The sequence below is a fragment of the Alistipes sp. An66 genome, assembly GCF_002161445.1.
Classification (GTDB): Bacteria; Bacteroidota; Bacteroidia; order Bacteroidales; family Rikenellaceae; genus Alistipes; species Alistipes cottocaccae.
In genome coordinates this window covers 115344-171355 of the sequence record NZ_NFHT01000004.1, presented here as the reverse complement: position 1 = coordinate 171355, position 56012 = coordinate 115344, and the positions used below count along the sequence as shown (strand labels likewise).

59 protein-coding genes and 1 tRNA gene (2 of these 60 cut by a window edge) are annotated in these 56012 nt (G+C 60.0%); 16 read left to right on the top strand and 44 right to left on the bottom strand.

Going from position 1 to position 56012, the window contains the following annotated elements; all coding sequences use genetic code 11:
* On the top strand, window positions 1–720 hold the 3' portion of the coding sequence (locus B5G16_RS04770) for a C10 family peptidase (protein ID WP_087261733.1). It extends 1110 nt beyond the left edge of the window; the window shows 720 of its 1830 coding nt (coding positions 1111–1830); its start codon lies off the left edge, out of view; it ends in the stop codon at window positions 718–720.
* 35 nt (window positions 721–755) lie between these two features.
* Window positions 756–1649 (top strand): BACON domain-containing protein, encoded by an 894-nt coding sequence (locus tag B5G16_RS04765; RefSeq protein ID WP_162612016.1) that lies wholly within the window; start codon window positions 756–758, stop codon window positions 1647–1649.
* 183 nt (window positions 1650–1832) lie between these two features.
* Here the strand turns inward: B5G16_RS04765 and B5G16_RS04760 are convergent, their stop codons facing one another.
* Together B5G16_RS04760 and B5G16_RS04755 are read right to left on the bottom strand one after the other, a co-directional pair.
* The gene (locus tag B5G16_RS04760) at window positions 1833–3143 is read right to left on the bottom strand and encodes a sensor histidine kinase (RefSeq protein WP_087261729.1); all 1311 of its coding nucleotides are present in this window, start codon (window positions 3141–3143) and stop codon (window positions 1833–1835) included.
* Entirely contained in the window at window positions 3140–4501 is a 1362-nt protein-coding gene (locus tag B5G16_RS04755) for a sigma-54-dependent transcriptional regulator (RefSeq protein WP_087261726.1), read from the bottom strand. Before B5G16_RS04755 ends, B5G16_RS04760 begins: the two co-directional genes overlap by 4 nt.
* A 260-nt stretch (window positions 4502–4761) precedes the next feature.
* Here B5G16_RS04755 and B5G16_RS04750 point away from each other — a divergent pair, with 260 nt between their 5' ends.
* Genes B5G16_RS04750 through B5G16_RS04720 form a run of 7 tightly spaced genes read left to right on the top strand, consistent with a single transcriptional unit; the run spans window position 4762 to window position 17796 of the window.
* Window positions 4762–6192 (top strand): TolC family protein, encoded by a 1431-nt coding sequence (locus B5G16_RS04750; RefSeq protein WP_239405965.1) that lies wholly within the window; start codon window positions 4762–4764, stop codon window positions 6190–6192.
* A 22-nt stretch (window positions 6193–6214) separates the two neighbouring features.
* Complete coding sequence (locus tag B5G16_RS04745) at window positions 6215–7477, top strand: efflux RND transporter periplasmic adaptor subunit (RefSeq protein WP_087261720.1); 1263 nt, start codon at window positions 6215–6217, stop codon at window positions 7475–7477.
* A 12-nt stretch (window positions 7478–7489) separates the two neighbouring features.
* Window positions 7490–9880, top strand: coding sequence for an FtsX-like permease family protein (locus B5G16_RS04740; protein WP_087261718.1), 2391 nt, complete (start codon window positions 7490–7492; stop codon window positions 9878–9880).
* A gap of 4 nt (window positions 9881–9884) precedes the next feature.
* Window positions 9885–12248: an ABC transporter permease gene (locus tag B5G16_RS04735; RefSeq protein ID WP_162612015.1), complete on the top strand. Its 2364-nt coding sequence runs from the start codon at window positions 9885–9887 to the stop codon at window positions 12246–12248.
* Between the two features lie 6 nt (window positions 12249–12254).
* Entirely contained in the window at window positions 12255–14654 is a 2400-nt protein-coding gene (locus B5G16_RS04730; protein WP_087261714.1) for an ABC transporter permease, read from the top strand.
* Between the two features lie 17 nt (window positions 14655–14671).
* Window positions 14672–17077 carry an ABC transporter permease gene (locus B5G16_RS04725; RefSeq protein ID WP_087261712.1) on the top strand — a complete coding sequence of 802 codons (2406 nt, stop codon included), beginning with the start codon at window positions 14672–14674 and terminating at the stop codon, window positions 17075–17077.
* A 38-nt stretch (window positions 17078–17115) separates the two neighbouring features.
* Window positions 17116–17796, top strand: coding sequence for an ABC transporter ATP-binding protein (locus tag B5G16_RS04720; protein WP_087261710.1), 681 nt, complete (start codon window positions 17116–17118; stop codon window positions 17794–17796).
* A gap of 178 nt (window positions 17797–17974) precedes the next feature.
* On the opposite strand, the gene B5G16_RS04715 is transcribed toward B5G16_RS04720, so the two are convergent.
* Genes B5G16_RS04715 through B5G16_RS04700 form a run of 4 tightly spaced genes read right to left on the bottom strand, consistent with a single transcriptional unit; the run spans window position 17975 to window position 23823 of the window.
* A complete protein-coding gene (locus B5G16_RS04715; protein WP_087261708.1) occupies window positions 17975–18889 on the bottom strand; it encodes a transporter in 915 nt (304 codons plus the stop codon).
* Between the two features lies 1 nt (window position 18890).
* Entirely contained in the window at window positions 18891–19340 is a 450-nt protein-coding gene (locus B5G16_RS04710; protein WP_087261706.1) for a GatB/YqeY domain-containing protein, read from the bottom strand.
* 30 nt (window positions 19341–19370) lie between these two features.
* Entirely contained in the window at window positions 19371–22382 is a 3012-nt protein-coding gene (locus tag B5G16_RS04705) for a golvesin C-terminal-like domain-containing protein (RefSeq protein WP_087261704.1), read from the bottom strand.
* On the bottom strand, window positions 22372–23823 hold the full coding sequence (locus B5G16_RS04700; RefSeq protein ID WP_087261702.1) for a sodium:solute symporter: 1452 nt from the start codon (window positions 23821–23823) through the stop codon (window positions 22372–22374). Before B5G16_RS04700 ends, B5G16_RS04705 begins: the two co-directional genes overlap by 11 nt.
* A 346-nt stretch (window positions 23824–24169) precedes the next feature.
* Here B5G16_RS04700 and mscL point away from each other — a divergent pair, with 346 nt between their 5' ends.
* On the top strand, window positions 24170–24646 hold the full coding sequence (mscL, locus tag B5G16_RS04695; RefSeq protein WP_087261700.1) for a large-conductance mechanosensitive channel protein MscL: 477 nt from the start codon (window positions 24170–24172) through the stop codon (window positions 24644–24646).
* A 285-nt stretch (window positions 24647–24931) separates the two neighbouring features.
* Here the strand turns inward: mscL and B5G16_RS04690 are convergent, their stop codons facing one another.
* Window positions 24932–25654: a potassium channel family protein gene (locus B5G16_RS04690; RefSeq protein ID WP_087261698.1), complete on the bottom strand. Its 723-nt coding sequence runs from the start codon at window positions 25652–25654 to the stop codon at window positions 24932–24934.
* 133 nt (window positions 25655–25787) lie between these two features.
* Here B5G16_RS04690 and B5G16_RS04685 point away from each other — a divergent pair.
* The 4 genes from B5G16_RS04685 to B5G16_RS04670 all read left to right on the top strand — a co-directional run bounded on the left by B5G16_RS04685 (window position 25788) and on the right by B5G16_RS04670 (window position 27924).
* A tRNA-Met gene (locus B5G16_RS04685) sits at window positions 25788–25864 on the top strand.
* A gap of 150 nt (window positions 25865–26014) precedes the next feature.
* Entirely contained in the window at window positions 26015–27214 is a 1200-nt protein-coding gene (locus tag B5G16_RS04680; RefSeq protein WP_087261696.1) for a site-specific integrase, read from the top strand.
* Between the two features lie 69 nt (window positions 27215–27283).
* A complete protein-coding gene (locus B5G16_RS13005) occupies window positions 27284–27463 on the top strand; it encodes a type II toxin-antitoxin system HicA family toxin (protein WP_087261694.1) in 180 nt (59 codons plus the stop codon).
* Window positions 27464–27519: 56 nt separating this feature from the next.
* Window positions 27520–27924 carry a type II toxin-antitoxin system HicB family antitoxin gene (locus tag B5G16_RS04670; RefSeq protein ID WP_087261692.1) on the top strand — a complete coding sequence of 135 codons (405 nt, stop codon included), beginning with the start codon at window positions 27520–27522 and terminating at the stop codon, window positions 27922–27924.
* 59 nt (window positions 27925–27983) lie between these two features.
* Here the strand turns inward: B5G16_RS04670 and B5G16_RS04665 are convergent, their stop codons facing one another.
* From B5G16_RS04665 to B5G16_RS12530, 7 genes are read right to left on the bottom strand one after another with little or no spacing between them, the layout of a single operon-like run.
* Window positions 27984–28559, bottom strand: a complete 576-nt coding sequence (locus tag B5G16_RS04665; RefSeq protein ID WP_087261690.1) for a DUF6808 domain-containing protein — start codon at window positions 28557–28559, stop codon at window positions 27984–27986.
* Entirely contained in the window at window positions 28556–28993 is a 438-nt protein-coding gene (locus B5G16_RS04660; protein WP_087261688.1) for a hypothetical protein, read from the bottom strand. Before B5G16_RS04660 ends, B5G16_RS04665 begins: the two co-directional genes overlap by 4 nt.
* A 1-nt stretch (window position 28994) precedes the next feature.
* Window positions 28995–29597, bottom strand: a complete 603-nt coding sequence (locus tag B5G16_RS04655) for an N-acetylmuramoyl-L-alanine amidase (RefSeq protein WP_087261822.1) — start codon at window positions 29595–29597, stop codon at window positions 28995–28997.
* A complete protein-coding gene (locus B5G16_RS12535; RefSeq protein ID WP_143260827.1) occupies window positions 29594–29782 on the bottom strand; it encodes a hypothetical protein in 189 nt (62 codons plus the stop codon). The genes B5G16_RS04655 and B5G16_RS12535 overlap by 4 nt, the downstream gene beginning before the upstream one ends.
* Before the next feature lie 11 nt (window positions 29783–29793).
* Window positions 29794–30279 (bottom strand): hypothetical protein, encoded by a 486-nt coding sequence (locus B5G16_RS04650; RefSeq protein WP_087261686.1) that lies wholly within the window; start codon window positions 30277–30279, stop codon window positions 29794–29796.
* A gap of 4 nt (window positions 30280–30283) precedes the next feature.
* The gene (locus B5G16_RS04645; RefSeq protein ID WP_087261684.1) at window positions 30284–30568 is read right to left on the bottom strand and encodes a hypothetical protein; all 285 of its coding nucleotides are present in this window, start codon (window positions 30566–30568) and stop codon (window positions 30284–30286) included.
* Window positions 30565–30816, bottom strand: a complete 252-nt coding sequence (locus B5G16_RS12530) for a hypothetical protein (RefSeq protein WP_143260826.1) — start codon at window positions 30814–30816, stop codon at window positions 30565–30567. Before B5G16_RS12530 ends, B5G16_RS04645 begins: the two co-directional genes overlap by 4 nt.
* Window positions 30817–31086: 270 nt before the next feature.
* Between B5G16_RS12530 and B5G16_RS04635 the strand changes: the two genes are divergently transcribed.
* Window positions 31087–32244: an IS4 family transposase gene (locus tag B5G16_RS04635; RefSeq protein ID WP_087261680.1), complete on the top strand. Its 1158-nt coding sequence runs from the start codon at window positions 31087–31089 to the stop codon at window positions 32242–32244.
* 32 nt (window positions 32245–32276) lie between these two features.
* On the opposite strand, the gene B5G16_RS04630 is transcribed toward B5G16_RS04635, so the two are convergent.
* The 30 genes from B5G16_RS04630 to B5G16_RS04485 all read right to left on the bottom strand — a co-directional run bounded on the left by B5G16_RS04630 (window position 32277) and on the right by B5G16_RS04485 (window position 55314).
* Complete coding sequence (locus tag B5G16_RS04630; protein WP_087261678.1) at window positions 32277–34142, bottom strand: cell envelope integrity protein TolA; 1866 nt, start codon at window positions 34140–34142, stop codon at window positions 32277–32279.
* Window positions 34143–34147: 5 nt separating this feature from the next.
* Complete coding sequence (locus B5G16_RS04625) at window positions 34148–37189, bottom strand: hypothetical protein (protein ID WP_087261676.1); 3042 nt, start codon at window positions 37187–37189, stop codon at window positions 34148–34150.
* Window positions 37189–39318, bottom strand: coding sequence for a hypothetical protein (locus B5G16_RS04620; RefSeq protein WP_143260825.1), 2130 nt, complete (start codon window positions 39316–39318; stop codon window positions 37189–37191). Before B5G16_RS04620 ends, B5G16_RS04625 begins: the two co-directional genes overlap by 1 nt.
* On the bottom strand, window positions 39303–39626 hold the full coding sequence (locus tag B5G16_RS04615) for a hypothetical protein (protein ID WP_087261671.1): 324 nt from the start codon (window positions 39624–39626) through the stop codon (window positions 39303–39305). Before B5G16_RS04615 ends, B5G16_RS04620 begins: the two co-directional genes overlap by 16 nt.
* Window positions 39627–39634: 8 nt before the next feature.
* Window positions 39635–40060 carry a hypothetical protein gene (locus tag B5G16_RS04610; RefSeq protein WP_087261669.1) on the bottom strand — a complete coding sequence of 142 codons (426 nt, stop codon included), beginning with the start codon at window positions 40058–40060 and terminating at the stop codon, window positions 39635–39637.
* 60 nt (window positions 40061–40120) lie between these two features.
* On the bottom strand, window positions 40121–40543 hold the full coding sequence (locus tag B5G16_RS04605) for a phage tail tube protein (protein WP_087261667.1): 423 nt from the start codon (window positions 40541–40543) through the stop codon (window positions 40121–40123).
* A gap of 1 nt (window position 40544) precedes the next feature.
* Window positions 40545–40889 carry a tail completion protein gp17 gene (gene gp17 / locus B5G16_RS04600; protein ID WP_087261665.1) on the bottom strand — a complete coding sequence of 115 codons (345 nt, stop codon included), beginning with the start codon at window positions 40887–40889 and terminating at the stop codon, window positions 40545–40547.
* On the bottom strand, window positions 40886–41404 hold the full coding sequence (locus tag B5G16_RS04595) for an HK97-gp10 family putative phage morphogenesis protein (protein ID WP_087261663.1): 519 nt from the start codon (window positions 41402–41404) through the stop codon (window positions 40886–40888). Before B5G16_RS04595 ends, gp17 begins: the two co-directional genes overlap by 4 nt.
* On the bottom strand, window positions 41388–41738 hold the full coding sequence (locus B5G16_RS04590) for a phage head completion protein (protein WP_087261661.1): 351 nt from the start codon (window positions 41736–41738) through the stop codon (window positions 41388–41390). Before B5G16_RS04590 ends, B5G16_RS04595 begins: the two co-directional genes overlap by 17 nt.
* Complete coding sequence (locus tag B5G16_RS04585; RefSeq protein WP_087261659.1) at window positions 41719–42345, bottom strand: hypothetical protein; 627 nt, start codon at window positions 42343–42345, stop codon at window positions 41719–41721. The genes B5G16_RS04590 and B5G16_RS04585 overlap by 20 nt, the downstream gene beginning before the upstream one ends.
* A gap of 12 nt (window positions 42346–42357) precedes the next feature.
* Complete coding sequence (locus B5G16_RS04580; protein ID WP_087261657.1) at window positions 42358–43578, bottom strand: phage major capsid protein; 1221 nt, start codon at window positions 43576–43578, stop codon at window positions 42358–42360.
* A 14-nt stretch (window positions 43579–43592) separates the two neighbouring features.
* Window positions 43593–44267, bottom strand: a complete 675-nt coding sequence (locus B5G16_RS04575; RefSeq protein ID WP_087261656.1) for an HK97 family phage prohead protease — start codon at window positions 44265–44267, stop codon at window positions 43593–43595.
* Window positions 44254–45459 (bottom strand): phage portal protein, encoded by a 1206-nt coding sequence (locus B5G16_RS04570; RefSeq protein WP_087261654.1) that lies wholly within the window; start codon window positions 45457–45459, stop codon window positions 44254–44256. The genes B5G16_RS04575 and B5G16_RS04570 overlap by 14 nt, the downstream gene beginning before the upstream one ends.
* Window positions 45460–45570: 111 nt before the next feature.
* Window positions 45571–45813, bottom strand: coding sequence for a hypothetical protein (locus tag B5G16_RS04565; protein WP_087261652.1), 243 nt, complete (start codon window positions 45811–45813; stop codon window positions 45571–45573).
* 11 nt (window positions 45814–45824) lie between these two features.
* Entirely contained in the window at window positions 45825–47510 is a 1686-nt protein-coding gene (locus B5G16_RS04560) for a terminase large subunit (RefSeq protein WP_087261650.1), read from the bottom strand.
* The gene (locus B5G16_RS04555) at window positions 47507–48016 is read right to left on the bottom strand and encodes a phage terminase small subunit P27 family (protein ID WP_087261648.1); all 510 of its coding nucleotides are present in this window, start codon (window positions 48014–48016) and stop codon (window positions 47507–47509) included. The genes B5G16_RS04560 and B5G16_RS04555 overlap by 4 nt, the downstream gene beginning before the upstream one ends.
* Window positions 48017–48319: 303 nt before the next feature.
* The gene (locus B5G16_RS04550; RefSeq protein ID WP_087261646.1) at window positions 48320–49255 is read right to left on the bottom strand and encodes a tyrosine-type recombinase/integrase; all 936 of its coding nucleotides are present in this window, start codon (window positions 49253–49255) and stop codon (window positions 48320–48322) included.
* Window positions 49252–49569: an HNH endonuclease signature motif containing protein gene (locus B5G16_RS04545; RefSeq protein ID WP_087261644.1), complete on the bottom strand. Its 318-nt coding sequence runs from the start codon at window positions 49567–49569 to the stop codon at window positions 49252–49254. Before B5G16_RS04545 ends, B5G16_RS04550 begins: the two co-directional genes overlap by 4 nt.
* Window positions 49570–49572: 3 nt before the next feature.
* Window positions 49573–50004 carry a YopX family protein gene (locus B5G16_RS04540; RefSeq protein ID WP_087261642.1) on the bottom strand — a complete coding sequence of 144 codons (432 nt, stop codon included), beginning with the start codon at window positions 50002–50004 and terminating at the stop codon, window positions 49573–49575.
* A gap of 1 nt (window position 50005) precedes the next feature.
* On the bottom strand, window positions 50006–50476 hold the full coding sequence (locus B5G16_RS04535; protein WP_087261640.1) for a hypothetical protein: 471 nt from the start codon (window positions 50474–50476) through the stop codon (window positions 50006–50008).
* A complete protein-coding gene (locus tag B5G16_RS04530) occupies window positions 50473–50817 on the bottom strand; it encodes a hypothetical protein (RefSeq protein WP_087261638.1) in 345 nt (114 codons plus the stop codon). The genes B5G16_RS04535 and B5G16_RS04530 overlap by 4 nt, the downstream gene beginning before the upstream one ends.
* Window positions 50777–51322, bottom strand: coding sequence for a hypothetical protein (locus B5G16_RS04525; RefSeq protein WP_087261636.1), 546 nt, complete (start codon window positions 51320–51322; stop codon window positions 50777–50779). Before B5G16_RS04525 ends, B5G16_RS04530 begins: the two co-directional genes overlap by 41 nt.
* A 34-nt stretch (window positions 51323–51356) precedes the next feature.
* The gene (locus B5G16_RS04520) at window positions 51357–51881 is read right to left on the bottom strand and encodes a hypothetical protein (protein WP_087261634.1); all 525 of its coding nucleotides are present in this window, start codon (window positions 51879–51881) and stop codon (window positions 51357–51359) included.
* Window position 51882: 1 nt separating this feature from the next.
* A complete protein-coding gene (locus B5G16_RS04515) occupies window positions 51883–52725 on the bottom strand; it encodes a hypothetical protein (protein WP_087261632.1) in 843 nt (280 codons plus the stop codon).
* 111 nt (window positions 52726–52836) lie between these two features.
* Window positions 52837–53727, bottom strand: a complete 891-nt coding sequence (locus tag B5G16_RS04510; protein ID WP_087261630.1) for a hypothetical protein — start codon at window positions 53725–53727, stop codon at window positions 52837–52839.
* A gap of 2 nt (window positions 53728–53729) precedes the next feature.
* Window positions 53730–54188, bottom strand: a complete 459-nt coding sequence (locus B5G16_RS04505; protein WP_087261628.1) for a phosphatase domain-containing protein — start codon at window positions 54186–54188, stop codon at window positions 53730–53732.
* 18 nt (window positions 54189–54206) lie between these two features.
* Window positions 54207–54491, bottom strand: coding sequence for a hypothetical protein (locus B5G16_RS04500; protein ID WP_087261626.1), 285 nt, complete (start codon window positions 54489–54491; stop codon window positions 54207–54209).
* The gene (locus B5G16_RS04495) at window positions 54488–54718 is read right to left on the bottom strand and encodes a hypothetical protein (protein ID WP_087261624.1); all 231 of its coding nucleotides are present in this window, start codon (window positions 54716–54718) and stop codon (window positions 54488–54490) included. Before B5G16_RS04495 ends, B5G16_RS04500 begins: the two co-directional genes overlap by 4 nt.
* 6 nt (window positions 54719–54724) lie before the next feature.
* Window positions 54725–55078 carry a hypothetical protein gene (locus tag B5G16_RS04490; protein ID WP_087261623.1) on the bottom strand — a complete coding sequence of 118 codons (354 nt, stop codon included), beginning with the start codon at window positions 55076–55078 and terminating at the stop codon, window positions 54725–54727.
* On the bottom strand, window positions 55075–55314 hold the full coding sequence (locus B5G16_RS04485; RefSeq protein WP_087261621.1) for a hypothetical protein: 240 nt from the start codon (window positions 55312–55314) through the stop codon (window positions 55075–55077). Before B5G16_RS04485 ends, B5G16_RS04490 begins: the two co-directional genes overlap by 4 nt.
* 361 nt (window positions 55315–55675) lie before the next feature.
* Between B5G16_RS04485 and B5G16_RS04480 the strand changes: the two genes are divergently transcribed.
* Window positions 55676–56012: the 5' portion of a S24 family peptidase gene (locus tag B5G16_RS04480; RefSeq protein WP_087261619.1), read on the top strand. The gene runs 98 nt beyond the window's last position; only the first 337 of its 435 coding nucleotides appear in the window; it begins with the start codon at window positions 55676–55678; its stop codon lies beyond the right edge, outside the window.

The window sequence follows — 56012 nt, the reverse complement described above, 5'->3', positions numbered from 1 at the left end:
GGAATCGGCGGCTCGGACCACTACAACGACGGTCAGAACGCAATCGTCGGCATACAGCCCGATGCCGGCAACGAGCCCGTCACGGAGCTGCGGTTCTTCGAATACGACGATACAGAGAAGGGCCGGACCTACAACGGCATCTCGATCGAGGGCAACATTGCCCAGGGCGAGACAGTCTGGATCCATGCCGGAGCCATCGGCAACTTCGGCAGCACGGTATTCTCCGGCCGGTGTCAGCTGGCCGTCACGGACCGGGAGGGCCAGGTCATACATAGCATTACACAAGGAAGAGTCGATGGTTATAATCCGGGAGCAGGGTTCACCATGAACGCTCCGTTCGAGATCAACATGACGTTTCTTCCGGGCTACCGCATCCGGGCACTCTATATCAGCGATACGGGTACGGACTGGTCCGTCGTACGGGGCAATGAGGACGAGGGTTGCGTCTGGGAGTATCTCCTCGCCGACGAATACACGATCGAGGAGTCGACGAGCCTGACCTACAACAAAACGGAGCACATGATGCGGCTGCGGGTGAAGGAGGGCGTCACGGCGACGTTGCAGACATCCGACGGCACGGATTGCAGCGCTTCGTGCAACGCCGAGGGGCAGGAGATCCGCATCGACACCTCGACCCTTCCGGGCGGCACCTACCGGCTCATCCTGCAAAAGGAGACCGAACGCAAGGAGCTGCTCATCGCCCTTCCCGACAACGAATGAATCTACGACAGAAACCATCCAAGCAAGTTCACACCATGAAAAGAGATACCCTGTTCCATATTGCAGGACTTCTGCTTCCGGTTCTGGTCTTCGTGCTGTTCGGATGTTCGAAGAGCCAGACGGACGACGATAAAACGACGGGAGCGAAAATGACGCTCACGACCGACAAACAGACCATCGGCAGCCAGGGCGGACCCTTTACGGTCGAGGTGCAGTGCAACGTCGACTACACGGTAGAACTGCCCGACGCCCCCGAGTGGCTGCGCGAAGTCACCTCCGGCACGTCCGAGACGGGTCTCCACCGCTTCGAGGCGGATCCGAACGAGGACTACGACAACCGCACGGCACGCATCGTCTTCACCAACCGGACGTTCGGATTGAGCCGGACATTCACCCTGACGCAGATGCAGAAAAACGCCATTCTCATTGCGGAGGAGAGCTATCCGATCGCAGCGACGGGCGGGAAACTGAATTTCGAGGTCAACGCGAACGTCGATTTCCGGATCGAGCTCTCCGAGACATGGATCCGCCGGACGACGTCGGCGTCCGTCCGGGGTCTTGTCGGGAAGACGCTGTACTTCATCATCGACCCCAACCCGAAGTCGGAGCCGCGGGAAGCAACGATCCGCCTCACGGCCGACGATGTGGAGCAGGTCATCACGATCCGCCAGCAGGCGCGTGACAACATGAACTGGCTCCACATCACACACTCGAATCCGACGTTCCGGGTTCCGTACATTCTCGGAGAGGGATTCCTGCCGGGGAAGGTATCGTGGGGCGACGGCACGGAGGAGGAGTACCGCGAGTCGCTGACCCACACCTATCAGGAGACAGGGACGCACATCGTGACCATCGAGACGTCGGGGGCCGAGGAGGTTTCGGTTTCGGACCTGATCAACGTGACGAAGATCGACCTGACGCAGTTCTGACGCTCCGGGGCCGCAGCATGGAATACGAAGCCTTTCGAAAACGAAGGCTTTCGTCATGCAAGTCGATGCAGACAATCGACAAAAGGCAAGCCGACTCCTCGCACTACCGTTAAAAAAAGAGCTATTCCTGACGGAATAGCTCTTTTTTACAGATCGGCGGATTTGAATCCGACAAATTTTCTCTTACCCGATTTGCAGGGTGAAGGTTACCCGCCGGTCGGTGTTGCAGGTCAGGCGCAGCGAACCGCCGTGGAGCTGCATGATGCGCCGCGAGAGGCTCAATCCGATGCCCGAGCCGTCGGGCTTGGTCGTGTAGAAAGGGGTAAAGATATTTTCGGCAACCTCGGTCGGGATGGCCCCGCCGTTGTTGCTGAACTCGATGACGACATGCTCGGCCGCATCGATCCGCGAACGGATCTCGATCGCTCCGTCGGTGCGCCCGGCGATCGCTTCGCGGGCATTTTTGAGCAGATTGACGGCCACCTGTCCCAGCAGGACCTTGTCGGCATAGATCATCGTGCCGGCCGGCTCGACAGCGACATGGATCCGCAGGTCGTTCTCGGCGGAGGTCAGCACCACGGCCTGGCGGACGAGTTCGCGCACCTCGAAGGGTTCGCACTGCGGTGCCGGAATCCGCGTGAAACGCCGATAGTTCTCGACGAAGGTCATCAGCCGCCGGCTCGTGGCGGAGATGGTCTCCAACCCCCGTTCGACATCCGCATCCAGCGGCCGGTCCATATGGAGCAGCGTGTCGCTGAGCGAGGTGACCGGCGCCAGCGAGTTCATGATCTCGTGGGTCATAATGCGCGAGAGCTTGCTCCACGACTCGACCTGGATTTCGCTCACCTCGCTGTTGATGTCGCTCACGGAGATCACCCGCCGGTGTCGATCCTCGAGCGTGATCTCCGCACATCCCAGCGTCAGGGCCATCTCGCCCGTTTCGGTCGTGCACGACACGCGGAGCTTCTCGCCGGGACGGATGGCGGACAAAGCCCGCGCCACCTCGGGAGCCGAACCCTCCAACTGCCGGATATGGTTCAGCTGTTGGAGGCCGAAGACCCGCAAAGCCTCACTATTGGCCTGATAGACGCTGCCCGTATCATTGACGGTAATCAACCCCGTCTGGGCGCTCTCCATGATGAGCTGGTAGTAACGCTCGCGCTCCTCGGCCCGCAACTTGGTCCGCGAGAGGATCTCCTTGATGCGGTTGAGCGCCGCGTTGAGCATGGTATTGTCGACTTTCGAAGGGTCCTCGTTGAAGCGGAACGTGAGGTCGTCGTTCTCGATGGCGTTGAACATGAAGGTAACGCGCCGCACCGAATCGCCGTAGCAGCGCAGGATCCGAAAAAACGCCAGCGTCATGAGCGGCACGCTGACCAGCAGCAGCGGGTAGAGACGTTGTGCTGCAAGCCACCCGCCGGCAAGAGCTGCGGCGGCGAGCAACCCCGCATGGGCGGCCATGGGCCCGTATGCGATGCCTTTGGGGAGTTTCATAGTCCGTAGCGTTTGATCTTGTTGTAAAGCGTCTGGCGCGTGATCCCGAGTTGTCGGGCCACCTCGGTCATGTTGCCGCCGCAGCGTTCCACGGCCCGGGCAATCATCGAGCGCTCCATTTCGTCGAGGGTCGTGAATCCCTCCCCGGGAGCCGGAGCGGCCGTCGGGCGCAGCAGGAGCGTCGACGGGGCGATGGCGGAGCCGTCGCAGAGGATTACGGCCTTCTCTATGGTGTGCTGCAACTCGCGGATGTTGCCCGCCCAAGGGTACTCCTGCATCGCGCGCACGGCCGCCGCGTCGAATCCCCCGATCGGCTTCGCATACTTCGCGGCATAGCGGCGCAGGAAACCTTCGGCCAGCGGAAGAATATCTTCGCGGCGCTGGCGCAGCGGCGGCAGGTCGATGTGGATCGTATTGATGCGGTAAAGGAGGTCTTCGCGGAACGCTCCCCCGGCCACCATGCCGTAGAGATCGCGGTTCGTGGCCGCAATGAGGCGGATGTCCACCTTGACGGGCGTGTTGCTTCCCACGCGGACGATCCGTCCGCTCTGAATCGCCGTCAGCAGCTTCGATTGCAGGTGCGGCGGGAGGTTGCCGATCTCGTCGAGGAAGAGCGTGCCGCGGTCGGCGACCTCGAACTTCCCGGCCCGGTCCGCACGGGCGTCGGTGAAGGCCCCCTTGACGTGGCCGAAGAGTTCGCTTTCGAAGAGCGTCTCGGGAAGGGCCCCCATATCGACCGAAACCATCAGCTCGCCGTGGCGGGCCGAGCGGTTGTGGATCTCGCGCGCCAGCATCTCCTTGCCGGTGCCGTTCTCGCCCGTGATGAGGATGTTGGCATCGGTGGCCGCCACCTTCTCGACAATCTCACGGATGCGCATCATCGCCGGACTCGTACCCCAGAACATCGGCTCCTCCTGGGTCAGTTCGCGCTTGATCTCCTTCAACTGCTTCACTTCACGCTGCGAACGCGAAAGATTGTAGGCCCCCTGCAAGGCGGCGACCAGCCGTTCGTTGTCCCACGGCTTGACGACGAAATCCACGGCACCGTCGCGCATGGCCCGTACCGCCAGGTCGATGTCGGCGTAGGCCGTGAAGAGCACCACCTTGATGTCGGGCCGGTTGCGGAGGATCTCCTGCAACCAGTAGAAGCCCTCGTTGCCGGTGTTGATGCCGGCCGAGAAGTTCATGTCGAGCAGGATGACGTCCACGGGCTCGCGGCGCAGCGTCGTGAGGAGCTGGTTGGGTGACGGAAGGGTCAGCACGCGCGCGAAATAGTTACCCATGAGCAGCTGGACGGCAGACAGAATGCTCCGGTTGTCATCGACGACGAGCAGGGTTCCCTCTTTTTCTTTGGCCATATATTTCAGTATTGGCGGAAGGCGCCTGGAAGCGTATTGCTCGGCTTCCGGCGAGGCGGTTCCGGGTTTTCGGTGCGATAAAATTAGTGTTTTCGAAGGGAAAAAGATCCGATGCGTCCAGATATTTTACGGCACTGTAAACTTTTTTTACAGTCCGGAGGCTTGACGCAAAATGCTTTCTGCTGTATGTAAGCCAGTTGCGCGTTTTGGCACGGGGTTGGCACGGTTCCGTGGCAAAAGAACAAACGTCCGAAACCCGTATGAAAAGAACGGTTTTGATCCCTCTGGTGTCTATTTTCTGGACACTCCGGTTGTCTGCGGCCATGCCGACGCCGGCAGGTGCCGCAGCCGACTCGGCGGCCGTTGCTTCGGCAGCCGTGCCGCAGCACCCCGATTCCGTGACGGAGGCTCCGAACGTCGCGGAGCCGGCACCGATGTCGCTCGAAGCATGCATGCGCTATGCCGTCGGGCACAGCCCCGCCGTCCGCCGTCAGGACTATGCGAACCGCAACTACCGGCAGGATTATATCGAATCGATCGCCGCACTCGTCCCCTCGGTAAGCGGATCGGTCGGCGCCTCGACCAGCTTCGGACGTTCGGTCGATCCCGAGACCAACACCTATACCGACGTCTCGAACTTCGACAACTCCTACTCCGTCTCGGGGCAAATTCCCGTTTTCGCCGGACTGACGGGCATCAATACGGTGCGCGCCGCCCGTGTCATGCGGATGCAGGGGGTCGAGGAGCTGCAACTGGCCCGCGACGAGATCGCCCTGAAAACCATGCAGGCCTATTTCGACGTGGTCTACTACACCGAAAGCGTGCGGCTGGCCCGCGAGCAGTTAGCGACCAGTACGGCCGAGCTCGCGAAGAGCCGCAAGCTCTTCGAACTGGGATTGAAGAGCGCTGCCGACGTGGCGGAGATCGAGTCGCAGCAGGCTTCGGACGACTACCTCCTGACGCAGCAGGAGAACAACCTCGCGCTGGCCGAGATCGCATTGGCGGAGGCAATGAACTACCCTGCCGACCGGCCGCTGCGCGTCGACACGACGCTGGAAATCGAGACGCCGGCCGGCGTCGCCCCCTTCGGCGAGGTGCTCGACAACGCGCTGGCAAACAACCCCAGAGCCGTGGCGGCCCGGCACGACGTGCGCCGTTCGCAATTACAGTTCTCCGTGGCGAAGGGCAACCTCTATCCGTCTCTCTACGTCGGGGGCGGCTACTCGACCAACTTCTTCATGAATCTCGACGACCGGTCGCTCTACCCTTCGTTCTCCAACCAGTTCCGCGACAACCGCGGCTTCTACGTCTCGGCCCAGCTGTCGATCCCGATCTTCGGGGGACTCACGCGCCGCACCTCGGTGAACCGCGCGCGCAACAACTGGCGCATCGCCGAGCAGAACCGCACGGAGACCCTCCGCACACTCCAAAACGAGGTGGCGCAGACCTACCAGCAGATGCTGGGCTACGGCAAGGAGTTCGTGCAGGCCTCGAAGAAGAGCGATGCCGCGCGGCTGGCCTACGAGGCCGTCTCGGGCAAGTACGAGCGCGGCATGGTCTCGGCCCTCGACTTGCAGACGGCGGCCGACAAACTGCTCGAAGCACGCTCGGAGCGGCTGCGCGCGCGATTGCAGTACATTCTCAAAGTGCGGATGGTGGCCTACTACAACGGCGAGCCGCTGATCCGATAAACCCGGACAAAACGACACGATCATGGATATTCGCATTGAAAAGAAACGCGGCTTCCGGGCCCTCTTCACCCGGCGGGGAGTTCCCTACCTCGCGGGCGCTATTTTCCTGCTGCTGGTCTTGTGGCTGCTGCTGCGCGACCACTCCTCGACGCTGCGCATCGACGCCCGGACGATTTCGGTCGGGGCGGTCGCCCGCGGCGAGTTCAACGACTACATCCGCGTCACGGGGCAGGTGCAGCCCATCACGACCGTGCAGTTGAGCCCCCTCGAAGCGGGCATCGTCGAGCGGCTCGTCGTCGAGGAAGGCGCCTCGGTCCGCAAGGGCGACGTACTGGTCGAGTTGAGCAACACGTCGCTGACGCTCGAAATCCTGAACAGCGAAGCCGAGCTGGCCGAGAAGCAGAACATCCTGCGCAACACGCTCATCTCGATGGAACAGGAGAAGCTCGACCTGCGGCTCGACAAGGTGCAGCTGGACCTCGACGTCGAGCGCAAGCGCCGCACCTGGCAGCAGAACGAGGAGCTCTACCGCAGCAACCTGATCGCCCGCGAGGAGTGGTTGCAGTCGAAGGAGGACTACGAGCTGGCCGCGAAGAAGCGCGAGCTGAACATCGAGCGGCAGGTGCAGGATTCGCTCTACCGCACGGTGCAGATCGGGCAGATGGAGGACAACCTCGAAAACATGAAGCGCAACATGCAGCTCATCCGCCAGCGGATCGACAACTTGCAGGTCAAGTCGCCGATCGACGGCGAAGTGGGCCTGCTGGACGTCGTGCTGGGACAGTCGGTCACCTCGGGGCAGAAGATCGGGCAGGTGAACGACCTGTCGGACTACAAGGTCGAGGCGCAGATCGACGAGAGCTACATCGACCGCGTGCGGGCGGGGCTCGACGCCACCTTCGAGCGGCAGGACACCGCCTTCACGATGCGCCTGCGGAAGGTCTACCCCGAGGTGCGCAACGGGCAGTTCCGTGCCGACTTCACCTTCGCGGGGGCCCATCCGCGCAACATCCGCAGCGGCCAGACCTACTACCTGCACCTCGAACTGGGCCAGCCGACCGACGCCGTCATCATCCCCCGCGGGTCGTTCTACCAGACGACGGGCGGTGCATGGATCTACGTCCTCGCGCCCGAGGGCGACCGGGCCTACAAGCGCGCAATCCGCATCGGGCGCCAGAATCCGCAGTATTACGAGGTGCTCGAAGGTTTGGAGCCGGGTGAGCGCGTCATTGTCTCGGGCTACGAAAACTACGGCGCCAACGACGTGCTGATTCTCAACAAATAAGTCTCTTCGCCCATGTTCCGGCAATTGGATCTCCGTTCGTGGTTCACCTTCCTGGGGCGCAACCGTCTTTATACGGCCGTCAATTTCATCGGTCTGGCTCTTGCGCTGGCTTTCGTGCTGCTCGTGGCCGACTATACGGTCCGCCAGTTCACCGTCGATCGGTTCCAGACCAGGGCCGACCGCATCTATGCCGTCTGCTCCGAAGAGTCGGCGGCCAGCGGCTACTACCTCCAAAAACACCTCCGCGACCGCTATCCGGAGATCGAATCCACCTGTTCGGTAGCCTTCTTCGAGGATTCGGATGCAGGCTCGACGCCCGTGGAGATCGGCCGTCAGAAGTTCCTCGCCTCGGTGCTCTATGCCGACACGACCTTCTTCCGGATGTTCGACTTCACGCTGCTCGAAGGCGCGCGCGAGGAGGCGCTCGCCGCCCGCGAGAACGTCGTCCTTTCGGAGTCGTTCGCCCGCAAGGTCTTCGGGACGTTCGACCCGCTGGGACAGACGCTCCGTCTGGACAACGACGACCGCACCTACGTCGTCAGCGGCGTGATGCGCGACATCGAGCGCTCGGCGATCCCCGCGGCCGATATCGTCATGCGGGCCGAGCGCATCACCGAGACCAATGCGGCCAACGACGAACGCATGTCCAACAGCGGCGCCGGCGTGACCTTCCTGCTCGAACGCCGGGGGGCCGACCTGCAAGCCAAAGTCCCCGACATGCTCGCCTTCTTCAAGGAGATTTATTGGCCGTATCAGGGCAATGTCGTCTCGCAGGTGCGGCTCGTCCCGCTCCGCGAACTCTACTTCGAGCCGGTCAACAACACCAACAAACTGGCCCATGGCAGCCGCTCGTTTCTCTACATACTGCTGGGTGTGGGGCTGGTGGTGCTCGTCTTCGCCGTGATGAACTACATCAACCTCACGGTGGCGCAGGCCGGGTTCCGGGCCCGCGAGATGGCGGCCCGACGGCTGCTGGGCGCCCCGCGCGGCAACATTTTCCTCAAATGGGTACTCGAATCGACGCTCTTCTGCGCCGCCGCGCTGCTCATCGCCTCGTGCATTGCGGAACTTTTCGTCCCGTGGGCCTCGCAACTCCTCGGCACGAAGGTCGCGGTCTGGGACGACCTTTCATGGCCGGCAGCCGGCGGCTGCCTGCTCGCCGTCATCGTGCTGGGCGTAGTCTCGGGATTTGTCCCGGCACTGCTCGTGGCCCGCTACCAGCCCATCGACATCGTGCGCGGCACCTTCCGCCGCCACGCCAAGACGGTCTACGGCCGGGTGCTCATCGCGCTGCAAAATGTCATTACCATCGTACTGCTCGCCGCCTCGATCACCATTGAGCTTCAAATCCGCCATCTGGTAAATGCCCCGCTGGGCTACGAGACGCACGACATCCTCAATATCGGGACCGATATTTTCCCCGACCGGAGCTCCATACGCCGCTTTTGCGACGAACTCCGCTCCCTGCCTGAAATCGAAGCCGTCGGACTCGGATGCGGGACGCCCCACGACCGCGGCAACAACAATACCATCGCGTATGGACCCGACCGGATGGTCTCGTTCCAGGTCTTCATCGGCGACTCGACCTACTTCCGGATCCTGGGCCTCGAACGGCTGCGCGACAACCATGTGGCCGTCGCGGCCGGGAGTGGCGCATCCCGCGATTTCTGGGCCTCGAATGTCTGGCACATCAACCAGTATGCCCTGCACGAACTGGGCATTGCGGAGGATGCCCCCGAATTCAAGGTGGGCGAGGAGCTCTCCTATCCGGTTGTCGTTGCGGGCATCTACCGCGACTTCCAGGTCGGCACGGCGCTCGACGCCCCGACCTCGGTGCTGCTGCGCGAGGTGAACGATCCCGACGGATTCCAGCCCTGGAACATCCTCGTGAAGACCCGCAGAGATCATGCCGCGGCCTACCGCGCCGTCGAGGAACTCTTCGCCCGGACGACCGACGGCGGCTCCTTCGCAGCCCGTTACCTGACCGACGCGATTGCCGACGACTTCGCGGCACAACGGCGCCTGCTGCACATCATCGGGATCTTCACCCTCGTGGCCCTGCTCATCTCCTCGCTGGGGCTCTTCGCCATGGCGGCCTACTACATCCAGCAGAAACGACAGGAGATCGCCGTGCGCCGGGTCTTCGGAGCTTCGCGCCGCGAGATGCTCACGCGGCTGGTGCGCAACTTCATGGCGCTTGTGGGCGCAGCCTTCGTCATCGCCGTGCCGATCGCCGTCTGGGGGCTCCGGCGCTGGTTGGAGGAGTACAGCGTGCGCATCGCACTCTCGCCGTGGATCTTCCTTGCCGCGGGACTCTTTGCGGCCGTCGTGGCGCTGCTTTCCGTCGGGTGGCAGAGCCGCCGCGCAGCCGATGCCGACCCCGTCGCATCGCTCAAAAACTGACCCAATGCCCGACTCCATGCACAACATTCTCTTTGCATTCAGATATCTCCTCAAACCGCGCGGCGGCAACCTCGCCCGGCTCGTTTCGCTGACGCTGGCGCTGACCGTAAGCATCGTGGTCTTCTCTTATGTGAATTATGTGCTGACCTTCGACCGTTTCTACCCCGACGTCGCGCGTATCTATCAGATCTGGGATTTCGACGACGAGGGCAACATCTCCCCGTCGATGATCGCCCCGCTGGGTCCGGCCCTTCAGGAGGAGATCCCGGCCATCGAAGCAGCAACGCGACTGCGAGGCAATTTCGAACAAGAACTTTGCCGGGACAACCATGCATACGACGCACGAATCGTAGCCGTCGATTCCATGTTCTTCCGCGTGCTCGACTTCGGACTCATAAAGGGCGACATGGCCTCGTTCACGGGACGCGACAAGCTGATGCTCTCGGAGTCGTTTGCCCGCACGATCTTCGGCGAGAGCGACCCGATCGGGCAGATCGGGCAGATCGTCCTGTACGAGAACGCCACGCCCCACACGGTTGTGGGAATCTTCCGCGATCCGCCCCGCAACACCCACCTCGGGAGCTTCAACACCCTGATCCCCTTCGACGCCCTCGCCGGCAGTTTCTACATGGGCTGGGACGGCGGCGACTCGTTCCCTACTTATCTCAAACTCCGTCCGGGCCAGACGCCCGCCGACGTCGAGGCGCTGCTTCCGGCCCTCTTCGAACGGCACGGACTGACGAAGCGCATCGAGCAGTTCGGTTCGCACTACCTGCTGCTGCCCGTCACGCGCTCGGCGCAGACCGGCTCCACGCTCGTGCAGACCACACGTATCCTCCTGGCGCTGGCGCTGCTGATCCTCTTCGTGGGGGTGATGAACTACGTGCTGCTCTCCATCTCGTCGCTCGCCAGCCGCGCGAAGACCTTCGCCATGCTGCGCTGCAACGGCGCCCGCCGCGGGGACGTGCTCGCCATTTTCCTGCATGAGACACTGATCCTCATTGCCGCCTCCCTGCTGATCGCCGTTTTCGTGATCTGGGCATTGCAGCAGCAGATCACAACGCTGACCGACACGCCGCTCGGGGCGCTCTTCGCCCCCGCGCACATCTGGGTGCCGCTGACCGTCGTGCTTTTCGCGTTCCTTGTCGCAGGGTTTCTCCCCGCACAACTCTTTGCCGCGATACCACTCACAATCGCCTTTCGGGGCATGAGTTCCGACCGCCGCTGGTGGAAACGCCTGCTGCTTGGAGTCGAGTTGTTCTGCGTAACCGTTGCCTTCGTCCTGCTTACGGGATTTTCCATGCAGCTCCACCGCCTGCGTTACGGCGATTTCGGATTCGACGCCTCACGGGTCGTCTCCATGAGTCCGGTCGGTACGCGCGCCCAGTGGCGCAACATGGAGGAGGCCTTCACGGCGATGCCCGAAGTCGAGGCTGCCGGCGCGACGGCCCAGCTCCCCGTATGGGGTTACAGCGGACAGCCCTGCTACGACGAAACAACCCGCGAGATGCTCTTCGGCTGCCGCATCAACTTCATCGACGAGAACTACCTCGCGACGATGGGCATGCGCCTGATCGCCGGCGACAACTTCACCCTGCAAAGTGCTCCGCGCGACGTGCTGGTGAACGAAACCTACTGCCGGCTGCGGGGATGGAGTCCGGAGGGGGCCCTCGGACGACGGATCTGCAACTCCTCGGGTCAGGCGCCCGAAGATTACCACACGATCCGGGGTGTCGTGCACGACTTCCGCACGGAGGTGGCTTCGGGTCTCGTCGAACCCATCGTATTGCACAACCTGAACGAATGGATGCCCCGGGAAGATCGGGCGTACGGACATACGAACCTCTGCCTGCGGCTCCACGAGATAACCCCCGAGGTGCTGAAAGCCGTCTCGGAAAAACTGCACGCGTTCGAGACCGCGGACAACTACCGCATCCGCGTTCTCGACACGCTCATCGACGAGACGCTGCGCACGGAGCGCCGGGTACACGACCTGACGTTGTTGGCCGGGAGTATCGTGCTGCTGATCACCCTCGTGGGGCTCACGGGATATCTCGGCGACGAGATGCGCCGCCGCAGCCGCGAGATCGCCATCCGCAAGGTCAACGGCGCCTCGGCCGCCGACATCTTCGCACTGCTGACCCGCAGCACGGCGGCGCTGACGTTTCCGGCCGTTGCAGCCGGGACGCTGGCGGGCTATTTCGTCCTGGCGCGCCTTCTGGAACTCTTCGTCGAGCGCATCGCCCTGCGCTGGTGGATCTTCGCCGGCGCAGCGGCCGCCGTAATCGGTCTGGTTCTCGTCATCCTGCTGCTCCGGATCCGGCGCATGGCCACAGAGAATCCGATAAACCGCATCAAAACAGAATAATTTACGATGAAAATCGCCTTCCATAATTTCCTCACGACGCTGCGGCGCTACAAGGTCTCGTCGTTGCTCAACGTCATCGGGCTGACGCTCGCCTTCACGGCCTTCTACGTCATTCTGGTGCAGGTGCGCTGGGAGATGACCTTCAACCGCGCCATCCCCGACGCCGGACAGATCTGCCTTGTGGCGCCCCGCTCGCCGTTCGACGAGACGGGCTATTCGATCTGTTCGACACGGCCCGACGGCGAACAGCTCATCGCCCGCTCGCCCGAGATCGAGGCCGGCGGCTGCATCCGCCCCTGGCGCCATGACCAGCCCGTCTGGGTGAAGCGCCAGGGCGAGTTCCGCCGTTTCCGGATGTCTGTCAATTCCGTCTCAACGGGGTTCCCTGCGACGGTGGGAATGCGGGTCGTCGAGGGCGATTTGCAGGCCCTGACGCAGCCCCACGGCGTAGCTCTCGCGCGTTCGCAGGCCGAGCGGCTCGGCCTGCATGCCGGCGACCTGCTCTGGTTCGGAGACCGGGAGGGCAAACGGACCGACGACCCACACGAGGTGGTGGTCCTCTATGAGGATTTCCCGGCGAACAGCTCCTTCGCGCACATCGTCGCCGTGACCGACGTCGGCGACCGGGACATGGACTCCGGCTACTGGAACGACTGTTACTTCGTCCGCCTGCGCGCGGGGGCCGACCCCGATGCGGTGGCCCGCCGCTGGGAGGAGATCCACACGGAGAACAACCGCGCCTACATGGAGCGCATGGCTCCGATCTGGGGCGAGGAGATCAGCGAAGAGGAACGGAACGACCGACGCGACTGTCTGCTGGTGCCGCTCGACAGGCTCTATTTCGACCGTCGGGTCTTCGACGGCATGGGCACCTTCCCCAGCGGGTCGTCCACGCTGACCTGCTCGCTGTTGAGCGTCGCGGTGCTCGTCATCCTGATTGCCCTGATCAACTTTGTCAACTTCTTCTTCGCGCTGGTACCCGTGCGGCTGCGGTCGGTCAACATTCTCAAGGTCTTCGGAGCTCCGACGCGCTCGCTGCGTTTCAGTTTTCTGTTCGAAGCCCTCGGATTCATGCTCCTGGCACAGTTCTGTGCCTGGTATGTGGCCATTGCGCTGAAAGGCACCGAATTCGCCTCGTATGTCAGCAGTTCGCTCGCACTGGGCGACAACCTTCCCGTGCTGGCCATTTCGCTCGGCGTCTCGTTCGCGGCGGCATTCGTCGCCGGAAGCCTCCCGGCCTGGTACATCACCTCGTTCAATCCGGCGATGGCCGCCAAGGGGTCGTTCGTCGGCTCGACGGCCGGCCGCCGCTTCCGCACGGCGCTGCTCGGCGTGCAGTTCTTCATCGCCATCGGACTGATCGTCTTCTCGCTCTGCACGCTTTTGCAACAGCGTTACGTGCGCCGCTTCGAACTGGGCTTCGAACACGGTCGGGTGCTTACCTTCGAGACGAATTCGCAGCGGCTCTCCCGTGCCGACCGCTTCGGGGAGTTCGCTTCGGCCCTCAAACAGGACCCCCGGATCGTCGGCGTCACCGCGGGCCAGGGGCCGTTCGTCGTCGGGAACTACTCCCTCTGGGGCCGGGAGGTTGCCGGCGAGGAGGTGATGATTCACGTGCGCCCGGTGCGCAGCAACTTCCTCGAAGTACTGGGCATCCCGGTTCTTGCCGGTGAGGGCTTCAAGCCCGAGTACGACCGCGATACGACGTGGCACTACATCGTCAACGACCTGCTTGCCCGCAAGGGGGCCGGTCTCGGCTTCCGGCTCGACGACGGCGTGGTGGTCGGCATCTGTCCCGACATCCATTTCCGACCGCTGCAATACCCCGTCGTGCCGTTCGCCTTCGTGACCGTCTCCGGCGACATGGGCACCTTCTACGTGCGTCTGACGGCCGGTGCCGATCCCGACGCCGCCTGCGACCATATCCGGCAGACGGCCCGGCGCTTCGACCCCGACTGCGAAGCGCCCGACATCCGCTTCATGGACGAGGATATCGAGATGCAGTATGCCCGCGAGCGGCGCATCACGACCATCGTGGGGCTCTTCACGGTGCTGGCCGTCGTCATCGCCCTGATGGGCGTCTTCGGCATCGTTCTGTTCGAGACGCAGCACCGCCGCCGCGAGGTGGCCATCCGCAAGGTCATGGGCGCCACGACCGGCGAGGTGCTCCGCCTCTTCAACCGGCGCTATGTCACGTTGGTTACGGTCTGCTTCCTCCTTGCCGCACCGGCCGGCTACTGGGCCGTGGACCGCTGGCTCGGGACGTTTGCCTACCGGATGCCGATCCGCTGGTGGGTATTCGCCGCAGCCTTCGTCGCCGTGCTGCTCGTCACAGCGGCGACCGTAACCTTCTGCTCGTGGCGCACGGCCAACGAGAACCCCGCCGACTCCGTAAAATCCGAATAATTGAAACAACCCCGCATATGAAAATCGCACTGCGAAACTTCCTCACCACGCTGCGGCGCTACAAGGCCTCGTCGCTGCTCAACATCGTCGGGCTGACGCTCGCCTTCACGGCCTGTTACATCATCCTGGTGCAGGTGCGCTGGGAGATGACCTACAACCGCACGCTCCGCGACTCGGAACGCATCTATCTGGTCGAGTCCACCGACTGGTACACGCCCGGCGCCTGGCAGTCGTGGCTCTGCCGGCCCATGGTCGAGCGGTTCATCACCTCGACCTCGGCCGTTGAATCCGGTGGCTGCACCTGGGGCGGCTTCGGCCCTATGACCGTGCTGCGCGAGAATGCCTCGAAGATGGGTTACGACCGCTTCAATAATATCTATACGGGTTCCATTTCGCTGCCGCTGCTCGACGTCTTCGACTTCAAGTCCGTGGCAGGGGATGTCCATGACCTCAAACGCGCGCAGAGCGTCATCATCTCACGCTCAACGGCCGAACAGCTCGGTGTCGGTGTCGGCGACATGATTTGGTGCAACATCGACCAGCCCACGGCCGAGAACGCCCGCGAGGTGGTGGCCGTCTTCGAGGATTTCCCCGCAAATTCGCTCATGGCCAAGTGCCAGATGGCCATGGATCTGGGAGACCGGTGCATCGACGACCCCTCGGAGTGGAGCTACAACTACTACGTCCGGTTCCAGCCCGGAACCGACCTCCGGACGGTCATCAAGGAGTGGAAGCGGCTCTTCGTGGAGATGTATCCCGGTGAGGCCAACGAAGAAGGCCAGCTCGAAACGGAACCCTTCCGGCTGTCGTGCATCCGCGATCTCTACTTCGAGGAGGACAGCCGCGTGCCGTGCGCCCAAGGGTCGCTCGTAACGACCTACACGCTGCTGGGCATCGCGCTGCTGGTCATTGCGCTGGCCTTCATCAACTTCGTCAACTTCTTCTTCGCGCTGGTGCCCGTCCGCATCCGCACGGTCAATACCTTCAAGGTCTTCGGCGCCCCGAACGCCTCGCTGCGTTTCGGGTTCGTCTTCGAGGCCGTGGGGCTGGTCGTCATCGCCCTGCTGCTGGCCTGGTACCTGGCCTTCGCCATCCAGAGCACCGAGCTGGCCAGCTACATCTCCGCACCGCTGAACCTGGCGCAGAACCTCCCGGTCATCGGCGTCCTGCTTGCCGTGGCAGTCGTCATGGCCCTCGTGGCGAGCCACTATCCGGCGTGGTACATCACCTCGTTCCCGCCGGCCATGGTGGTCAAGGGCTCCTTCTCCGGTACGGCCGGCGGCCGGCGGCTGCGCACGCTGCTGCTGGGCTTCCAGTTCACCATCTCGCTGGGGCTGATCGTCGCCACGGGATTCATCCTCCTGCAACACAACTTCATGCTGCGGCAGGAGATGGGCTTCGACCGCCGCAACCTGATGGCCGTGCAGCTCTCCGAAAAGGCTGCGCTGGGCTACGACGCCCTGCGCGACCGCCTGCTCACCGACCCGCGCGTGGTCGACGTTACGGGAGCCGAAGGCCGTCTGGTAGGTGTCAACCGCATGTCGTGGGGCCGCAACTACAAGGGGCAGCGGGTCAGCATGCAGGCCTACATCGTCCGCTGGAACTTCCCGAAGATGATGGGTATTGCCATTACCGACGGGCGCGACTTCCTCGAAACGGACGAACACAAGGAGACCGGCATGCTGATTTGCAACGAGGCCGCCCGCCGCGAATACGGATTCGAACTGGGCGACGAGATCGGCGGATTCTGCGGCACCGATCCGCTGGTGGGCGTCTGCGCGGATTTCCACTTCCGGCCGATGCAATACGATATCATACCCTTCGTCTTCTATGTCATTCCCGAAGAGATGTCGCAAAATGCAGGCGGCCGCGCCTCGCAGCTGCTCTACCTGCGCTACCGTCCCGAGGCCGACGTGGAGGGTGTGGCCGACTATCTGCGGCGGTGCATCGCCGAGACGGACCCGCATCTGACGCCGGGCGAGATCCTGATCCGCACCTTCGAGGAGGAGCTCGGCGAGCAGTACGCCAAGGAGCGGCGGCTGGCCACGGTCGTGGGGCTCTTCACGCTGCTCTCGGTGGTCATCGCCCTGATGGGGGTCTTCGGCATCGTCCTCTTCGAGACGCAGCACCGCCGCCGCGAGGTGGCCGTGCGCAAGGTCATGGGCGCCACAACGGCGGAAATCCTCCGGCTCTTCAACCGCCACTACATCCGGCTGGTCGTCGTCAGCTTCGTAATCGCCGCACCGTTGAGCCTCTGGATCGTCCGCCGCTGGATCGCGTCGTTCGCCTACCGCACACCGATCCACTGGTGGGTCTTCGCCGCGGCCTTCGTCGCCGTACTGCTCGTGACGATCGGGACCGTGACCTTCTGCTCGTGGCGCACGGCCGGCGAAAACCCCGCCGACTCCGTAAAATCCGAATAATCGAAACAGCAAACTTTTAAAAATCATCTTTTATGTCCATGTTGAAAGTAGAGAACCTCCGCAAGGTTTTCCGTACCGAAGAGATCGAGACCATCGCGCTGAACGGCGTGTCGTTCGACGTAAACGAAGGCGAGTTCGTCGCCATCATGGGCCCCTCGGGCTGCGGCAAATCGACGCTGCTCAACATCCTGGGGCTGCTCGACAACCCCACCTCGGGAAGCTACCGGCTGCTCGACCGTGAGGTGGCCACGCTGCGCGAAAAGGAGCGCACGCGCTTCCGCAAGGGCAACATCGGCTTCGTCTTCCAGTCGTTCAACCTCATCGACGAACTGAACGTCTTCGAGAATGTCGAACTGCCGCTGATCTACCTGGGGGTGAAGGCCTCGGAGCGCAAGCACCGCGTAAACGAAATCCTCGCCCGTATGAACATCTCGCACCGCGCCGAGCACTTCCCGCAGCAGCTCTCCGGAGGTCAGCAGCAGCGCGTGGCCATCGCCCGCGCCGTGGTGGCCAACCCGAAGCTGATCCTCGCCGACGAGCCCACCGGAAACCTCGACTCGAAGAACGGCCGCGAGGTGATGGAGCTCCTCTCGGAGCTGAACCGCGAAGGGACGACCGTTATCATGGTAACCCACTCGCAGTACGACTCGACCTTCGCCCACCGCGTGCTGCACCTGTTCGACGGCGAGCTGGTCAAGGACCTCACCAACCGCATGTAAGCGTCAACAGAAAGCAAGCTACAATAATCTTATAAATCGAATCCCTCGGGATTCAGACACCGATTCAGGCGTAATGAAATAAAACTCGTACAACACGTCGTTTGCTAAAAGGGCAACACCTGACCGGTGTTGCCCTTATTATTAAACAGACATAAAAGGATTTTCACAGGAAAATCCGCTATTCATGCCTCTGGTTATCCTTCTTGTAGATCTGATAACTGTTCACGAAGTTCTGCCAGACGATGTAGGCCGTGGGGGCAATCGAGGCGATGGGATTCAGGAACGACTGCGCCATCCAGACGGCCAGCACGGTGTTCTTCTGCCCGAGGGACTGTCCTCCGGCGGGAGGATCGCCGTAGCGGCGGCCCAGCACGCGCCCGACCTTGAACTGCACCAGACAGATCACCAGCGCCGCAAAGGCCAGCCACAATTCTGTGGAGACCGAAGCGTTGTGGAGGTCGATGATGAAGCAGGTCGTGCGGCCGATGATCACCAACAGCGACATCAGCCACATGTAGAACGAAATCTGGCCGTGGTCGCCGATCCATTTCGCCAGCTTCGGGAAGACGAAGCGGCAGAACTGCGCCGCGGCGAAGGGCCCGACGAGCAGCGGGGCGATCCGTGCGAGGATCTGCGCGAAGGTGCACTCGCCCGTCCCGGTGAAGGTGAGGATCACGGGAGCGACCAGCGCAATGGCCATGTTGCACACCAGACTGTATGTGGCCATCGTGGCGACGTTGGCACCCAGCATGCCGCCGATGACCACCGCAGCCATCGCCACGGGCGCCAGCACACAGACCATGGCACCCTGCGCCACGACGTCGTTCAGCGGCCGCAGCAACAGGTAGACCGCGATGCAGACCACGATCTGAAACGCCAGCAGCCAGACGTGCAGCATCGAGGGCTTCATCTGTTTGGGGCTGACGCGGCAGAAGGTGACGAAGAGCATCAGGAAGATCAGCGTCGGCGTGATCATCTGATGGCTGGCGGTTTCGAGGGCCGCAATCGGTCGGCACAGCAACGCCCCCGCCACCATGGCCGACGGCATGGCGATGGTCCTTACGTTGCGGTGCAACTCTTCGAGCAGATGCATTTTATGCGAGGAGTTCCTTGACCTTGGCCGAAATCTCCTTGCCGTCGGCACGCCCGGCCAGGCGTTTCGAGGCCACACCCATCACCTTGCCCATCTCCTTCATCGACGTGGCGCCGACCTCGGCGATGATGGACTTCACCTCGGCGGTCAGCTCCTCCGGGGTGAGCTGCTTGGGCAGGAACTCCTGATAGACGGCCACCTGGGCCAGCTCCTCGGCGGCCAGGTCGGGGCGGTTCTGTTCGGTGAAGATCGCCGCAGAGTCGGTGCCCTGCTTGGCGAGTTTCGAGATGATCTTCAACACGTCGGCATCGGGCAGTTCGGCCACTTCGGGACCGGCGGTCTTGGCTTCGATGATGTACTTCTTGGCATTGCGGAGCGCACTCAAACGCACCGTATCCTTGGCCTTCATGGCCTCCATGATTCCCTTCGAAATCTGTTGCTCCAATGACATAACTCTATAATTTTAACGTAAAACGACAAATCATTTCAACCGACCCTTCAACAGGAACGTCAGTACGTCGCGCATCAGCCGGTCGCGCTGCAACCCGTCGCGGATCGTCTCGAACGGAAAGCCCGCCACGAAGGTCCGCCCGGCAGCCCCGCACGCTACGGCGGCCGTACCTCCGTCATCGTCGTAGCGCATCACGGAGAAGGCTTCGTCTCCGGCCGGAAGCAGGGCATCCCGCCGCTCGACGACGTAGCAGTCCGGGCGATAGGCCGTGTTGAAGCGGTACTCGCCGCGCGAGAAGTCCGGATGGGCCGTCACGACACGGATCCGGCCCGTACCCGACTCGCCGCAGGTGTCCAGCCGGCAGCGCAGCACCTCCTCGGCAAAGGCCCGTCCGGAGGGATCCGCCGCGGCGTTTTTCAGAAGGTCCGACAGCACGTAGGCCCCCGAGGCGAACAACGCCCCGCCATCGGAGAGATAACGGCGCAGACGGTTCCGCAACGCCACCGGGAAGGTCTCGAAGGAGGGCTCGACGACCCCGCGGCCGAGCGGCGTGGTGCGCTGCTTGCCCAGAATCAGGTCGACCGCATCATAGCCGTCCAGCGCGACACGCCCCTCCTCCACGGCCCGGGCCGACGCCGAACAGAACGAATAGCCCGCCGCGGCGACCGAACGGCCGTGCAGCGCCGCATAGTCGAACGTATTGCCGCCGATCACATCGGTCTCGTAGCTGCGGTCGCAGGCCCCGAGGGCGATGCTGTCGATGTTGCAGCGCGCCTGTGCCACGTCGAAGACCCGCTGGGGGCCGATGAACGAAATATCCATGCGGTCGGGCACCCCGCCGTCGAGGTCCATGCGGAAGCCCGCCAGCGAGTCGCACCGCACGCTCTCGGGACCGCTCACGCGGTCGAATCCGTTGACCACCAGCACACGGCCCCGCTCGTCGGCCACGCGGCACACCGCGAGCGTCTCGCCCGGAAAACTCTCCCCGCCGTCGTTCACGGCCGTCACGCGGTAGCTGTACATGTGTCCGGGCTCCTGTTCGACGGTCAGTTCGGGCCGGTCGGTCCGGCGGCCGTTGTCGAATCCCCCGTCATCGCGCCGCGTATAGACCACATAGGCCGTCGGAACGGCCGAGGGTTCCAGCGGGTCGGCCGTCGGCTGCCACGAGAGCCGCACCCGGTTGTCCGGGGTGAACTCCGCGGCGAACGACGACACCGGAAGCGGTTGAACCGTTACTTCCGATAATCCGTATTGCGAGCTGATATAGCGCAGGATACCCTTATAGACCGCCCGGCTCACCAGGAACCGGAAGCGCGGATCCTGACCCAGGCGCATGTCGGCGAAATTCTGGTGCGAAAGCAGTTCGAGCAGCATGGTCGGAACCCCCGGAATGCGTGCTTCGTAGTAGGCGCGGTTCCAGATCCCGCGCCGCTGCCACTCCGGCTCGCAGGTGCGGCGGATATCCTCCACGACCTGCGTCTGCACGAGGTCCGTCAGGTCGCGCGAGCGGTAGCGGTCGGCTCCGCCCGCAAATTTGCCGCCGTGCTCCCGCGTGTAGCAGATGCCCAGCGTCCCCACGATCCCGTCGCCGTCGCGCACCCCGGCGTCCGAGTGAAACGCGAGGGCCATGTCGAGCGGGATGTGCAGGCCCGTGGAGTCCGGCAGGCGTTCCGAACCGCCCAGCAGGGCGTTGACCCAATGGGCCCGCGACATGTAGTCGTCCTTGTAGTCGTCCTTATGGTGTTTCGGCGAATAGACCTCCTCGGGAAATCCCGCCCATTGCAGCCAGTAGCGCGCCCCCTCGCAGAAGCGCGGGTAGCCGCTCGTCTCGGCCACATATTCGCGGCCGGGCTGCCGCAGCGAGTCGACCGGCGTGCGGGCCACATTGCCGAAGCCCCCGCCCACCTTCACGGCATCGGCCGAGACCAGTCGCCCGCTCCGCCGCGAGCGGTTCGTCAGCGTCACGATCCGCTGTCGGCCCGGTGCGAAGGCGAAGTGTCCCAGATAGATCCACGTCCCGCCGCCCATCGTCTGGTTGACCGCGAATTCGGTCTCGCCGCCCAGATGGTGCACCGTGTAGCGGGCATCGTCGACGCTCTCCGGCGTCGATTCATAGCTCACATAGACGGCATATTCGCCCCGTTCGGGGATCGTGGCCCGCCATTCGGCCTCGCCCGAGGGGCGGTGCGTCACGCTCCGGATCCGGCGCGTCGTACCCTCCCGGAAGGGGTTTTCACCCGTCAGGTAGACCTGTCGGCGGTGGGAAAAGCCCGCACCGCCCGGTCCCCACGCCCCCTGTTCCGTGTACTCCCGCTCGGCGTCGTTGTCGGCCAGCACCTCGTGGCGCTGCACGTCGCGTTCGCGCGGCAGCAGCACGCACGCCCCGGCGTTTTCGAGCATCGGAACCAGATACGGCAGGACGTAGCTCTGCGTATAGAGGTCCTCGCACGTCTGCCACAGCGCCGAGCGCTGCCATCGCCAGCGGTTCTCCGGCTGGTCGAAATAGCGTCCGTGGCTCTGCCATAGGGCGATATGGCGTCCCGCAAGCCCCGCGGCCGGGGTCGGAACGGCCGTCGAAAGGCACGTCACCAGCGGGCGGTCCGACACGCCGGAGCGGTTGGTGAAGAGGACGAGTTTCCGCTTCTCGACCAGCCGCCGCACCTGCGACGCATCGCGGCACGCCAGCGGAATCAACTCCGAAACCTCGCGGTTGTCGGTATAGAGCTCGACCTGCGCCTTGCGGAACTCCGCCGGAAGCAGCGCCCGCACCGAATCGCGCATCGCCCGCGTATTCGCCTCGCGGAAAGGATAGTACGAAAGTCCGATCGAGGCGTAGATCCGCACCGTGCGGCGCGAAGCCTTCACACCCTGCACCCGGACGGTAATGGGTTCCGGCTTCTGGTAACCGCCCGACACCTCGCGCGAGACGATCCGCGAAAGCGTCCGGGCAATTTCGGTCCGCGTCGCAGGACCGATCTCCGCCGCCGAGGCTCCGCTTAAAGCAAAAATGAATATAAGAAGGTATAACAGTCTATTTTTCATCGCTTTGAGACAACAATAACATGCCGGCTATCGTGAAGGCGGCATTGTAGATCAGAAGTTCGAAACCGATTTGGTAGTCCCACGCCGTCAGGGCCCAATGCTGCAACAGCGCACTCAAAACCGGGGCCGCCACGGCCACCACGGGTATCCAGCGGTCGCGGACCCGCCGGCGTGTCGCCAGACCGAAGGCGAACATCCCGAGGATCGGACCGTAGGTATAGCTCGCCACCTTGTAGACCAGATTGATGACGCTGTCGTCGGCCCAGTATTCGAAGGCCAGAATCACGGCCGCCATCCCCAGCGCCATCCCCACGTGCACGCCCTTGCGCAGGCGCGTCAGCTGCGCTTCGTCCCGGCGTTTCGTCCCTTCGAGGATGTCCACCGTGAAGGAGGTCGTCAGCGCCGTGAGCGCCGATCCCGCCGCCGAATAGGTGCTCGATATAAGCCCCACAACGAACAGAATGCCAACCGCAAGCGGCAGCCCGCCGTCAACCGCCACCAGCGAAAAAACCTGGTCGCTCTTCGCCGGAAGCGAAAGCCCCGTGCGGTCGGCATAGAGGTAGAGCAGCACCCCCAGCACCAGAAAGAGGAAGATCACGAAGATCTGGCTCACGGCCGTCAGCACGATGTTCTTCTGCGAGTCGCGCGGCGTGGCGCAGCTCAAATTCCGCTGCATCATGTCCTGGTCGAGCCCCGTCATGGCCACCAGCAGCACGATCCCCGCCGCGAACATCTTCCAGAAGTAACGGTCCGACGAGGGGTCGTCGAAGAAGAAAACACGCGACATCGGAGAAGCCGCCACCTCACGCGCCGTCTCCCCCGCCGAAAGGCCCAGCGCCTGCATGATGAAGAGGATCGACAACACGAGGCTCCCGACCAGGCACAGCGTTTTGAGCGTATCGGTCCAGATCAGCGACTTCACCCCGCCCCGGCACGTATAGAGCCACACGAAGGCCATCGTGATCACGGCGTTGGCCCAGAACGGAATGCCGTAGTGCGCGAAAACCAGCAGTTGCAGCACCGCGCACACCACGTAGACCCGCAGCGCCGCGCCCAGCATCTTCGAAATGAAGAAAAACCACGCCCCGGTGCGGTGCGAGGAGACGCCGAAACGGTCGTCGAGGTATTCGTAGAGCGAGACAACCCGCAGGCGGTAGAACGTCGGGATCAGGACGTAGGCCACGATGAGCTGTCCCACCGTAAAGCCCGCGACCATCTGCATGTAGGAGAAGGAGTCGGCGGCAACCGACCCCGGGACCGAGATGAACGTCACGCCCGACATCGCCGCGCCGATCATCGCAAAGGCCGCCATGTACCACGGCGTACGGCGGTTCCCGGTGAAGAAGCCCGCATTGTCGGCCCGGCGGCCCGACAACCACGCAACGACGAACAGGACGGCAATATAGCCCAGCACGGTGAGAATGACGGCAACGGGTGTCATGGCGGATGCTTCGGATTTCGTGGCGGCGGGAGGTTTCGTGCGGCTCCGCAGGGAGACGCGGCACGGCATCTCCCGCACGCGGCATACGTCGGCAAAGATACGAAAATCCCCGGAATTGTGTGCACCCCGGAGGTCATTCCCCGCAGAGGAGATCGTCCCGATGATGCAAAACCCGACGGAAAAAGGCACGTATCTTGTCCCGAAGTGTCGTATTCCCGGGATTTTTCCCTATCTTTACCGAAAACAGGAGCGAGGCGACAGAGACCCCAATCGCAGGCCGTCAGGCGTCAGCAGCTCCTGTTCACGAAAAAAACGGAACCATCCCATAACCAAAACTCGGAAAAATATGGCTTTCTTCAAGGAATTCAAGGAATTCGCCATGAAAGGCAATGTCATGGACATGGCCGTCGGCGTAATCATCGGAGGTGCGTTCGGAAAGATCGTCTCCTCGCTCGTGAACGACATCCTCATGCCCCCGATCGGTGCGCTGATCGGGAACACCGACTTCTCGCAGCTCCGCCTCGATATCTCGAAGGTCCGCGACGTAACGTCCGGTGCCATGCACTCCGTCGAAGGGCTCGTCGGAGGATCCGACGCGGCGGCCCACGCTGCACCCGTAGAGCCCATCTACTGGAACTACGGCGCATTCATCCAGCAATGCGTGGATTTCATCATCCTCGCCTTCTGCGTCTTCCTCATGGTCAAGCTCATGAACCGCCTCATGCGGAAAAAGGCCCAGACTCCGCCCGCTCCGCCTGCACCCTCGAAGGAGGAGTTGCTCCTCACCGAGATCCGCGACCTGCTGAAAGAGCAGCGGAAATAGGCCGCACAAAGGTCGGACCGCAAGAACAGGAGCGGCCCCGGCAGTCGGTGCCGGGGCCGCTCTCACGGCAGAGCGGAAGGAAGCGGCAGAGCGGGAAGACGCGGATGGACGGGGAGTAGCGGATGGACGGAAGGAAGCAGATGGACGGGGAGTAGCGGATGGACGGGCGCCGACAAAGAAAACAACGGAGAAAATGTCGGAGCGGGCAGCCGGAACTTCACCCGCGGGACAGAAGAACGGGTATCCGAAAGGGGCGCCGACGCCCGGAGCGGCGCCGACAGAGAATCAACCCTGCGGAGCGTTCTCCCCGGAATCCGGACCGGATTTGTCCCCGGAATTCCGCTTCGTGGCATACTCCTGCAAAATGTAGGTCGTGAAGATCGGGAAAAACATCATCCCCAGCGAAGGCAGCAGCACGCAGACCACCTTGCCGACAGCCGTCACAGGAAAGATCGCGGCACCGACCGTCGTGACGTTCATCCACGCCCACCACAGGGCATTCCCGAAACCGTGGAGCTTCGGATTCACGAAGACTTCGTAGTCGTAGAACACCAGCGCCGAAAGATAGGTGAAGACCACCACGGTAAAGAGATAGGCCGTGAACAGCCACCGCATCCGGCGCCCCCGGGCCATCCATTGCACGATGACGAACATCGCAAGAAAGGCCCGCAACATCGGAACAAGCCCGACGAGAATCCCCCAGTCATGAGTCATGCGGACCCCGGACCAGGCGAGCAAATTCAGATAGGGCACCGAAATCAGCAGATAGAACAGATGCCGGACGAAAAAACGACCCCGCCGCTCCGAAAGCCACAACCGCACGAAAAAATCGCACAGGAATACTACACAGACCAGAAACTGAATCGTCAGGTAGCTCGGCGTAAGAAGCGCATGGTCGCCGGCAAGGATCTCCCACGACAGAGCCACGAGCAGCGTCGCTCCGGCGGCAAGTTTCAGGACGCCCAGCGTATCGACGAGTTTCGGGCGCACGGTTGCAGACAGGATCATCGGATTTTGTTTTCACGCACCGGGCTCAAAATCAATGCCAACAGCTGTCACCGGAAGTTTTTTGCGTGTTTTTTCGTCCGAAGATTTTGCAGGTTCGGATTTTTCTATTACCTTTGCACTCGCTTTCAGCAATGGCGGGATAGCTCAGCTGGTTAGAGCGCATGATTCATAATCATGAGGTCGAGAGTTCAAGTCTCTCTCCCGCTACCAATTAAAAGCCAAGCACTTACAGCAATGTGAGTGCTTTTCTTTTCTCCATATCTTGCTTTTCTTCTCCAAATTTACCACCTTTATAACGCATTGTGGCGGCATTGTGTCGCATTGTCATTACTGCCCCACTTGCAAAAAACTTGCACAAAAATGGCCTCCATCTCCTTAAAACTCGACCGCCGGCGGGCTAACGTTCGCGGACTATACCCGATCCAGTTCCTCCTCTCCTCGAAAGGGAAGGTTACAACCATCGGCACCGGCATCAATATCCTGCCCGAACACTGGAACGGAGAGGTCAACAAGGCCGTCGTCCCGAAGTGCCCGAATGCCCGCGCGATCAATGAAAACATCGAGACGCTCTTCTTCCGATATACGAACACACTCCGGGAACTGGACAACAGCGGAAAGTTGGCCGGGAAAAGCGTCTCCGAAATCAAAGCGCTGTTGACCGCAGTCAAAACGACGTCGAACAAGGAGAGCCTCTCCGACTATTTCCACCGATACGCCGACTCGAGGCGCACCGAGAACAGCCGACTGGCCTGCCTATATACCCTCAAAACGATCGAGGCGTTCGACAAGTCGGACCCATCGTTCGAAGCGATCACCGTCATCTGGTTGAAGGCATTCGATGCCTATCTCGAAAAGCAGGGTACCAGCATCAACACCAGGGCCCTGCATTTTCGGAATCTCCGGGCGGTCTTCAACAGCGCCATCAATGAGGATCTGATCGGGCTCGAACACTACCCTTTCCGGAAATTCAAGATCGCCTCCTCCCGCAAAGACAAGGAGGCGCTCACGGAGGAGCAGTTCCAGCGGCTGCTCGCCTACGAGACACCCTACCCTTTCCGCCGGACGGCCCGGGATCTCTTCCTGCTGTCGTTCTACATGTGCGGCATGAACCTGGTGGACCTGTTCCACCTCGACCGGCTGCGCGACGGCCGGGCCCACTTCGTGCGAACGAAGACATCGGGCAAGAACATCAACCCGGTGTCGATCCTCGTCCAGCCGGAGGCGGCCGAGATCATCGCCCGGTACGCCGGCACGGATCATGTTCTCCGCTTCGCCGAGGAGCCTGCGACCTACCAGACCTTCAACAACCGGATCCAGAAAGCGATTCGCGCAATAGCCCAAGAGTTGAACATCGAGGGGCTGACCTTCTACTGGGCGCGCTACACCTGGGCGACGCTGGCCGACAAAATCGGGATCTCGGAGAAGGAGATCAGCAAGGGGCTGGGGCACGTCGACACCTCGATCGCCGGGAAGTTCTACATCTCCTACGACTGGACGAAGGTCGACCGGGCAAACCGGGCGGTGATCGACTACCTGAACTCTTTTCAATCAAAAGAATAGATTTTTTTCCATTATATTTTGCGGATAATAGAAATTCTTCTATCTTTGCATTGTCAAACAAATACTGCAATGAAATCGAGTGAGCTACAAAAGTTGATTCTCGCAAACGGATGGAGGATCGTGCGACAAAACGGGAGCCACGTGATTTATGAGAAAAACGGAGTCAGGTACCCTGTTCCGTTTCACGGAGGCAAAGAGGTGGGTACCGGACTTGAAAAGAAAATCAAACGGGAGATGGGGCTGAAATAGGCCCCTCCCGAAAAAACCCGAGGGGGGGGGCCGAAACCGGGAGAAAGGAGTATAAGATGAAACAGATTACAGCTATTATCGAAAAGAACAGCGACGGCGGATTCAGCGCCTATTGCACCGACGAGATGTTCTCCGGCATGGGAGATACGGCAGAAGCTGCCAAAGAGGACTTGAAACAATCCATCCGGCATTTTGTCGAATCGAGCCGCGAAGACGGCTACCAATACCCGGAATGGCTCGACGGGGAGTACGAGATCGTATATAAATTCGACACGCAATCGCTTCTTCAATACTACGCCGGGATCATCACCCCGGCCGCTTTGGGGAGGTTGTCAGGAATCAATCCCAAACAACTCTGGAGCTATGCACACGGGAAATCCAAACCCCGGGAGGCCCAAGTGAAACGAATCGAGGAGGCGTTGCACCGTTTGGGATCAGAATTATCCTCTCTCTCTTTGTAGTATTTGTTTGACAGCTCATCTATAAAGAGAGCGCCCCGGCCCCGCGAAGGTCGGGGCTTTTATTTGCGCCACAGCGCCATGCAGGCCTCGACCTGGCCGAAGGCGCTTTTTTGGCGGGAATCGTATCCCGCCGAGGCCGACACGCTGAATCGGCCGAAGGTTCGCTGGGCATAGGCTCCGACCCACACCCCACTGCCGTCCGAGGTCATCCAGGCACCCAGCGCGGGGCCCAGTTCCCAGGCGTAAGGTTCGCGGACGAGCTGCACCCGCTCGATCGTCTTGTTGTAGGTCTCGAAGTAGTCAAGCCGGGGCCCCAGCGGTCCCACAACAGGCCCGGCAACCCGTGCGTAATAGGTCGAGTCGCGGTACTCCAGCGTGCGCTCCGTGACCGTTATCTGCACACTGTCACCCACGACGACCGTCCGGTCCACCGTGTCAGCCGGAGCGAACAGCATCCGAGGCACGTTCACCGTCACCGGACGCTCCGTCACCGCGAACGGCTGCGGACGTTCGTAGAACACCGTCTCAATCCGCACCCGCTCGACGATCTCCGGCCGGGAGACGTATCGCCCCAGCCACCACCCTCCGAGGAAGGTGGCGGCCAGGGCGACGATATACCACAACCTCGTTTTCATATCTTCCCGAAATAGCGCAGGAAAGCGAGGTATTTTCGCGTTTCGATATACCCGACGGCATCTTCTCCATCCCTCGCCTCCTGCTCAAACATCGAGTTCGAATAGGCCATGTCGAACGCCTCCCGCCATCCGTGGGTGCACAGACGGACCGACCACGTGAATGCCGCTTCAAGGAAGTAGAGCACGTAGTACATGACCGGAACCGGAACGAACCACCAGCCGCCCCCGAAGATGATTTGCAGGACCAGCGCGACGAGGAATGACAGCATCGTTACCTCTCCGTACTGCTCGGCATGAATGCTTTCGTGCCGCTTAATCCGAAACGACAGCGGCTCCGAGTACTTGGTGCATATATATCCGAACAGCATGGCCGTGGAGTAACCCGACCAAAGCAGACACTTTGCCAGTCTGTTGTCGTAGTAGATCCGTCTCATGTCAGCTTTGGGTTTGGTGGTAGTCGATGCAGGCCATGATCGCCTCGACGTGCATCGCGGCGATCCGCTCGCGGCCCTCCTCCGAGAGCAGGAACCGGCAGTCGCGTTCGGTGTCCATGAAGAAGTTCTCGGTCAGCACCGCCGGGCACTTCGTGTCGCGCAGGATCGCGAAGTTGCTGTCCCAATCGGGATCCGCAGGGTCGGTGCTACCCTTCCGGATCTTCCACTCCTTGCCGAACGCCGCCTCGGCCTTCTCGTAGAAGATGGCCGAATAGCGATCCGACATCGAATCGCCCAGGTAGGTGTGAGCCTCCCAGCCGGTGCCGCCTCCGGCGTTGGCATGGACCGACACCAGCAGGCAGTTCTCCTTCCCGGCGACGTTGCAGATGTCGTTCACCCGGTTGGCACGGACGTACAGCGGCACATCCCGGAGCTCCGGGACGATGATCTCCGCCACGACGCCCCGGGCGTGCAGCCGATCGAAGACCCGGCGCACGATGTCGCGGGCGAATTCATACTCACGCAGGCACGATCCGTCCGGCCACTCGGGCGAGCACTTGCCGGGCGTCTCCTCGCCGTGTCCGTTGTCCAGGAGGATCTTCAGCATGACGGCTCCTCCTCTTCGGTTTCGCGGTCATACCACGCCCTGGCGGCAATGCCGGCCACGAAGCCGACCCCGGCGGAGATCGTCGAGGCGATGCGGATGCCGTCCGGCAGCAGGTTGAACGCCACGATCAGCGCCACCGCTACGGCCACGCCGATCAAAATCCATTTCACTGTCTTTGTCATAGTCTGATGTTTTATTGGGTTGGTTCTTTGGTTTTCTTCGACGCCTCGGCCCGCACGCGGTCGAGCTGCTGGATGAACTCGATCACCTCCTTCATGTCCTGCGTCTTGGCCAGTCCCGCCACGATGTCCGTCACCTTGGCCGCCGAGGAACGCACGGCCCGGAGGTTCTCGCGCACGCTCCACGCCTCGATGCCGACCGCGATCACGGCGGCAGCTCCCGAAGCATAAGGCATCGAGTAGAGGCCGAACAGCAGCCCCAGCACGTCGATGCACATGAAGAGGGCCGTGACCTTGCCGTAGTCACCGAACTTGGTGAAGGTGCGGCGCAGGCCGTGCGAATCGATCGGCTGATGCAGGGCTTTGGCTTTGCGGATCCCGGCGCGCATGTCGATCATGACGGCCACGAGCATCACCGACCAGATGATGATCTCCAACAGGGCGGCCCGCCGCAGGACGATGGCTTCGAGCCCGAACGTATCGAGGAGGATGTCGAACATATCGCTACACAATCAGGATTGCAACCAGGAACGGGAGCCACACGACGACGCCTCCGCAGAGGGTGGCCACAATATCGCGGAGATCCGCCTTGGCGTCGGCCTTCTCCTTGCCGACGGCCGCCGCAATCACCGCTACGACCGAGGCCGTCAGCGCCAGCCACTGGGGAACGAACCACACCAGCGCCAGCAGAACGACAGCCGCAATGTCCGCCCCCAGCGCCTGGTGCTTGTACTTGTCGGCTGGGATTCGGTTCATCCAGCCGACGATCTTGTCGAGTATCCGTTTCATACCATTCCAAGTTTCTGTTTCACCTTTGCCTTGCACGCCTCGCAGTAGTGGAAATACTGCTCGAACTCCTCCGGCTTGGTATCCCGCTGGCGGAGGATAGCCAGTTCGTCATCGGCCGAGTAGCGTTCGCGGATCAAGGCGACGACCTGATCCTCGTAGGACGATTCCGGCTCCGGGATTGGGTCCGGCTCCGGAGTTGGAGGAACATCTTCGTATTCGTATTCGATCGCTCCGTTTCGGTAGTACATCACCGGCAATTTGCCTTCAATCTGTTCGGGCTCGGGGATAGAGTCAATTTGAATCCATCCCTCTTTTTCGTCATTGAGGTAATAGATCGCTATTACCTTACTATCAGAGTCTATCTTAATCTGTAACATAAAGAGAAACGTCTTCAATTCATTAGTGTCCGGTAAAAAATCGCAAAAGTTCTTTGAAAATATTGAAGTATAGGTAATTACAAGGATGGGACGAGTGCGCCGATTTGAATTTATCTTTGCCAGACTATCGTAGAATGGCACATGAATAAAGGAAAATACGTGTTCTCACAGCTTTTAGATTTCCTTGATAAGGATGTATTTTTAAGAATATCAAACAAATACAATGGAAATCGGTATGTCAAGTCTTTCACCTGCTGGAATCAGCTGGCAGTCATGATGTTCGGGCAGCTGTCCAACCGTGAGAGCCTCAGAGACTTAGTTCTTGCGACACAGGCGCACGCAAACAAGGCTTTTCATCTTGGCTTCGGGAAATACGCCTCTAAAAGCACTCTTGCAGATGCCAACACCAAACGCGATTATCGTATCTTCGAGGAGTTCGCCTACAGAGTTATGGCAGAAGCCCAGAAGTGTCGGGCGGTCGAGATATTCAAGCTCGGAGGAAAGGTGTATGCCTTTGACTCCACTACGATTGACCTGTGTCTAAGCGTCTTTGAGTGGGCTTTGTTCCGGAAGAAGAAAGGAGGAGTCAAGATACATACACTTTATGATATTGAGACCCAGATACCGACGTTCTTCCATATCACGCCCGCCAGGCTGCATGATACAAAAGCGATGGATGCCATTCCATACGAGGAGAACTCGTTCTACATCTTCGACCGCGCATACAATGACTTCGGAAGGCTCTTCACCATAAACAGTGTCGGGGCATACTTCGTGGTCAGGGGCAAGAAGAACAACGACTTCAGGCCGATGAGGTGGAAGCGCAGGCTGCCGTCCGGTGTGCTCTCCGATGCCATAGGATACATGGACGGACAGCTGACAATGAGCAAATATCCGGAGAAGATAAGGCGAATCATCTACCTTGACTCCGAATCGGACAGGAAGTTCATCTTCTTTACCAATGCCCTGGACATCAACTCATTGAAAGTGGCGGAACTGTATCACAACAGATGGCAGATAGAGCTGTTCTTCAAGTGGCTGAAGCAGCATCTGAAGATTAAAAAATTCTGGGGCGAGACCGAGAATGCCGTAAGAATCCAAATTTACACAGCCATAACCACCTATTGTATGATAGCGATTGTGCAGAAAAAGATGAGTATCGAACGGTCAATCTACGAGATGCTCCAACTTGTAAGCATCTCACTTACAGAAACTATCTGCCTAAAAGACCTCTTTGCAAAACCTAACTGCAATATTGTCAATGAACTGGATGGTTCTACCGAACCTACTTTGTTTTAATTGTTAAACTTTTTAATAACTAGTCCGAAATTTTACCGGACACGAGTGTCTTCAATTATTAAATGATTATACATATCTACCATATATACTTGCTTCTCATATAAAGAAGTTTTACGAACAGATAAAACACCTCCATCGCCAATTACAAAATCAATGAACTGCTGTCTATTTACAGAATTAGTAATATCATAAGGATATGTGAAAACAAGTTTACCTTGTGGAGAATATACTATAGTGTATTTATTGGTATTAAAAGCTACATTGCAATCACTACTTGGATAAGGTGAGAACAAACACCCTTTTTGATTATTATCGCCACTTATAGCAATATTGCCTTTAATAATATTTCCATTTTTAAAAATATAATAATGAGTATTATCACCCATTTCGATAGGGAAACTTAAAGGCTCAAAAGAGAAATCAGACAAATTAACTTTATACCCATCTACTGTAAAAGCCGTACCTTCTGTATATCTAATAAATCCATGCTCGTTCTCTATCGTCTGTAACAGCTCGCCATCTTTGCTGTACACATACACATTAGACAACTGGTAACGATGGAAATAATACACCTTTTCATCAATAGCATATACACTCCCATAATATTGAAGACCACTGGGATTTTCAAGGTATTTGCCTTCACCAGTATCTTCATTGTACATATAAACTAATGTAGAAATATTACAGGCTGCAAAAAATACATTATTCCCAATTTTACAGCATAAGTTTCTATCATGGCCAGATTCTGTTCGATTAAAATAATTAGATAAATTAAGATCATAAATTTTCTGAAGAGTAAGGCTTAATTTAACTACGTGACCCTGACATAATACATAATATCCGGAATCATCAAATCTATATACAGCATAGCAATTATATCCTACGAGAGGGTATAAATCTATAATCTGACGCATAGGATAGCCCATTCCTATATTTGCCCGGGCTTGTTTTTGTTGCTCCTCCGTGAGGGTCTGCGGCGAGAAGAGAACCGCATCGCCCACATCGGCACGATTCTCGGAAACGACATACTGCCCCAACGCCTCATTCCACGTCGCCCAATACTTTGCCCCCTCCACCTCGACAATCTTCGGAGGATTGTCGGCCAGCGTCCGAACCCGGGCGGCTTCGTCCTCCGCTTTTCGGGTCGCCTCCTCACTGTTCCGGATCGCCTCGGCGGTGTTCTCCTCACGTTTCGTCTCCGCCGCCTGGCGTCCCGCCTCGGCCGTCTGACGGGCCGACTCATTCGTCACCCGCGTCTGCTCGGCCAGGGTCCGCTGCTGTTCTGCCGCGACGCGCCCCTGCTCGGCCGTAGCTCGGGCCTGTTCCGACGCCTCCCGGCCCTGCTCGGCCTGCTTGCGGAGCCGCTCGGCCTGCTCCATCACGGCCTCTGTCTCCTTGAGCTGCTCGACCATCGCCAGCGCAGCCCCGGCCGCCTGGACAGGCGCCTCGGCATACTCCTCCTCGGTCAACTCCGAATCGGGATTGTACTTCTTGAAAAGCTCATAAGCCGAAGCTCCCGGCACCCCTGCTTCAAAATTGGAAGTGCCCAAATCCAACGACTCGATTTCAAGACCCGGATATTCGGCCGAACCGCTCTCCGCTTCCTCGCAAGACCGAGCGACCAGGCAGAAGGCATCGCACCGGTCGACGACCGTCTGCCCTTCCTTCCCCAGGTTCTCCCACATGGTCACTGTGTATGGGCCGACATAACGCTGGTCCGATCCCTCGAATACGAACTCTGCCACGTTCCCGTCAGCTACGAACGACAGCGTCGTCCGCACCCGGTTTCCGGACGAGATTTCGAGCGTGAGATCACGCCCTGCCAGTGTTTCGGGTTCTCCGCCCGTCAGGATCGACCAACGGATCTTCAATGTCTTGCCTATGCGTTTCTTTTCCATACTATTTAGTCTGCAGCTTGAACAATCGTGATCGAGCGAGTCAGCAACTCGTCCTCCCGGATTCCTATGACAACCGGATCATACGTTATCTGTTGCCCCGACGTATTGGCCGGCACAACCACCTCTGCTCTATATATATAGCCAGACGGTTCTACCGAAACTACCAAACGTGCGTCTTTTGAAACGACATAAGGAGTCCCTCCGGTGACCACGTCTATCGGTTCCATTCTGCCTGCCGCCGGCGAATTCAACGAGATGTCTCCATCTTCATAATCGAGATAAAGTCCATATTTTTTGATATCTCGAGGTCTTAAGCCCAGCAATTCGGAGCCGTTCATGATATACAGACAATCGCCGCACACCGCCGCATCCACGTCCGTGTCGAACAACAGATCATCCTGCCGCCCGGTCCTCGCGTCATAATAGGTTACGACCCTCTGATTGACGGCATCCATGTATATGAACGCGACAATTGCGCAATTTCCGACGACCCGCTGGCCAAATGACGACAAGACGCGGGGAACAGAGATTCTCTCAATCACTGTCGGAGCATCGAAGAGCTTCCCGGACCTCCGCCGAACCGAATACCGGACCTTGGGGATCGTCATTTCATCAATAGCCACCACCAGCGAGTCCGACACGAATGCCACCAGGAGATCCGACGCTTCGATCTTCTCCGAGGAATGCAACTCATAGTTGTGCCACCAGGTCGAGCCATCGGAACATGTCAGCACGTAGCCGTTCGACATGAGCATCATATTGGTTGCCACTATCGACAGATCAGTCCGGGACAATATTTCCATATCGTCCGACATAAGCACAATGGCCGTCTTCTCATATATATTCTTGACCATAGATACCCACACCCGCCGATCGGCATCGTACAATGCCGTTGTTATATCGAATTCAATCTGGCCTATCTGATCTTCCGGCAACTCCGACGAATCAATACTCGAAAGAATATTTCCGGCATTGTCTACGGCATAGACAATACCATCGGACATTTGAATGACGACAGCCCCAAGTCCCTTTCGCACCTGAACACCTTTCCCATACAATGATATATCACGAATCTCATTCGTGTCAATATCGAGAATAACCACCCGACATATATCATCTCCAACAACAAGGAACAGGGATCGGTATAACGAGCACGACAATCGCACAGATTCAGAGAACGACCGAATCAATTTAAGTTCCGACCCAATGAGCGAGACGCTCCGTCGTAATTCTCGAAGTTGTACGCTGTACACCTGCCGAGACGCATGCAGTTCCAGCGAATTGACATAATATTCTGCCCCTGTAAATCGGTCATCAACAAAAATCGAGTTCATATCTACCGGCCCTCGACATCTCAATTCTCCATCCAATTGCCTTACGACCGTTGACCGCAATTTCACGACCGTCTCTCCAACCACGTGCAACAGATCACCTCGTTCTCGGGCAGACAACCATGATACCACTGCCGATCCGTCGGAATTAAGAATCGGGCAAGTCAGAAAAGCTTCCATATTCGCATAATAGCCGGCATCCCTGATCGGCACATCGACACGACACTCATCGGCCCTGTTCTTCGAAACAGGCATTGTTACAGAAATAGAATCCGACCGTTCATTATCAGTCCCAGCCCCTATTGAAATATCGGATATTGCAAAAAATCCGGTTGGCGTAAAACCGTCCCCATTGTAAGCATATATTCGTAATGAAAGGTCGTATTTCTCCAACCCCGGTGCCTCTGAAATTGAAATCTGAACCTCTTCTCCCGGCAAAGACACCGGATCTATCAGATAAGATTCGTTGCTGATATTCGACGACTCGACGACGACGTTCGGAGAATAATCCGCCTGATCAGCCTCCCAATGCCGGTCTTCATTATCCCATACCAATGTCTCCGACTGCGTCCTGGCTATCACAACGATATTCGCAGACAGCTTATCTACAGGACGCATATTCGCAATTCGAAGAGATACGGATATCTCCGATCCGGATCCGATATGTATCGAATAGGGAAATTTCATCCAAACTGGCTGCTTGTAACCGTAATAAACGAATCGGGACCTCAAATATCCGACGTACATGACATGCGTCGTATCACGATCCACCGTCCACATCTTATCATCGTAAAATATTCGGCTGGAATCACCGCTTCGGCCATTATCAACCGAGACTATCACATTTCGATATGGCGCACACAATTGAAGTTCCGAGGATGCCCGGATATCACATTTCTCCTGCCACATGCGCACAGAGCGAGAGCGCGTTCCTCCTATAACCTGTTGCGGATAAAACAGAGGCGGTCGAAACGATCCGCTCAAAGAATCGATTCCCCTGCAATGAATGACGCCGTAGGCCTGAAAAATCTGGGCCATAAAAGGTTTCAGGATCAATTCAAGGACTTTTTTCCATGAAATATCGGTTTGGATATCGTAAATTCGAGTGCGATCCAGATAGATGTTTTCCATCGACCGCTCCAATCCACCAACTCCGTCAATCGACACCCAGTCAGAGACCGGCAGATCCAAAGACAGCATTTCAAGGCATTCATTCAGGATTGAACGCATGGAAGACATTCCATAATATCTCGACGCGCCGGCATTTAAATACGGCATACTGTCGAGAAGCGCGAATCCATCCGTCGCCGAAAGTGTCACCACATACGGGGGCCGGGCGAATGTCTCCTTGTAGCTGCTGGCCGAGAGAAACCCGCGCCACAGAAAGAGCTGTCGGTCCTCTCCGGATTCATCGGTCCGGTACTCGTAGATCGTGACGCGGAACTTCAACGGATCGACCGAGAAGAGCGACAGATACTCCATGTCGTCGACGCAGAGAATCTTCAACGTCAGCGAACTGCCTTTCACGGCCGTGTACTCCGGATCATCCGAATTTCCCCACTTCAACGTGAAGACATCCGAATAGGGACGTATCCGCAAGGCGGTCGCATCCGTAAGAGCCACAGCGTCGCGCTCCTCGATCTCGATCCGGTAGAGGAGGCGATCGCGCATCTTCGAGCGGTACTCGCAAAGGTATTTCAATCCATAGTCAGCCATCACGCAAGGGCATTCACATAGTTAATCTTCGCCTGCTCCCGGCTGATCGCGAGCACCAGGTCCGAGCCGCTCAACCGGAACGTGCCGCCCACAAACTCGATCGTCTGACGTCCGAGCCCGTACTGGCGGAGTTTCGACAGCGGGGCGATCACCTCGGGGTCGCTTCCGGCGCCGCGGTTATCGCCCACCAGGGCCATCGTCGGGCCGTAGGCCAGACCGCCCTCGGCAAGAGCTACCCCACCCTCGTTTCGCTTGTTGAACGAGTTGATCATGGCCTGCCCGGCCGCGATCGCCGCAATACCGACAGTAATAGCCGCCCACGGATTATTGAAAATAGCCGCAAGCGTTTCTTTAATAGCCAGCATCTCAAACCCGAGATCAATCAACTGCTGTCCCAACGCTTTGAGGAACTGCCCCATCACCTTCACGATGCCGCCAAGCAGGTCATTGAACGTTCCGTCTCCGGAAAAAATATCTCCGAGCCCTTCACCAATGGATGTCGCCACATTGGTGAAGAGGTTACGAATCGCCGGCATGGCATTCAACACCAATCCCTGCGCCTCGGCCACGAAGTTCGACAGGTTCGCAGCGAAATTCTGCCGGGCCTCCGTCCAGTCGCTCTCCGGAGGATTGATCGCATTCGGGTCGAACTTCAACGGGGTGATGCCCTTTCCGAACAGATTTCCCGTGTCGCCCGCAATGGATTCACTGTTTCCGATCGTCTGAAGCCGTTCCAACTCGTCACGCAATTCGGCAATCGAGAGGGCCAGATTGTGGATCTCCGAGGTAGATGCCGCCTTCGTCTTGGCCTCTTCCAGTTTGGAGATTTTGTCCGTCAACTCGCCGATCAATCCGGAGGCCTTGTTCGAATCGGCACTCGTCGTATTAATCGTTTTCAGCCACTCCTCCGCTTGAATCCGGGCCTGTTCCATGGCCTGGTTCGCTTCATCCTGCGCCCGAGCCTCATCTTCCAGCATCTGCTTCTTCTGCTCGATGGCCCTCACCAACAAGGACTCTTCTGCGTACAGGTCTTTCAACTGCGACCGATCGGGGGCGTCTTCGATGGAAAACATATTGAACGCTGCCCCACTTCCCCGAACAACAAGCCGCTTCCGCGTCGTTTCATCTACGATCTTCTGCTGCTTCGCCCGGTTGGCTTCAAGCCGACGTTCAAGACCTTCAAGAGAGTCGGAGTCCGCAAGGCTTTTTATCTGACCCTGCACATCCGAATACGCGAGATAGATGATTGACACCATCGCCGCAATAGCACCGAGAGGGCCGGCAAGCGAGGCCAGTCCGGCCTTGACTGCCGGCAACATCTTGATGATCGACCCCAAGCCGATCGACAGCGGCCCGAGTGAAGCGGCAAGGCCTCCGATGACAACGGTCACGGTCTTGGCCGTCGGAGGCAAGCCCTGCAACCACCCGGCAAAGTCTTTCAGTACGTTGGCCACAGCCTGAACCATCGGCATCAGGACTTTCCCGATCTCCTCCCCGACGTCGCCGATCGAGTTCTTCAACTGTTGCAGCGGGCCGAGACCCGTCTCGGCGGCCGATTCGGCGAATCCCTTGTAGTTTTCGAGGATAAACTTCACCGCCTCGCCGTTCTTCATCTGCTCGACGGTCAGTTCTTTCAGTTTCGGGATGCTCTCGCCCAGCTCGCCGGAGAGACCTCCGTAGGTCTTCGCCAGGTTCTTCACGGCGCTGTCGAGCGTCATGCCCGTCGCCGAGGAGAGCTGCGCCGCCGCCTCGATCGTGTCGTTGATCTGCTGTTCGGTCAGCCCGAGCGACGCCAGGAAGGCCTGCTGTCCGATGATCTCCTCGTCGCCGAACAGCGAGCGCGACTGCAACTCACCGGCCTGCCGGATCAGCCGCTGCTGGATGTCCTCGCGCCCGCGCAGGGCCGTGAGCAGCCGTTGCTCATTCTTGAGCTGGACGTCGGCCGCCTTCACACTGACAGCCGCGGTCGCTGTCAACGGAGCCGTCACGTAGAGCGACCAACTCTTTCCAAAGCTGGTGAGATCCTTTTGCAGGCTTTTCAACTGCTTCCGTACATCGTAGGACATTTTTTCAATCCCCAACGTATCGGCGGCAAGTTTAATCAGCAGCTCCGCTATTTTTTTTGCCATTGCTGCTCCAATTTTTGCACATCGCGCAGCGCCTCCTCACGCATCCGCGCCATTTCCCGTTTTGTGATTTTCCGCTCGCCCGTCGACGACCGCCGCCCGGACGACTTGTCCCACGGAAGAGGCAGCACCTCCTCCATTCCCCGGCCCTTCATGTCGCACATCGACGCCATGATGGCGAAGCTACCCCAGCGCTGGATGTTCATCGCCGTGCGGAAGTCGTACTCCCGCCGCCGCATGAACCCCTGTTCGGCCGCCTCGAACTCCGCAAGGGTCATCCATTCGAAGTCCGCGGGGGCGATGCCCAGCATCCCGACCGCTACGGCATAGAGTCGGGCGTAGGTGATTTCCGGGGCCTCCTCCGCTCGGGCACGGCCTGTTCTGCGGCGACCTCGGGGTTTGCGGGCCGGGCCGCCGTCGGAAAAACCGGACTGCCGTTGCCGAGCGACTGGCGGAACATCGTCAGCAGGACGGGCAGCAGCGCCGGATCCTCGTCGATCAGGTCGACCACATTGTCCGGCGTGTAGTGTTTCGGCTCGCCGCTCTTGCGGGCGCCGTCGGTCATGGCCTCGGCCGTGACGGTCGCGACGATCTCGATCAGCCGTCCGAACGGCATGTCGGGGACGATCGCCTCGCGGGCCAGCGTGTCGAGTTTGAGACCCAGCTGGTCAGCCGTGGACGCCAGCGCGCGGATCCCGAAGTTGACCGGATAGGTCCGGTCGTTGGTTGTGAATTGCTGCAGCATCTTGTTTCGTGTTTAACCGGCGGAGGAGATCCCTCCGCCGGAGTTGTCATATTCGGCCGGTTACTCCACCGGAGCCAGGCCGTAACCCTTGAACGAGGCCTTGTAGGTCGCCTTCTGCGCCACCGTCTCGCTGACCTCGAAGCTGTCGATCACACACTTGCAGGTGTAGGACTTTTCGGTCGTGCCCTCGATGGCCAGTTTGACCACCACGTCCACCGACTGCCCCTGCATCGCCTGGGCAATCATATCGGGCGTGTCGTGGGCATTGGGCGGATCGCCGGCGCTCTCCCGGACGCAGACCAGGCCGTCCACCGATGCCGTGAAGGCCACTTTCGTAAGTTCGTACTCCGGGCCCTTGGTGTCCTTGGTTTCCCACTCCTCGAACTCGGGCGTGATCGTGAATGTGTGCGTCTGCGCATGGTAGACGCTCTTGTCGGCGCACATCATCGTCAGGTTGCGCCCTTTGCCTGTCTTCATTGCCATATCAAAGAATATTGAAGGTTAATTCGTAACTGGAAAGGCGCTCGTCCGCATACATCACGAACTTGCGGCCCTGGTAATAGAAAGCATAGCCTTCGGAGAGTTTCCCGCCGACAGCTTCGACGATGCGGTCAGCCAGCATCCGGGCCTCGCGTTTGGTCTGCGCCACGACGGTCACGACGGTCGTATCCGTATCGCCCGCATTGCCGTCGTAGGTCTCGACGGACTGCGACTCCTCGGAGTAGGCCACGAACGGAGGCTGCACCTCCGCCGGAACGACATCCGGGTAGATCTTCTCCTTCGGCAGGACGGCCGACAGCAGTTGCACAAGAGTCTCGGTCGAGGTCATATCTTTCGGAAATTACGGTTGACAAATCGCTCGATGGCCGACGTCAGATCCGCCCCGAAGTCGTTGACCGAGGCATCGGCCGACTGGTTGAAGGCTTCGCGCAGGAAGGGTCGCGCCTTCATGCCGCGGGTCCTCGCAGCGTAGACCACCCCACCCTCGCGGCCCGGGAATTTGAGCGCCCGCAGCTTCTTGTTGCGGGGGCGGCGGTCCTTCGTGCCGTCGTGCACGAAGCGGGCGTAGAAGGCGTTGACCTTGCCGTTCTTCGTCACGCTGAAGACCGGACCCACGGCCATCGGGATGACCGTCGGGACGCGATCCTTGCGCAACGACACCACGCCGATCGAGCGGCTCAACTGCCCGGTGCGCTTCGGAGCCCGGGCCCGGGCCGTCGCAACCATCGGCTGGGCCGACTTGCGCAGCGCCTGCCGCACGAGCGTGCGCTGCATCTGGTCGGTCAACTGGTCGAAGATCCGGACCGCCTCCGAATAGCCGCTGATCTTAATATCCTGCGTCATAGTCCAGGTCGTTCAACGTGATGAGAATGTGCAGCTTCTTGCGGAATCCCTCCTCGTAGACGCTTTCGATCGGGCGGCGACGCCCGTCGATCTCGACGAGCATCCGCGCATCCACGGCCGGCGAACGTCCGTCGTCGCCCTTCACGTAAGGGATGGTCAGCACGGCCGACCCTTCGTGGACGATGCGCGAGGCGAAGAGGTTCTCGCGGCCGCCGCTCTCGGTCTTTGTGGCCCAGAACGAGCGCCACGGGGTCGGTTCGCCGACGATCTCGCCGCCGGCGTCCTGCGTCGTGGCGGGGCGCAGCAGCGTGATTCTAACCTTTCCGGCCGGCATAGGGCGTCATGCGATAAGGGTTCAACAAGCGTTCGACGGTCACGGGGAGCGCCGAGACCGAGCGTCCGATCACGGCATCGCCGTCCGCCTCGCAGAGCGTCCCGGCGCGGAGCGCCACCGCCGCCTCGATGTTCCCGGGGAGGATGATCCCCCCGACGTCTTCCGGTTCGCGGGTGAGCGTATCGCGGTAGTCGCTGTATCCGCAGACCGCCTCGACCCGCACCCGGGCCCGCTGGCGCCGGGTGGAGAGGGTCGGGAGCGAGAAGATCTCGATGGCGGTGGACTGCTCCGAGGCGAGGAGCTCGTAGGACGACGGATCGAGCGTCTGCTCGCGGTCGTCGGCGTCGAAGTACTTCACCGACCGGATACTCAACACGGGGGCCGTCGGCAGGTCGAGCAGCGGTTCGAAGCGGTCGAAGGCGAACGTCACGACGCTGCGCACCAGGATCCGGTTCGTGTACTGCTCGGCAATGTCGAAGGCCGCGTAGACGTTCCGCACGGCATTCTCGTAGAGATCGCCGTCTTCGGGGACGAGCCGCATCTGCCCGCCGACAATCCGCTCGATAACCTGCCGCGGATAGACCTTTTCCGTTCGGTTGAGTATCATGGCCGCAGAGGTTTAGGCACCGGCACCCATTTCGAGGTACTTCACCGGATGCGTTCCGGCGTCGACCAGGTTGCCGTCGGCGCGGACGTGGCCCATGAAGCCCACTTCGAGTTTGTCGGCATACTTCTCCTTGAAGATCGTCATGCGGATGCCCTGCACCATGCGGAGATGGTAGTACTTGAAGTCGCCGAACGCAATCGGCTTGGCGCTCGCAGCGATGTCGGGCATCGACTCGTTGATGATGACCCGGCGGCCGAGGATCCGCGAGATGACACCGGTCTGCGCGTCGGTGATGAAGATCGGGCGGCCGTTCTTGTCGACGATCTTCAGAATGGCGGCCAGCGTTGCCGAGTTCATCATGAACGCACCGCGCTCGGGGTTGCCGTAGGCATTGTCGACCGAAGCCTGGAGCGATACCAGATCGTCGTAGGTGACAGCCGTGTCCGATGCGGCAGTTGCGCCCTTGGTGGCAGCCGTGAGCAGCGCATTGATGTCGTTGGTTCCGGTACCGGTTCGGGTCGCCAGTTCCTGCAGACCGCGGCGCACGCACTCGGAGACCGCCTCGACGATCGTCGCCTCGACATCGACGTTCGTACCTTCGAGCAGCGCAATGTGGATCGGGAAGATCGGCGTCACGTAGTCGTAGGCGCTGATCGTCACGCCCTTGAACTGCACCTTGTCAGTCGTGTTCGCATCGCCCTCGTTCAACTTCTTCAACGCCTTGTCGGTGGTGTTGAGCGTGGACTTCGTGTAGGGGATCGCGTTCTGGGTAATCACCAGATCGACCGCCTCGAGGAAGGTGCCGGTCGACTTGAGGGCGTGCACGACCTGATCCGCCACGAGTTTCGGAATGATGATCTGATTCTCCGACGTGCCGGTGAACAGTTCGGCACGCAGTTCGGGCTTGACATCGCCCTTGGTGGCAGCACCGCGCACATAATCGATGAAGGCCGAGCGCAGCTCCTCCTGGTGCTGGGCGGCACGCTCTGCGGCCGTCTTGCCCGAATCGCCGCCGACACGGCGTGCCGAAGCTGCCGCGCGCGCCTCGTCCTCCTCGAGCAGCGCAATACGCTCGTCGAGGGCTTCGTACTCTCTTTTCAGGCCATCATACTGGGCCCGCTCCTCGGGGGTGAAGCCCTTGGCCTCACGCTCCTCGGCCACATCCAGCATCTGCGACATCCTGGCCGCCAGCGCTGCACGCTCTTCCTTGAGTTCTTTGATTGTCTTCTTCATGATGTGTATGGTGGTTAATGGTTTGCGATTTTCGCACACAGCGCAACGCGCTCACGAACGAGTTCCATGGCCTCTTCGGAGGCTTGCGCCGCCGCCCGACGCAGCTCCTCGACAGCCGTCCGTTCGTCAGCTGCCGCACGTTCGGCCACGGCCGAGGTGGTCGGATAGGCGCCATTGACGACGATCGACAGATCGTACAGTTTCGAGATCTTCGTCACCACGCGCTGGTCGTACGCCAGCCCGTTCGCCTCGCTGCGCCACGTCCAGACGTCCTCTTCGACCTTAAACTTGAAACTGCACTCGGAGATGTCGCCCCGGCGGACGAGTTCCAGCAGGTCGTTGCCGCGGGTCGTATTCGGAGCATCGAATGCGAAGTAGAGACCGTCGCTCTCGATGCGGATTTCAAGAGTCCCCTCGCCGTTGCGCGAGCGGGCCAGCACATCGGCACAGCCCGTGCCGTGGTCCGTGCACATGATGACGTCCGACATGTCGCACCCGTCGAAGGCGTGGGGGTCGATCTTCTCGATCCATTCGCCCCATATCGGGTTGCTCCACTCATTGAACGGCACGGCGCGGCCCTCGATCCGTCGGGAGGGCTGGCCGTCGGCGCGCTGCTCGACGTGCAGGTCGACGATCCGCATCGTGCGCATCACCGGCCGGTTGATTGCCTTGTCTTTATTTTTGTCCATTGTTCGATGAATTGTTCGATGAATCGACCTCCTGCATGTTCAGCGGACGGAAGAAGGTATCGCCGCCTTCGTAGGCATCGAGATCCTCCGCTGCGCGGATCTCGTTCGGCGACATTGCCCCGATGTTGTACATCTGGCGGTAGTAGTTCGTGCGCGATGCCGTGTCGGCCCGCAGCAGCCCCCGGGCGTCGATGTCGACGTAGAGCCGTCCCTTCTCCGATTCGAGGAACAGTTTGTCGTTCAGCTCCTCCTCGACCTTGGTGATCCACGGCGAGAGGGTCACGTTGTAGAACTCGAGGTTCTGCTGCTCGTTGTTCGAGTAGGTCGAGTGGCTCAAGTCGCCGACCATGTGGGGCGGTACGCCGAAGATGGTCGCAATCTCGTCGATCGACTGCAAACGGGTGGCGATGAACTGCGCATCCTCGGGCGGGATCGTGATCGACGAGTAGTCGAGGCCGCCTTCGAGCAACAGCGGTTTCCCGGCATTCCGGGCCCCGAAATAGTTGTCGGATAGTTGCTTGTAGAGCCGCTTCCACGCCTCCTCGCTCAACTCCGTCGGATTCTTGAAGACGCCGGTCGTGCGGCATCCGTTGCGATAGAACGAGCGGGCGAACTCCACGGAGTTGTTCGCCAGTTCGAGCAGACGGGCGTGGTGGCGGATCGGCGAGAGTCCCAGCAGGCCGTTGACCGAAAGCCCCTTGATGTGCACGACGTCGCGGCTCGGGATCCGGGCCGAGTTGCCGAGGATCGAGTAGAAGATGTCGTCGTCACCCTCCCACAGCGAGACATTCTCCGGCAGGACGAAGTCCAGGCGCGTCGGGTACTCATGGCGGTCGCGCGCGGTGATGAAGGCGAAGGCATTGCCCCGCAGCAGGGCCGAGACCATCAGCGCCTCGCGCAGCGAGACGCCGTTCATCTTCGGGCTCGGCTTGGTCAGCAGCCGCGTCACCGGGTGGTCGGTCCGCAGGATCCGGCGGCGGTCGTCGACACGCTCCTTGACATGGACCGGGAGGGTCGAGAAGCAGTCCGAGATCAGCCTCACGCACGACCAGACGGTCGAGATCTTCAGGGCGAGATCGTCGTCGACGTCCTCCATCTTCCCCATCGTATTGGTGAGGCCGCCCCGGCTGACAATCACCGGAAGACCCGCCCAGGAGGCGGCGCGTGCCACTATGTTGCGCAGGAATCCCATCGTTTGCGATTTTCTGTAACAAAATTCTGCAATGTGCCGCGGAAAAAAGGTTAACGGCGTTAACTTTCGAGGGTTAACGCCGTTAACTTTTTGCAGAATCGCCCCTGCACGCTATTTTGAGCGGGGTCGCCGACGGCGGCAGAATTGGCTGTACGCCGTTTTGAAACTTTGGAAATTAGCAAATCTCCGTTTCCCGACCACCTCGGCATACTGCCGTTCGGTAGCCTCGTAGGCCTGTTCGTTGGTTTCGTAGTAGGCCAGCATCTTCACGTAGCGCTCGTAGAAGCCCTGTGATCCGGAGATGAAGCGCCGGGTGGGCTCGTCCAGTTGGTAATTCGTCGTTGTCTGATCCATGATATCGTTCGTTAAAAGGTTCGCAATCCCCGTTCTTCGTAGATCGACCGGGCCGGCGGCGTGCGCTGGGCGCTCATCCATTCGCCGATGGCCTCGATCGCCGCCACCACGCCGTCGATCTTCTCCGGGCTGCGGTTCTTCACCGGTTTGAGGTTGTCGTTTGCGTCGCGGTAGACCACCACGTTCGAGACCATCCACCGCAGGACCGGATGGCCGTAATGTTCCAAATCCCCCGACCGGACGAGCCGCTCGAACTCTTTGGTCGGCGGCGAGATGTTCGAGATCGACTGCTGGAATCCGTCCATCGGCAGGCCGTCATTCAGCAGGTCGATGACCAGCTGCGAGGAGTTCCACCGGTCGTAGCCGATCTTGCGGATGTCGTACTGCCCGGCCAGCCGGGCGATGTCGCGGCGGATCACGGCGTAGTCGGTGACGTTGCCCGGCGTGACGCGCAGCAGCCCCTGCCGCACCCAGACGTCGATGTTCGCATTCTCGCGCTGCATCTCGCGCCGCGTGCGATACTTCTCCTCGGGGATCCAGAAGAAGGGAAGCAGCTGCGTGCGGTCGTTCTCATGGAAGGCCAGCACCAGCGACGAGAAGTCGTTCACCGACCCGAGGTCGAGACCCGCGTAGCACTCGCACCCCACCAGCGACTCGACGGGCGTCTCCGAGCGGCAGGCGCACCAGACGTCGTCGCCGATCCAGATGTCCGAGGCCTGCACCCAAAGGTTGAAGTTCTTCGTCAGGATGGCGCTCTCCTGCTCGGGCTTCGTCCTCATCGTGTGGTACTGCTCTTCGAGGAACTCGGGCTTGACCGAGGCCCCGAAGCAAGGGTTCGACTTCACCCACGTCGCGGGATCCGAGAGTTCCTCGCGCGAGTCCTGGGTGTAGATCATCGCCAGCAGCGCATCGTCCTCGAAGATCCCCTCGAGCATCTTGATCGCGCTCGACCGGTAGGTGAAGCATGGCCCCGCGAGGTTGAAACCGGCGGTCGTGATGATGCACAGCAGCGGCTGCCGGCGGGCGCCCATCGACGACTTCATGACGGCGTAGACCTCGTCGGTCTTGTGGGCGTGGAACTCGTCGACGATCGTGCAGGAGGCGTTCTTTCCGTCGAGCGTGTTGGCATCCGATGACAGCGGCTTGAAGACCGAACCGGTCGCCTCGTAGGAGATCGACCCGCCGGCCGAGCGGAAGACCTTCGCCCGCCGCGAGAGCGAACAGCGGCGGACCATCTCCTGCGCCGCCCCGAAGCACTCGCGGGCCTGGTCGCGCGTCGTGGCGCAGGAGTAGACCTCGGCCCCCGACTCGCCGTCGGCAAAGAGCATGTAGCAGCCGATGCCCGCCAGCAGGGTCGTCTTGCCGTTCTTGCGGGCCACTTCGAGGTAAGCCTCCCGGAAGCGTCGCGTGCCCGTCGCCGCGCGGCGGAACCCGAAGAGGTTCCACAGGAAGAACTGCTGCCAGGGCTCCAGCTCGATCGGACGGCCGGCCCACTCGCCCTTGATGTGCGGCAGGTGGCGGATGAAGTCGATCGGCCGGGCTGCGGCCCGTTCGTCAAAGTACCAGCCCCGCTCGACGGCCTCGGCCCGGTCACGGAAGTAACGCTCGACAGCCATACGGACATAGCGGCTCACCGGGATGCGCCCATCGCGCACATCCACGGCATACTGCTCGGCCGGATGCAACTGCTTCTTCATGACTGGCCCATGAACTGGTCAAACGGATCGGTGACTTTGGCCGCATCGGCGCGCTCCCTGGCATCGGCCGACTCGACCTGGCGGCGCGACACGGGCGAGAGTCCGAACTGCGCCCCGACCTTGTTCACCACGTCGAGCGAATCCTTGAAGAGCCGCGCTGCAGGGTGCATCGAGACCGACACACCGTTCTGGGTCTTCGTCTCGATGAAGTAGCCCGGCCCGGAGGCGATATCGGCGTAGGCGGTCTTCAGGTTGGCATAGGCTGCCGCGTAGGCCGCCAGCAGCGGGATGTCGAGTTTGGTGAGCACCTTCCAGGAGATCAGCATCCGGGCCGTGCGGTCGAAGATCTTCCGCGCGTCGTCGGCCAGCCAGGAGGGCGCCGTGGCTTTGGTGACGGGTTTGCAGACGCCCCGCGCCGGGGTCTCCGTCTCCGTTTTCGAGGTCCGGCACTTCCGAAGCGTGCCGCGCATCGCCTTGACCTCATCAGGCAGTGGTTTTCTTCCCATCGTGTGTTACTCAAATTATTTTCAGATTTTGGATGTGTGTCTTCGTGACTTGGGTGGCGGTTGGTTAGCGTCAACCCTCCCGTGATTTCGACCCCCTATCCCCCGCAGGTGGTCCGATCGCCTCCAGATCGTAATCCGGACGGGATTCCGACCCGTCGACATCTCCGAATCCGCCGGTCGCTGTTCCGCTCACGGTCAGCCACTTCGCGCGTTAACCCCGCGCTGTCTGAATGCCCGTAAAACCGTAAGAAGGGCCCGAATTTCGTATCATATAAGTCCCGGAAGTAATTATATATACACACCTCATCCGCTCGGCCTGCGGGACGATTCGATGGCCTTTTCGACCAGCTTTGCCGGCGTGTTGCGGATCAGCATCCGGGCGTGTACCTCCTCGGCGTAGATGCGCGTGGTGTTCGTGGTCGTGTGTCCGAGCATATCGCGCACGGTCTCGAGATCGACTCCCGACTCGACCATCAGGCAGGCGCACGTATGACGCAGCGAGTGAGCCGTGATGTTCGGCCGGCGGATCCCGATCGCGGCCAGCCGCTGGTGGACGATCTGGCTGATCGACGTCCGCCTCAACCGGTGGCTGTTCTTCGGATAGGCACTCGCAAAGAGCGCTTCGCCCGGCCGGATGTCGCGGATGGAGATGAAGTCCTCGAGCAGTTCGACGATCATGTCGGGCAGGGCCAGCGCCTCCACCTTCTCGTGGCGGCCCTTGCGCTGGATGTAGAGGACCGGCACGCCCTCCTCCGTGCGGTCGAAGTCGTCGACATTCACCCGCTCGACCTCGCACGTGCGCAGCGCCAGCAGCAACATCATCGCCAGCATCAGCCGGTCGCGCTTGCCCTTGAAGGTGGACGTATCCACCGAATCGAGCAGCCGCGCCGCCTCCTCGGAGGTGAGGCGTCCCTTGCGGTGGCCCCGGTAGCGGACCGACGAGCGGATCCCGGCGCCGATGTCGGAGTAGTAACCCCGCGCCGCGCAGTACTTGTAGAACATCCGCACGGCCGTGACGTAACCGTCGACCGTGAGGGCTGACCTCCCCTGCTGCTCGAGCGCCTGCTTCCAGGCGAGGATGTGGCGTCGGGCTGGGCATCGCGGATCGACACGCTGCGCCGCGAGCCAGCGGAACCAGAGCTGAACCTTCGTCCGGTAGCTGGTCCGCGTGATCTCCATGACATCGAGGTTCTGCATCCACTCGTCGATCACTTCGAGGATCGTGGCGCTGGTGTTCATCGGCGGGCGGTTCGTTTGTGAGCCTCGCGGCCCGACTTCCGGTTATGGCAGGCGTCGCACAGACTCTGCAGGTTGCGCAGGTCGAGGGCAGCACCGCCTTCATTGATCGGAACGATGTGGTCGACGACCGTGGCCTCCGTGACGAGTCCCCGGCGCCGACATTCCTCGCAGAGCGGGTCGGCATTCAGTTTGATCTGGCGCAGGCGGCGCCAGCGCGAGGACTGATAGAAGGCCGAGTTCGCATGAAGGCGGCGGCCCTGGGTTTCGCGCGGCGGCAGATAGGCCCGCCGGGATGGTTTCGGAATGGTTGGCATAGGCTATTTGTTTTTGAGCATTTCCGGATTGTCATGAATGTTGCCGACAATCTCAAAATCGACGTCTTCCAGATCACACGGACACCCCTCACTGATGTCCCACACATTGGAATCCTTGCGTTGGCGGAAAAATGCTCCAAAAGCAAGGTTCACCTCGTCCCAGTCAAACTCGGCAACGTAGTTCCACTGGCCATCCTCGTTAACAAACGGATAATCATCGACCGATATCAAGTCCCCCTCGAAGATCCGCGTCCCGTTCTTGTCCTTCACGCCCGTGAACTGGCCGACCGTCTCCGGATCGACTTCGTACTGATTGAATCCTTTCGGCGCAGGATCCGGGAATATAAACGAATGGCCGCCCATACGCAACAGATCGCCCTCGATCCACTTTCCTGTCTTGATCTCTTTTCCTCGAAACAATATCTCCCGTTTCATCTCAATGCTGTTTTAATGGTTCAACTTCGTCCAGGTCGATGACAAGAGCCCCGGAGAAGGGTTCGCCGTTGTCCCAGATCGTAAACCAGACACGCGGCAGATTCGACGTAATATCCCAGGCCCACGACGTGCCATCCTTACGGCACCACTCGACACGAATCAGCCGGGGATTGTCTTCGTTGTCGTACTCGTCCGAGATACGCATGACCGCATTCGCCCCGGCCCGTTGGATTGCATCGGAGTCGTCATCCGAGAACTGCTCTCCTTCGAGGATCAGAGCAAAGTCGCCTCCGCCCGCCGCATCCTCCTCGCCATGGATCGCGCCACGCATTTCGAGCGTGTCATCTGATTGGCAGAATAGCACCAGCAGGTTATTCTCCGCCGCAATCCGCTCCTGCTCCAGGGTCATCACCTCCACGGATTCGTTTCCATCGAGCAACACTGCCAGTTGCCCCTTCGTCATTGTTTTCATATCCGTTTTCCCAGTTTGATAATGAATGTTTCATGATTCGGTGCGCCCCACTCCGGACGCCCCTGTCCCATCGTGATCCTCCGGCATTCGAACATCATCCGGCGCCGGGTGTAGCCATACGAGAAACACACGGCATCGAAGTGTTTGAATATCGGCCCCACGGAGCAACCGCCGCACAACCTGCCGTCAAATCCTCGCACGTCACACCATCCGAAGGCTCCGTAGCACTCGATCAACCGCCGTCTCCAGTACGGGGACTCCTCCCGGTACTCTTCGGGCTTTTCGCCCCGCTCGATCATTTCATACCACTCCTTTTTGAGCGGCATGTAAAGTATTTTCATATTCCTCGATTTTTCGTTTCATTCGTTCCTCGGCGGCCTCAACTCCGGAGACCTTCCGAGCCAACTTCTCCCGGAACCTGGCGAGTTCTTCGTCAGTATTCTCGTCGAAGAAGAGATTGTTTGCCCGATTCAATGCCACATATTCCTCCATCTTTCGCCGGGCTTTGGTGACTTGAGCCTTGGCGGCGATCAGTCTCCGGAGGTCGTCGGTAAGCCGGACATCATTGCCCAACCTCCGATCGTAGTACGAACAGAACCGACTCACATTCGCCCGGGGGAATCGGCAAACCAACGCCGCCTCCCGCCACCTGATAACCCACCGCCGACGTTCGTAGACCTCGCGCGGGAGATCGTAGGAGAAGATCCGCTCGCTGGATCCGTCGCCTGCATCCTTCGTGAACTCAATGAACACCCAGTGCTGAACGCCCAGTTCCGCCTCGGCGCGGGCATAGTCGCGGGCCAGTTCATACAGGTCAGCGCAGTTTTCCTGTTTGCTCTTTGCCATGGCTTCGGTTTTTATGATGCAACAACACTTCCGATCAGAACAGCGCCAGCTGAACAAAGGTGAACCGGCGAATCTCGTCGTCGATCAGCCGGGTAACTCCTGTCAACGAGTGGCGGATCGTCGCATAGCTGCCACCCTCCGGCAGTCGGTCCCGGTAGCGATCCAGCAGACGGATCTCCTCCTCGGCCACCTCGCGGATCTCGCGAAGAGCGCCGCGGATGGCTTCGTTCTCCGACGGATAGCCCGCCTGCGCACAATCGACAAACCCGCACGGGTGGCTACGCCCCCGCGAAGTATCGAGCCGGACGGAGTAACCGGATTCCCATCGTCCGTTGTCGGACCGGGCCGTGTGGACCTCAAACCTTCCGTGGCGCGACTCGACGGCCACGGGACGGTTCGGATTCAGGCAGACATCGAAGAGGTTGAACCCGAATCCGTACGGACTTGAGTGCACAATCTCGCCGCCGGCATCCGGATGCGCCTTCAGATAGGCGCCCCACTCCTCAAAGGTGAACTCTCGCCCCAGGCAGCGACTCGTGTGGTGAATCTGCCGGCCCATCTTACTCGAGCCCGTTCGGGCGATGCGCGTAGTAGACCTCTGAGAACTCCCGCTCGATGAAGCCGTAGCAGGGAATCGTCACCCCGGAGATAACCGTCAGATCGAAATCGAGGGCGGCGGCCTTCTGGGCGTCGTCCAGATCCGGGTTGTTGCGGACATCATGAACGATCCAGTCGTGGATAGCCGTCGCCGCCGTATCCACATCCTTCGTCAGCAGGACGAACGTGTCGTTGCGGGTCGTGCCCGTGTCGCGATAGCGAAGGGCCACCTCGACCTTGTAGAACTCCGGAGCCTCGCCGTCCTGCTCCTCAGCCGACTCGTTCGGATCGACCTCTTTCTGCGGCTCCTTGATGAAGACGCAGTGGTCGAACATCTTCAGGCCGACAATGTGAAACGGTCCCGAGCAGTTCAGCTCGATCCAGTCTTTGGCCACGTCGAGGGCCATCCGTGCCGAATCGGCATAGAGCAGCAACTTGCGGCGCTTCTTGCCGATGAGGGCCGTCACGCTCCACGGGATCAGCCCATAGGCCGCACGCTCTTCGCCCAGCCGCAGCTGGTTCGTCACCTCGACACACGTGATATCGCCGGCCTGCAGGTGGAACTGGATGCGGGTCAGCAGGTCGTCGTCGATCTTCGTACCGGCGGCCGCGATCAGCTCGCTCCGGTCGACGGAGATAACCTCGCCGGTTTCGTCGTCGAAGAGTTCCTGCGACCACTTCCGCTTGAGCGGCGCAGCCACGTAGAGCCCGAGCATATCCTCCGGCAAATAGGCCAGTCCCCGAAGTTCGCTGTAACGGGTCTGTACCTCCTGATCCAGGGGTTCTGGTGTTGCGTTTGCATTCATGTTTTTCGATGTTTGGTTTGGTTTGCGGATCGCCGGGAGTCGAACCCTGGCAACGGCTGCAACAGGCCGTTGGCATCCTCCGCCGGCGCGGAGGCCCTGCCGATCCATTTGTCAATTCACCATCTGATTCAGCGCGCGGATCCGCCAGCGGACCCCCTGCGGCGTCTGGACCGTCTCGAAATCCTCCGCCCGGTAGAGGCCGCCGTTCGTCGGGAGCATCTGCACCATTTGCAGGTAGGTGTACAACCGGCCGCATTCGGCCTCGGCCTGACGGCGTGTCTGCAGTTCGTGATCCCGGGCGGCATAGGAGGTGAACGTGCAGAAGGCGCTGCGGTTCTTCCAGGCTCCCTTGTTGTCCATTGCCGCCACGATGCGCCGGATGTCCTCGACGTCGTACTTGCGGAACATCCACAGCAGCTGCTGCCGCGTGAAGGGCTCTGCCATCGTGGCGATCTTCGGGAAGCGCTCGCCGATCCACGCCTGCAACGCATCGGCCGCCTCGACCAGCTCCGCCGGAGCCTCGTCCGGTTTTCCCCCTACAACCCCCTTTTCAGAACCTACCGTGTGTGTGTATTCTTCTCTTCTTACTTTCTTACATTCTTCAGTTGTGGTCGCTGGCTGGTCGACGCCTGGTCGGCAGTTGGTCGCATCCTGGTCGTCCGTTGGTCCGACGGCTGGTCGCTCGACCGTTTCGGGCGACTGATATTTTTCGTAATTACAGATCGTTACGATCGTATAGGAGCTGGTCGCACGGCTGGTCAGAAAATCCGATTTTTCAAGTTTTGAAATCGCCGTCCGCACCTCCCGCTCGGAAAGTCCCGTTTCGCGGGCCAAAATCGACCGGCTCGTGACGAGCTGGCCCCGCTCGACGGTGATCCCCCGCCAGCGCTTCGTCTGGAAGTTCGCCATCAGCAGCAGGTGCAGCGCCATCCGCACGCAGTTCGTGTCGGAGTACCACTCCCAGTCCAGCAGGCCGCGGTGTATCTTGATCCACCCTTCCATGGCTATCTTACGACAAAGCAGGTGAAACCTTTCTGATGCCACATCCGGGCCACGGTCTTGTCATCCTCGACAACGAACAGCACCCGACGACGCTCCTCCTCGGTCGTCTCCCGGAAGAACTGGTCGAGCTTCTGGATGTGCTCGGGCCTCTCGTCGCTGTTCTCGCGCATGATGAGCGTATAGTCCCGAGGCTGCATCCCCAGATTCCGCAAGAGCCACTTCTGCGTCTTGTCGCGCACGCTCTCCCGCCGCGACGTGCAGAAGAACACCTCCATCCGTCGGGCATTGAACTGCACGAACGAACAGACGTCTCGTTTGGGCAGATCGTCGAAATTGTCCCGATAAAAGGCCTCCCAGTCTACCGGGAACTGTTCGAGCAACCGACGGCGCCGCAATCCCACTTCGGAGATTGTCCCGTCGATGTCGACGACCATGATTCGTTTCTCCTCTTCGCGTTTCATATTCCAGTCAATTAGCAATTACCATTCAGGGCGCACGAACCGGAAAGGGTTCGGCATACAATCGAGCCCGCGACGCTGTTCTTCGAGACGGGTCCGTTTCTCGACAAAACCCCGACGTTCGGCATATAGCTTCATCAGCTCGGGATCCTGCTTGATCCGTGCAAGTTTGAAGACCACGGCATTCCGCGTCCGACCGAGAGCCGTCGCGATCTCATCGCGCGTTTTACCGTTCGCAACCATTTCGAACAGGCGGAGCGTCTCATCGTCACTCCATCGGCTATGATATACTTCGGATGCGATCATGGCTGCAACGACGCTTTCAGCTGCTGCGGGGCATAGAAGCGATCCAGGAATTTCGTCACCTCCCGCGGATCATAGAGGAAGGTCCCGTCGCCCATGACGAGGTATTTGAGTCCGGATCGCCGCCACAAGGCGTGCGTCTTCTCGCTGGTGACGCCTGTCGCCCGCCCGAGTTCCTCGCTACCTTTGAGGTAGAGAACCGGGACCTCTCGATTCAATTTGACTTTCATATCGCTCTATTCTATGGTGTATTCAATCGTTTCGCGGCGGCCCCGGCGGGCGCGTCGCGCCGTTCGTTCAAACTCCCCGCCGCTGAACACATAGGTGCAGAACAGCCCCAGCAGACAGGCGGCACCGATGCGGCGCCCGATCTCGGCCCGATAATACCAGACAACCAATGCCTGAATCGTCCGATTGCCGTCCAGATCACCCTGCAACTTGTCGTACATGACCGACAGCGTATTGGCCACGGCCTGGTAGGTCACGTGCAGCGCTTCGGCAATGCGGGAGATATTCCCGCCGCGGGTCTCGATCACCGCCTGCATCACTCGGGTCTCGGCCGGCGAGAGGCTGTCTGCATCGCGTTTCATAGGCCCCAGGGTTGCGTTACCTGGTGACGGCGGAAGATCGTCTCGATGCCGCTCCGCTCGATCGGCGAATGCGGCGTGATCCCCCACTGCCGGTAGTAATAGGCCGAACGGCTCAAATTGCCGAGGACTTCACGGATCTCCATGCGCACCTCGGCAGCTTCGCGACGGTCGCGTGCAGCCACCTCGCGAATCCCCTTGGTGAAGGAGTTGTCGGGATTTCTCTTGTCAAAATCCATCTTCGTTTTTTGCTTTTGTCCAAAAAATTGTAAATCTTTACATTTTAAATTGTCCAATTCGCCGTACTTTTGTTGTACGATTGATTGGACAATGCAAATATAGAATAAAACTCTACAAAAATCAAAATTATATAGATATTTTTTCAATATATTTTATATGCGTATTATTGACAGATTCGACAAATACATGACTACCAAAGACTTGAATGACAATCAAGTCACGGTATCCTGCGGTCTATCTGTTGGACTATTGGGCAAAGCACGACGAGGAGACAGCGATCTCGGCAAAAAGGCCATTGATAAAATATTGAGTTTTTATCAAGACCTGAACCGAGTCTGGCTTCTAACAGGCGAAGGCGAGATGCTGAAAGAATCGACAGACGCAACAGTTCCGCACAACCGGATCCGCTACTGGGTCGATGTGGACGCAACGGCCGGAGGCATCACGCTGTTCGACGATCAGGTGACAACCAAATACATCGACCTCGACATCCCGGAGTTCCGCGACTGCACGGACGCCGTGAATCTCTACGGAGACTCGATGCTTCCTCTCTACAAGAGCGGACAGATCATCATCCTGAAGGAGTGGATGGAGTCATTCATCGACTACGGCAACGTCTATCTGGTCATCACAAAGAGAGGCAACCGCATGGTGAAATACCTTCGCAAAGGTTCGGATGCGCAGCACGTGCTGTGCG

Excerpts from the sequence above, each read along its gene's own strand:
- B5G16_RS04765 (WP_162612016.1), top strand. The coding sequence starts at position 756 with ATGAAAAGAGATACCCTGTTCCATATTGCAGGACTTCTGCTTCCGGTT.
- B5G16_RS04760 (WP_087261729.1), bottom strand. The coding sequence starts at position 3,143 with ATGAAACTCCCCAAAGGCATCGCATACGGGCCCATGGCCGCCCATGCG.
- B5G16_RS04755 (WP_087261726.1), bottom strand. The coding sequence starts at position 4,501 with ATGGCCAAAGAAAAAGAGGGAACCCTGCTCGTCGTCGATGACAACCGG.
- B5G16_RS04750 (WP_239405965.1), top strand. The coding sequence starts at position 4,762 with ATGAAAAGAACGGTTTTGATCCCTCTGGTGTCTATTTTCTGGACACTC.
- B5G16_RS04745 (WP_087261720.1), top strand. The coding sequence starts at position 6,215 with ATGGATATTCGCATTGAAAAGAAACGCGGCTTCCGGGCCCTCTTCACC.
- B5G16_RS04740 (WP_087261718.1), top strand. The coding sequence starts at position 7,490 with ATGTTCCGGCAATTGGATCTCCGTTCGTGGTTCACCTTCCTGGGGCGC.
- B5G16_RS04735 (WP_162612015.1), top strand. The coding sequence starts at position 9,885 with ATGCCCGACTCCATGCACAACATTCTCTTTGCATTCAGATATCTCCTC.
- B5G16_RS04730 (WP_087261714.1), top strand. The coding sequence starts at position 12,255 with ATGAAAATCGCCTTCCATAATTTCCTCACGACGCTGCGGCGCTACAAG.
- B5G16_RS04725 (WP_087261712.1), top strand. The coding sequence starts at position 14,672 with ATGAAAATCGCACTGCGAAACTTCCTCACCACGCTGCGGCGCTACAAG.
- B5G16_RS04720 (WP_087261710.1), top strand. The coding sequence starts at position 17,116 with ATGTTGAAAGTAGAGAACCTCCGCAAGGTTTTCCGTACCGAAGAGATC.
- B5G16_RS04715 (WP_087261708.1), bottom strand. The coding sequence starts at position 18,889 with ATGCATCTGCTCGAAGAGTTGCACCGCAACGTAAGGACCATCGCCATG.
- B5G16_RS04710 (WP_087261706.1), bottom strand. The coding sequence starts at position 19,340 with ATGTCATTGGAGCAACAGATTTCGAAGGGAATCATGGAGGCCATGAAG.
- B5G16_RS04705 (WP_087261704.1), bottom strand. The coding sequence starts at position 22,382 with ATGAAAAATAGACTGTTATACCTTCTTATATTCATTTTTGCTTTAAGC.
- B5G16_RS04700 (WP_087261702.1), bottom strand. The coding sequence starts at position 23,823 with ATGACACCCGTTGCCGTCATTCTCACCGTGCTGGGCTATATTGCCGTC.
- mscL (WP_087261700.1), top strand. The coding sequence starts at position 24,170 with ATGGCTTTCTTCAAGGAATTCAAGGAATTCGCCATGAAAGGCAATGTC.
- B5G16_RS04690 (WP_087261698.1), bottom strand. The coding sequence starts at position 25,654 with ATGATCCTGTCTGCAACCGTGCGCCCGAAACTCGTCGATACGCTGGGC.
- B5G16_RS04680 (WP_087261696.1), top strand. The coding sequence starts at position 26,015 with ATGGCCTCCATCTCCTTAAAACTCGACCGCCGGCGGGCTAACGTTCGC.
- B5G16_RS13005 (WP_087261694.1), top strand. The coding sequence starts at position 27,284 with ATGAAATCGAGTGAGCTACAAAAGTTGATTCTCGCAAACGGATGGAGG.
- B5G16_RS04670 (WP_087261692.1), top strand. The coding sequence starts at position 27,520 with ATGAAACAGATTACAGCTATTATCGAAAAGAACAGCGACGGCGGATTC.
- B5G16_RS04665 (WP_087261690.1), bottom strand. The coding sequence starts at position 28,559 with ATGAAAACGAGGTTGTGGTATATCGTCGCCCTGGCCGCCACCTTCCTC.
- B5G16_RS04660 (WP_087261688.1), bottom strand. The coding sequence starts at position 28,993 with ATGAGACGGATCTACTACGACAACAGACTGGCAAAGTGTCTGCTTTGG.
- B5G16_RS12535 (WP_143260827.1), bottom strand. The coding sequence starts at position 29,782 with ATGACAAAGACAGTGAAATGGATTTTGATCGGCGTGGCCGTAGCGGTG.
- B5G16_RS04650 (WP_087261686.1), bottom strand. The coding sequence starts at position 30,279 with ATGTTCGACATCCTCCTCGATACGTTCGGGCTCGAAGCCATCGTCCTG.
- B5G16_RS04645 (WP_087261684.1), bottom strand. The coding sequence starts at position 30,568 with ATGAAACGGATACTCGACAAGATCGTCGGCTGGATGAACCGAATCCCA.
- B5G16_RS12530 (WP_143260826.1), bottom strand. The coding sequence starts at position 30,816 with ATGTACTACCGAAACGGAGCGATCGAATACGAATACGAAGATGTTCCT.
- B5G16_RS04635 (WP_087261680.1), top strand. The coding sequence starts at position 31,087 with ATGAATAAAGGAAAATACGTGTTCTCACAGCTTTTAGATTTCCTTGAT.
- B5G16_RS04630 (WP_087261678.1), bottom strand. The coding sequence starts at position 34,142 with ATGGAAAAGAAACGCATAGGCAAGACATTGAAGATCCGTTGGTCGATC.
- B5G16_RS04625 (WP_087261676.1), bottom strand. The coding sequence starts at position 37,189 with ATGGCTGACTATGGATTGAAATACCTTTGCGAGTACCGCTCGAAGATG.
- B5G16_RS04620 (WP_143260825.1), bottom strand. The coding sequence starts at position 39,318 with ATGGCAAAAAAAATAGCGGAGCTGCTGATTAAACTTGCCGCCGATACG.
- B5G16_RS04615 (WP_087261671.1), bottom strand. The coding sequence starts at position 39,626 with ATGCTGGGCATCGCCCCCGCGGACTTCGAATGGATGACCCTTGCGGAG.
- B5G16_RS04610 (WP_087261669.1), bottom strand. The coding sequence starts at position 40,060 with ATGCTGCAGCAATTCACAACCAACGACCGGACCTATCCGGTCAACTTC.
- B5G16_RS04605 (WP_087261667.1), bottom strand. The coding sequence starts at position 40,543 with ATGGCAATGAAGACAGGCAAAGGGCGCAACCTGACGATGATGTGCGCC.
- gp17 (WP_087261665.1), bottom strand. The coding sequence starts at position 40,889 with ATGACCTCGACCGAGACTCTTGTGCAACTGCTGTCGGCCGTCCTGCCG.
- B5G16_RS04595 (WP_087261663.1), bottom strand. The coding sequence starts at position 41,404 with ATGACGCAGGATATTAAGATCAGCGGCTATTCGGAGGCGGTCCGGATC.
- B5G16_RS04590 (WP_087261661.1), bottom strand. The coding sequence starts at position 41,738 with ATGCCGGCCGGAAAGGTTAGAATCACGCTGCTGCGCCCCGCCACGACG.
- B5G16_RS04585 (WP_087261659.1), bottom strand. The coding sequence starts at position 42,345 with ATGATACTCAACCGAACGGAAAAGGTCTATCCGCGGCAGGTTATCGAG.
- B5G16_RS04580 (WP_087261657.1), bottom strand. The coding sequence starts at position 43,578 with ATGAAGAAGACAATCAAAGAACTCAAGGAAGAGCGTGCAGCGCTGGCG.
- B5G16_RS04575 (WP_087261656.1), bottom strand. The coding sequence starts at position 44,267 with ATGGACAAAAATAAAGACAAGGCAATCAACCGGCCGGTGATGCGCACG.
- B5G16_RS04570 (WP_087261654.1), bottom strand. The coding sequence starts at position 45,459 with ATGGGATTCCTGCGCAACATAGTGGCACGCGCCGCCTCCTGGGCGGGT.
- B5G16_RS04565 (WP_087261652.1), bottom strand. The coding sequence starts at position 45,813 with ATGGATCAGACAACGACGAATTACCAACTGGACGAGCCCACCCGGCGC.
- B5G16_RS04560 (WP_087261650.1), bottom strand. The coding sequence starts at position 47,510 with ATGAAGAAGCAGTTGCATCCGGCCGAGCAGTATGCCGTGGATGTGCGC.
- B5G16_RS04555 (WP_087261648.1), bottom strand. The coding sequence starts at position 48,016 with ATGGGAAGAAAACCACTGCCTGATGAGGTCAAGGCGATGCGCGGCACG.
- B5G16_RS04550 (WP_087261646.1), bottom strand. The coding sequence starts at position 49,255 with ATGAACACCAGCGCCACGATCCTCGAAGTGATCGACGAGTGGATGCAG.
- B5G16_RS04545 (WP_087261644.1), bottom strand. The coding sequence starts at position 49,569 with ATGCCAACCATTCCGAAACCATCCCGGCGGGCCTATCTGCCGCCGCGC.
- B5G16_RS04540 (WP_087261642.1), bottom strand. The coding sequence starts at position 50,004 with ATGAAACGGGAGATATTGTTTCGAGGAAAAGAGATCAAGACAGGAAAG.
- B5G16_RS04535 (WP_087261640.1), bottom strand. The coding sequence starts at position 50,476 with ATGAAAACAATGACGAAGGGGCAACTGGCAGTGTTGCTCGATGGAAAC.
- B5G16_RS04530 (WP_087261638.1), bottom strand. The coding sequence starts at position 50,817 with ATGAAAATACTTTACATGCCGCTCAAAAAGGAGTGGTATGAAATGATC.
- B5G16_RS04525 (WP_087261636.1), bottom strand. The coding sequence starts at position 51,322 with ATGGCAAAGAGCAAACAGGAAAACTGCGCTGACCTGTATGAACTGGCC.
- B5G16_RS04520 (WP_087261634.1), bottom strand. The coding sequence starts at position 51,881 with ATGGGCCGGCAGATTCACCACACGAGTCGCTGCCTGGGGCGAGAGTTC.
- B5G16_RS04515 (WP_087261632.1), bottom strand. The coding sequence starts at position 52,725 with ATGAATGCAAACGCAACACCAGAACCCCTGGATCAGGAGGTACAGACC.
- B5G16_RS04510 (WP_087261630.1), bottom strand. The coding sequence starts at position 53,727 with ATGGAAGGGTGGATCAAGATACACCGCGGCCTGCTGGACTGGGAGTGG.
- B5G16_RS04505 (WP_087261628.1), bottom strand. The coding sequence starts at position 54,188 with ATGAAACGCGAAGAGGAGAAACGAATCATGGTCGTCGACATCGACGGG.
- B5G16_RS04500 (WP_087261626.1), bottom strand. The coding sequence starts at position 54,491 with ATGATCGCATCCGAAGTATATCATAGCCGATGGAGTGACGATGAGACG.
- B5G16_RS04495 (WP_087261624.1), bottom strand. The coding sequence starts at position 54,718 with ATGAAAGTCAAATTGAATCGAGAGGTCCCGGTTCTCTACCTCAAAGGT.
- B5G16_RS04490 (WP_087261623.1), bottom strand. The coding sequence starts at position 55,078 with ATGAAACGCGATGCAGACAGCCTCTCGCCGGCCGAGACCCGAGTGATG.
- B5G16_RS04485 (WP_087261621.1), bottom strand. The coding sequence starts at position 55,314 with ATGGATTTTGACAAGAGAAATCCCGACAACTCCTTCACCAAGGGGATT.